The 51,456-nt window shown below is 73.0% G+C and carries 46 protein-coding genes; 28 read left to right on the top strand and 18 right to left on the bottom strand.

Annotated elements, in window-relative coordinates:
* Window positions 1-91 precede the first annotated feature (91 nt).
* Window positions 92-1,234, bottom strand: coding sequence for an NADH-quinone oxidoreductase subunit D (locus ACZ7G1_RS25055; protein ID WP_470875936.1), 1,143 nt, complete (start codon window positions 1,232-1,234; stop codon window positions 92-94).
* 44 nt (window positions 1,235-1,278) lie between these two features.
* Window positions 1,279-2,256, bottom strand: coding sequence for an SAM-dependent methyltransferase (locus ACZ7G1_RS25050; RefSeq protein WP_470875934.1), 978 nt, complete (start codon window positions 2,254-2,256; stop codon window positions 1,279-1,281).
* Window positions 2,257-2,356: 100 nt separating this feature from the next.
* Here ACZ7G1_RS25050 and ACZ7G1_RS25045 point away from each other — a divergent pair, with 100 nt between their 5' ends.
* Together ACZ7G1_RS25045 and ACZ7G1_RS25040 are read left to right on the top strand one after the other, a co-directional pair.
* Window positions 2,357-3,559 carry a sensor histidine kinase gene (locus tag ACZ7G1_RS25045; protein ID WP_470875932.1) on the top strand — a complete coding sequence of 401 codons (1,203 nt, stop codon included), beginning with the start codon at window positions 2,357-2,359 and terminating at the stop codon, window positions 3,557-3,559.
* A 22-nt stretch (window positions 3,560-3,581) separates the two neighbouring features.
* Window positions 3,582-4,256, top strand: coding sequence for a response regulator (locus tag ACZ7G1_RS25040; protein ID WP_470875930.1), 675 nt, complete (start codon window positions 3,582-3,584; stop codon window positions 4,254-4,256).
* Between the two features lie 33 nt (window positions 4,257-4,289).
* On the opposite strand, the gene ACZ7G1_RS25035 is transcribed toward ACZ7G1_RS25040, so the two are convergent.
* Complete coding sequence (locus tag ACZ7G1_RS25035; protein ID WP_470876306.1) at window positions 4,290-5,372, bottom strand: DUF5937 family protein; 1,083 nt, start codon at window positions 5,370-5,372, stop codon at window positions 4,290-4,292.
* A gap of 106 nt (window positions 5,373-5,478) precedes the next feature.
* Between ACZ7G1_RS25035 and ACZ7G1_RS25030 the strand changes: the two genes are divergently transcribed.
* Complete coding sequence (locus tag ACZ7G1_RS25030; RefSeq protein ID WP_470875928.1) at window positions 5,479-5,700, top strand: hypothetical protein; 222 nt, start codon at window positions 5,479-5,481, stop codon at window positions 5,698-5,700.
* A gap of 34 nt (window positions 5,701-5,734) precedes the next feature.
* Here ACZ7G1_RS25030 and ACZ7G1_RS25025 read toward each other — a convergent pair whose 3' ends face one another.
* Window positions 5,735-6,937: a threonine aldolase family protein gene (locus ACZ7G1_RS25025; RefSeq protein ID WP_470875926.1), complete on the bottom strand. Its 1,203-nt coding sequence runs from the start codon at window positions 6,935-6,937 to the stop codon at window positions 5,735-5,737.
* A 125-nt stretch (window positions 6,938-7,062) separates the two neighbouring features.
* Here ACZ7G1_RS25025 and ACZ7G1_RS25020 point away from each other — a divergent pair, with 125 nt between their 5' ends.
* The 10 genes from ACZ7G1_RS25020 to ACZ7G1_RS24975 all read left to right on the top strand — a co-directional run bounded on the left by ACZ7G1_RS25020 (window position 7,063) and on the right by ACZ7G1_RS24975 (window position 15,067).
* Window positions 7,063-8,028, top strand: coding sequence for a Rossmann-like and DUF2520 domain-containing protein (locus ACZ7G1_RS25020; RefSeq protein ID WP_470875924.1), 966 nt, complete (start codon window positions 7,063-7,065; stop codon window positions 8,026-8,028).
* The gene (gene panC, locus ACZ7G1_RS25015; RefSeq protein ID WP_470875922.1) at window positions 8,025-9,095 is read left to right on the top strand and encodes a pantoate--beta-alanine ligase; all 1,071 of its coding nucleotides are present in this window, start codon (window positions 8,025-8,027) and stop codon (window positions 9,093-9,095) included. Before ACZ7G1_RS25020 ends, panC begins: the two co-directional genes overlap by 4 nt.
* The gene (locus ACZ7G1_RS25010) at window positions 9,092-10,786 is read left to right on the top strand and encodes an L-aspartate oxidase (protein ID WP_470875920.1); all 1,695 of its coding nucleotides are present in this window, start codon (window positions 9,092-9,094) and stop codon (window positions 10,784-10,786) included. Before panC ends, ACZ7G1_RS25010 begins: the two co-directional genes overlap by 4 nt.
* Window positions 10,787-11,803 (top strand): carboxylating nicotinate-nucleotide diphosphorylase, encoded by a 1,017-nt coding sequence (gene nadC, locus ACZ7G1_RS25005; RefSeq protein ID WP_470875918.1) that lies wholly within the window; start codon window positions 10,787-10,789, stop codon window positions 11,801-11,803.
* Window positions 11,803-12,609 (top strand): type III pantothenate kinase, encoded by an 807-nt coding sequence (locus ACZ7G1_RS25000; RefSeq protein WP_470875916.1) that lies wholly within the window; start codon window positions 11,803-11,805, stop codon window positions 12,607-12,609. The genes nadC and ACZ7G1_RS25000 overlap by 1 nt, the downstream gene beginning before the upstream one ends.
* A gap of 128 nt (window positions 12,610-12,737) precedes the next feature.
* On the top strand, window positions 12,738-13,310 hold the full coding sequence (locus ACZ7G1_RS24995) for a hypothetical protein (protein WP_470876304.1): 573 nt from the start codon (window positions 12,738-12,740) through the stop codon (window positions 13,308-13,310).
* Window positions 13,311-13,324: 14 nt separating this feature from the next.
* A complete protein-coding gene (locus tag ACZ7G1_RS24990) occupies window positions 13,325-13,504 on the top strand; it encodes a hypothetical protein (protein ID WP_470875914.1) in 180 nt (59 codons plus the stop codon).
* Window positions 13,505-13,634: 130 nt separating this feature from the next.
* On the top strand, window positions 13,635-14,054 hold the full coding sequence (locus tag ACZ7G1_RS24985; protein ID WP_470875912.1) for a BlaI/MecI/CopY family transcriptional regulator: 420 nt from the start codon (window positions 13,635-13,637) through the stop codon (window positions 14,052-14,054).
* 9 nt (window positions 14,055-14,063) lie between these two features.
* Complete coding sequence (locus tag ACZ7G1_RS24980) at window positions 14,064-14,609, top strand: amino-acid N-acetyltransferase (RefSeq protein ID WP_470875910.1); 546 nt, start codon at window positions 14,064-14,066, stop codon at window positions 14,607-14,609.
* A 125-nt stretch (window positions 14,610-14,734) separates the two neighbouring features.
* On the top strand, window positions 14,735-15,067 hold the full coding sequence (locus ACZ7G1_RS24975) for a histone-like nucleoid-structuring protein Lsr2 (RefSeq protein ID WP_017240029.1): 333 nt from the start codon (window positions 14,735-14,737) through the stop codon (window positions 15,065-15,067).
* Here the strand turns inward: ACZ7G1_RS24975 and ACZ7G1_RS24970 are convergent.
* Window positions 15,046-15,636 carry an SCO3374 family protein gene (locus ACZ7G1_RS24970; RefSeq protein WP_470875907.1) on the bottom strand — a complete coding sequence of 197 codons (591 nt, stop codon included), beginning with the start codon at window positions 15,634-15,636 and terminating at the stop codon, window positions 15,046-15,048. The genes ACZ7G1_RS24975 and ACZ7G1_RS24970 overlap by 22 nt on opposite strands.
* 472 nt (window positions 15,637-16,108) lie before the next feature.
* Here ACZ7G1_RS24970 and ACZ7G1_RS24965 point away from each other — a divergent pair, with 472 nt between their 5' ends.
* Complete coding sequence (locus ACZ7G1_RS24965) at window positions 16,109-18,631, top strand: ATP-dependent Clp protease ATP-binding subunit (protein WP_362570314.1); 2,523 nt, start codon at window positions 16,109-16,111, stop codon at window positions 18,629-18,631.
* A 59-nt stretch (window positions 18,632-18,690) separates the two neighbouring features.
* Here ACZ7G1_RS24965 and ACZ7G1_RS24960 read toward each other — a convergent pair whose 3' ends face one another.
* Window positions 18,691-21,483 carry an NACHT domain-containing protein gene (locus ACZ7G1_RS24960; protein WP_470875905.1) on the bottom strand — a complete coding sequence of 931 codons (2,793 nt, stop codon included), beginning with the start codon at window positions 21,481-21,483 and terminating at the stop codon, window positions 18,691-18,693.
* 475 nt (window positions 21,484-21,958) lie between these two features.
* Between ACZ7G1_RS24960 and ACZ7G1_RS24955 the strand changes: the two genes are divergently transcribed.
* Entirely contained in the window at window positions 21,959-22,678 is a 720-nt protein-coding gene (locus ACZ7G1_RS24955; protein ID WP_470875903.1) for a M23 family metallopeptidase, read from the top strand.
* Between the two features lie 4 nt (window positions 22,679-22,682).
* Here ACZ7G1_RS24955 and ACZ7G1_RS24950 read toward each other — a convergent pair whose 3' ends face one another.
* Entirely contained in the window at window positions 22,683-23,246 is a 564-nt protein-coding gene (locus ACZ7G1_RS24950; RefSeq protein WP_470875901.1) for a TetR/AcrR family transcriptional regulator, read from the bottom strand.
* A 98-nt stretch (window positions 23,247-23,344) separates the two neighbouring features.
* Between ACZ7G1_RS24950 and ACZ7G1_RS24945 the strand changes: the two genes are divergently transcribed.
* Window positions 23,345-24,922, top strand: coding sequence for an MDR family MFS transporter (locus ACZ7G1_RS24945; protein ID WP_470875899.1), 1,578 nt, complete (start codon window positions 23,345-23,347; stop codon window positions 24,920-24,922).
* A gap of 116 nt (window positions 24,923-25,038) precedes the next feature.
* Here the strand turns inward: ACZ7G1_RS24945 and cseC are convergent, their stop codons facing one another.
* The 6 genes from cseC to ACZ7G1_RS24915 all read right to left on the bottom strand — a co-directional run bounded on the left by cseC (window position 25,039) and on the right by ACZ7G1_RS24915 (window position 30,260).
* Window positions 25,039-26,469, bottom strand: a complete 1,431-nt coding sequence (cseC, locus tag ACZ7G1_RS24940; protein WP_470876302.1) for a two-component system sensor histidine kinase CseC — start codon at window positions 26,467-26,469, stop codon at window positions 25,039-25,041.
* Window positions 26,358-27,062, bottom strand: coding sequence for a two-component system response regulator CseB (cseB, locus tag ACZ7G1_RS24935; protein ID WP_470875897.1), 705 nt, complete (start codon window positions 27,060-27,062; stop codon window positions 26,358-26,360). The genes cseC and cseB overlap by 112 nt, the downstream gene beginning before the upstream one ends.
* 59 nt (window positions 27,063-27,121) lie before the next feature.
* Entirely contained in the window at window positions 27,122-27,889 is a 768-nt protein-coding gene (locus tag ACZ7G1_RS24930; protein WP_470875895.1) for a hypothetical protein, read from the bottom strand.
* Window positions 27,877-28,449: a SigE family RNA polymerase sigma factor gene (locus ACZ7G1_RS24925; RefSeq protein WP_470875893.1), complete on the bottom strand. Its 573-nt coding sequence runs from the start codon at window positions 28,447-28,449 to the stop codon at window positions 27,877-27,879. The genes ACZ7G1_RS24930 and ACZ7G1_RS24925 overlap by 13 nt, the downstream gene beginning before the upstream one ends.
* Window positions 28,450-28,607: 158 nt before the next feature.
* On the bottom strand, window positions 28,608-29,543 hold the full coding sequence (locus ACZ7G1_RS24920) for an HhH-GPD family protein (protein WP_470875891.1): 936 nt from the start codon (window positions 29,541-29,543) through the stop codon (window positions 28,608-28,610).
* A 33-nt stretch (window positions 29,544-29,576) separates the two neighbouring features.
* Complete coding sequence (locus ACZ7G1_RS24915) at window positions 29,577-30,260, bottom strand: phosphatase PAP2 family protein (protein ID WP_470875889.1); 684 nt, start codon at window positions 30,258-30,260, stop codon at window positions 29,577-29,579.
* Window positions 30,261-30,485: 225 nt separating this feature from the next.
* On the opposite strand from ACZ7G1_RS24915, the gene ACZ7G1_RS24910 reads away from it, so the two are divergent.
* A complete protein-coding gene (locus tag ACZ7G1_RS24910; RefSeq protein ID WP_470875887.1) occupies window positions 30,486-31,313 on the top strand; it encodes a hypothetical protein in 828 nt (275 codons plus the stop codon).
* 124 nt (window positions 31,314-31,437) lie between these two features.
* On the opposite strand, the gene disA is transcribed toward ACZ7G1_RS24910, so the two are convergent.
* Both disA and radA read right to left on the bottom strand, forming a co-directional pair.
* A complete protein-coding gene (disA, locus tag ACZ7G1_RS24905) occupies window positions 31,438-32,562 on the bottom strand; it encodes a DNA integrity scanning diadenylate cyclase DisA (protein ID WP_470875885.1) in 1,125 nt (374 codons plus the stop codon).
* Window positions 32,563-32,684: 122 nt separating this feature from the next.
* Window positions 32,685-34,088 (bottom strand): DNA repair protein RadA, encoded by a 1,404-nt coding sequence (radA, locus tag ACZ7G1_RS24900; protein ID WP_470875883.1) that lies wholly within the window; start codon window positions 34,086-34,088, stop codon window positions 32,685-32,687.
* Between the two features lie 173 nt (window positions 34,089-34,261).
* Here radA and ACZ7G1_RS24895 point away from each other — a divergent pair, with 173 nt between their 5' ends.
* Entirely contained in the window at window positions 34,262-36,031 is a 1,770-nt protein-coding gene (locus ACZ7G1_RS24895) for a BACON domain-containing protein (protein ID WP_470875881.1), read from the top strand.
* Window positions 36,032-36,092: 61 nt separating this feature from the next.
* On the opposite strand, the gene ACZ7G1_RS24890 is transcribed toward ACZ7G1_RS24895, so the two are convergent.
* Window positions 36,093-36,962, bottom strand: coding sequence for a DUF3109 family protein (locus ACZ7G1_RS24890; protein WP_470875880.1), 870 nt, complete (start codon window positions 36,960-36,962; stop codon window positions 36,093-36,095).
* Between the two features lie 41 nt (window positions 36,963-37,003).
* Here ACZ7G1_RS24890 and ACZ7G1_RS24885 point away from each other — a divergent pair, with 41 nt between their 5' ends.
* The 4 genes from ACZ7G1_RS24885 to ilvD all read left to right on the top strand — a co-directional run bounded on the left by ACZ7G1_RS24885 (window position 37,004) and on the right by ilvD (window position 41,560).
* The gene (locus tag ACZ7G1_RS24885; RefSeq protein ID WP_470875878.1) at window positions 37,004-37,936 is read left to right on the top strand and encodes a Ppx/GppA family phosphatase; all 933 of its coding nucleotides are present in this window, start codon (window positions 37,004-37,006) and stop codon (window positions 37,934-37,936) included.
* Between the two features lie 206 nt (window positions 37,937-38,142).
* Window positions 38,143-38,979 (top strand): sugar phosphate isomerase/epimerase family protein, encoded by an 837-nt coding sequence (locus ACZ7G1_RS24880; protein ID WP_470875876.1) that lies wholly within the window; start codon window positions 38,143-38,145, stop codon window positions 38,977-38,979.
* Window positions 38,976-39,602: a TetR/AcrR family transcriptional regulator gene (locus ACZ7G1_RS24875; protein WP_470875874.1), complete on the top strand. Its 627-nt coding sequence runs from the start codon at window positions 38,976-38,978 to the stop codon at window positions 39,600-39,602. The genes ACZ7G1_RS24880 and ACZ7G1_RS24875 overlap by 4 nt, the downstream gene beginning before the upstream one ends.
* Before the next feature lie 104 nt (window positions 39,603-39,706).
* The gene (ilvD, locus tag ACZ7G1_RS24870) at window positions 39,707-41,560 is read left to right on the top strand and encodes a dihydroxy-acid dehydratase (protein WP_470875872.1); all 1,854 of its coding nucleotides are present in this window, start codon (window positions 39,707-39,709) and stop codon (window positions 41,558-41,560) included.
* 132 nt (window positions 41,561-41,692) lie between these two features.
* On the opposite strand, the gene ACZ7G1_RS24865 is transcribed toward ilvD, so the two are convergent.
* Entirely contained in the window at window positions 41,693-43,864 is a 2,172-nt protein-coding gene (locus ACZ7G1_RS24865; RefSeq protein ID WP_470875870.1) for a protein kinase domain-containing protein, read from the bottom strand.
* 158 nt (window positions 43,865-44,022) lie between these two features.
* Here ACZ7G1_RS24865 and ACZ7G1_RS24860 point away from each other — a divergent pair, with 158 nt between their 5' ends.
* The 5 genes from ACZ7G1_RS24860 to proC all read left to right on the top strand — a co-directional run bounded on the left by ACZ7G1_RS24860 (window position 44,023) and on the right by proC (window position 49,362).
* Window positions 44,023-44,274: an SH3 domain-containing protein gene (locus tag ACZ7G1_RS24860; protein ID WP_470875868.1), complete on the top strand. Its 252-nt coding sequence runs from the start codon at window positions 44,023-44,025 to the stop codon at window positions 44,272-44,274.
* Window positions 44,275-44,309: 35 nt separating this feature from the next.
* Window positions 44,310-44,816, top strand: coding sequence for a hypothetical protein (locus ACZ7G1_RS24855; protein ID WP_470875866.1), 507 nt, complete (start codon window positions 44,310-44,312; stop codon window positions 44,814-44,816).
* Window positions 44,817-46,800: 1,984 nt separating this feature from the next.
* On the top strand, window positions 46,801-47,721 hold the full coding sequence (locus ACZ7G1_RS24850) for an ABC transporter ATP-binding protein (RefSeq protein ID WP_470875864.1): 921 nt from the start codon (window positions 46,801-46,803) through the stop codon (window positions 47,719-47,721).
* Window positions 47,718-48,455, top strand: a complete 738-nt coding sequence (locus tag ACZ7G1_RS24845) for an ABC transporter permease (protein WP_470875862.1) — start codon at window positions 47,718-47,720, stop codon at window positions 48,453-48,455. The genes ACZ7G1_RS24850 and ACZ7G1_RS24845 overlap by 4 nt, the downstream gene beginning before the upstream one ends.
* Window positions 48,456-48,552: 97 nt before the next feature.
* Window positions 48,553-49,362 (top strand): pyrroline-5-carboxylate reductase, encoded by an 810-nt coding sequence (proC, locus tag ACZ7G1_RS24840; protein ID WP_470875860.1) that lies wholly within the window; start codon window positions 48,553-48,555, stop codon window positions 49,360-49,362.
* Window positions 49,363-49,366: 4 nt separating this feature from the next.
* Here the strand turns inward: proC and ACZ7G1_RS24835 are convergent, their stop codons facing one another.
* A complete protein-coding gene (locus ACZ7G1_RS24835) occupies window positions 49,367-49,966 on the bottom strand; it encodes a cysteine hydrolase family protein (RefSeq protein WP_470875858.1) in 600 nt (199 codons plus the stop codon).
* Between the two features lie 45 nt (window positions 49,967-50,011).
* Between ACZ7G1_RS24835 and ACZ7G1_RS24830 the strand changes: the two genes are divergently transcribed.
* On the top strand, window positions 50,012-51,076 hold the full coding sequence (locus ACZ7G1_RS24830; RefSeq protein ID WP_470875856.1) for a GlxA family transcriptional regulator: 1,065 nt from the start codon (window positions 50,012-50,014) through the stop codon (window positions 51,074-51,076).
* Window positions 51,077-51,456: the final 380 nt, after the last annotated feature.

Genomic DNA, 51,456 nt, shown 5'->3' with positions numbered 1-51,456 from the left:
GACCCCACCCTGCTCGGCAATGCGGCCGCCCCCCCCCCCCCCCCCCCCCCCCCCCCCCCCCCCCCCCCCCCACCCCGGCCCCCGGCGGGGGTCACTTGTCGATGTCGCCGACGACGAAGAAGAGCGACCCGAGGATGGCGACCATGTCGGCGACGAGCGTGCCGGGCAGGAGCTCCACGAGCGCCTGGATGTTGTTGAAGGACGCGGAGCGCAGCTTGAGGCGGTACGGCGTCTTCTCGCCCTTGGAGACGAGGTAGTAGCCGTTGACGCCGAGCGGATTCTCGGTCCAGGCGTAGGTGTGGCCCTCGGGCGCCTTGAGGACCTTGGGGAGCCGCTGGTTGATCGGGCCGGGCGGGAGCTCGGCCATGCGGTCGAGGCACGCGTCCGCGAGGTCGAGGGCGTTGTGGGTCTGGTCGAGGAGGCACTCGAAGCGGGCGAGGCAGTCGCCCTCCTCGCGGACCGCGACCCGCAGGGTGTCCTGGAGCTCCCCGTAGGCGAGGTACGGCTCGTCGCGCCGCAGGTCGAAGTCGACGCCCGAGGCGCGGGCGATCGGCCCTGACACCCCGTACGCGTGGACCGTGGCGGGCGCGAGGACGCCGACCCCGCGCGTACGGCCGCGGAAGATCTCGTTGCCGAGGACCAGCCGGTCGTACACGTCCATCCGCGACCGGACGTCCGCGACGGCCTGCCGCGCCCGCCCCAGCCAGCCGGCGGGCAGGTCCTCCTTCAGGCCGCCGACCCGGTTGAACATGTAGTGCATGCGGCCGCCGGAGACCTCCTCCATGACCGCCTGGAGCTCCTCGCGCTCGCGGAAGGCGTGGAAGACGGGGGTGATGCCGCCCAGTTCGAGGGGGTACGAGCCGAGGAACATCAGGTGGTTGAGGACCCGGTTCAGCTCGGCGAGGAGCGTCCGCGTCCAGACCGCCCGCTCCGGGACCTCCATGCCCAGCATCCGCTCGACGGCCATGACCACACCGAGCTCGTTGGAGAACGCGGAGAGCCAGTCGTGACGGTTGGCCAGCATGATGATCTGCCGGTAGTCCCGCGCCTCGAAGAGCTTCTCGGCGCCCCGGTGCATGTACCCGATGACCGGCTCGGCCTCGCGCACGACCTCGCCGTCGAGCACCAGCCGCAGCCGGAGCACCCCATGGGTCGAAGGGTGCTGCGGCCCGATGTTCAGCACCATGTCGGTGCTCTCCGCCGCCCCGCCGATCCCGACCGTCGTCTCCGTCATGCGGCCCAGTATCCCCCGCGCCCCGGGCGCCTCGTCCGCCCCGTTCACCTGGCGGCCGGGACCCGCTGGACCAGCCACAGGAAGTCGCCGAGTCCGCCGTGCGCGGTCAGCTCCGCCGCCTCGCCGGCCGACGCCAGCGCCCGTACGTACCCGGCGGGGTCCGTCGAGGCCAGCGCGAGCGGCGGCCGCCCCCCGGACACCCCGAGACGCCGCAGCTCCTCCCGCTGCGTCAGCAGCTCCGCCGCCGGGACCCCGGCCGCCTCCCCGCACGCGTCCAGAGCCACGTGCGCGGTGATGTCGCAGCTGCCGTCCGGGACCGGGGGGACCTCGCGGCCGGCGCGGAAGCCGGTGAGGGTGCCGAACGGCGGGCGGGCGGCGCGGACGTGGGCGTAGTCGACGGCGACGGCGCGGCCGGCGGCGAGGCGGGAGACGGCGCGCGCCCAGGCGCGGTCCCGGGGAAGCCCGATCTCGGCCCGGGAGCCGGGCTCGCGCAGCGGCCACCAGCGGGACAGCCAGTCGGCGTCGGCGCCGGAGACGGGCGGGCCGAGCCGCTGGACGCCGTCGGGGCCGACCTCGACGTACCGGGCGGTGCCGGCCGGGTCGGCCTCGGCGACGTCCACCGGGACGTTGTCGAGCCACTCGTTGGCGAAGAGGAGTCCGCGTACCCCCTGGGGGATGTCGTCCGTCCACTCGATCCGGGGGTCGAGCCCGGCGGGCCGCGCGGCGCGTTCCACGGCGACGGCGCGGACGGCGAGACCGCTGCCCGCGGTCGCGGCGAGGACGCCGGTGAGCAGCTCGCCGCGGCCCGCGCCGACGTCGACCAGGTCCACCTCGGCCGACCCGAGCTCCTCCGCGACCTCGTGGAGCAGCCGGGCCACGGCCCCCGCGAAGAGCGGGGAGGCGTGCACGGAGGTGCGGAAGTGCCCCGCGGGCCCCTCGGGTCGCAGATAGAAGCCCCCGGGGCCGTACAGCGCCCGTTCCGTGGCCTCCCGCCACCCCTGCCACTGACACGTCTCATCCATCACGTGCCCCAGTCTCCACCTCGGGGAGTACGGGCTCCGCGCCAAGGATCGACCCCACGGTTGATCCCCGCACCTGTCCCTCTTCCCTACTCTGGGTGACGTGCAGCGCCTTTACGACTTCATTCGCAGACACCCGACGGGCGTCGACACCTTCTGGGCCGTCGTCCTCCTCGGGTTCTCCCTGCTGTGGGTGGTGTCGGCGGGCACGGTGGGGGGCAGCGGTCTCGGGTACGGACTCGTCGCCCTGCTCTTCTCCCTCGTCGTGGCCCTGCGGCGGCGGGCGCCCGAGAAGATGCTGGTGCTCGCGGTCGCGCTGGGACTGGTCCAGCTCGCCTTCGGCCTGATGCCGTTCATCGCCGACTTCGCCATGCTCGTGATCGTCTTCACGGTCGCCGCGCACGACGGGCCCCGCTGGGCCTCCAGACTCGCGCTGATCGGCGGGCTCAGCGCCTCCGCGCTCTCGCAGCTGAGATGGCCGCTCGAGCAGACGGAATCCGGCGCGGCCAAGGTCTTCTTCACGGTGATCATGACCGTGCCGTTCGCGCTCGCCTGGGTGCTCGGCGACTCGCTCCGCACCCGCCGCGCCTACTTCGCGCAGCTGGAGGAGCGGGCCTCCCGCCTGGAGAAGGAGCGCGAGGCCCAGGCGAAGGTCGCCGTCGCCGCCGAGCGCGCCCGGATCGCCCGCGAACTGCACGACGTCGTCGCGCACAACGTGTCGGTGATGGTCGTCCAGGCCGACGGCGCCGCCTACGTCATGGACTCCTCCCCGGAGACCGCCAAGCAGGCCCTGGAGACCATCTCCACCACGGGCCGGCAGGCGCTCGCCGAGATGCGCAGGCTGCTCGGCATCCTGCGCACCGGGGAGCACCAGGAGGCCGGGGAGTACGTGCCGCAGCCCGACGTGCGGCAGATCGAGGACCTGGTCGAACAGGTCCGCGGCGCCGGACTCACCGTCGACTTCGCGATCGAGGGGAGCCCCCGCCCGCTGCCCAGCGGCGTCGAGCTCACCGCGTACCGGATCGTGCAGGAAGCCCTCACCAACACGCGCAAGCACGGCGGGCCGGACGTCGGCGCCAGCGTCCGGCTGGTCTACTTCGACGACGGCCTCGGCCTGCTCGTCGAGGACGACGGGCGGGGAGCGCCGCAGGAGATGTACGAGGACGGGGGCGCCGACGGCCGGGGCCATGGTCTGATCGGCATGCGGGAGCGGGTCGGCATGGTCGGCGGCACGCTGGACGCGGGCCCGCGTCCGGGCGGCGGATTCCGGATCAGCGCCCTGCTCCCCCTCAAGTCCGCCCACTGACGACCCCTAAGGAACTGACCTGATGTCCATCCGCGTGATGCTCGTCGACGACCAGGTGCTGCTGCGCACCGGTTTCCGCATGGTGCTCGCCGCCCAGCCGGACATGGAGGTCGTCGCGGAGGCGGGCGACGGCGTCGAGGCCCTTGAGGTGCTGCGGTCCACGGCGGTCGACGTCGTCCTGATGGACGTGCGGATGCCCAAGCTGGACGGGGTGGAGACGACCCGGCGGATCTGCTCGGAGCCGGATGCGCCGAAGGTGCTCATCCTCACCACCTTCGACCTCGACGAGTACGCCTTCTCGGGCCTGAAGGCGGGCGCCAGCGGCTTCATGCTGAAGGACGTGCCGCCCGCCGAGCTGCTCGGCGCGATCCGGTCGGTGCACAGCGGCGACGCGGTGGTCGCGCCCTCGACCACCCGCCGGCTCCTCGACCGCTTCTCGCCGATGCTGCCGTCCTCGGGCAAGGAGCCCGAGCACAAGGGCCTCGAACGGCTGACGGACCGGGAGCGCGAGGTCATGATGCTGGTCGCGCAGGGCCTGTCGAACGGCGAGATCGCCGCCCGCCTCGTCCTCTCCGAGGCCACCGTGAAGACCCACGTCGGCCGCATCCTCACCAAGCTGGGCCTCCGCGACCGCGTCCAGGTCGTCGTCCTCGCGTACGAGTCGGGCCTGGTCCGGGCGGGCGGCGGCCAGGCCTGAGGCGCCCCGGGCCGACCGCCTCTCGGCCCGCTCCTACCGCAGCACCGACTCCAGGAAGTCGCTGCCCAGCCGGGCGACGGCGGAGACGTCGAGCTGGTGGAGCACGTACCGGCCACGGCGCTGTGTGGTGAGCAGGTCGGCCTTCCGCATGACGGCCAGGTGCCGGGAGACCTCGGGGGCGGTGATGCCGTACGCGTCGGCGAGCTCGCTCGTCGTGTACGCGCCCCGGGCGAGGCTGCGGCACAGGCGCATCCGCATCGGGTGGGCGACCGCCTCCAGGCGCAGCTTGACCGCCTCGACGGAGGCGGCGCCGCCGAGGTCGCGGGCGGGTACGGGGTACTGGACGACCGGCTGCCAGCCGGGCGCGTGCAGGGCGAAGAGGTGCGGCCAGCCGAACGCGGTCGGCAGAAACGTCACGCCCGATCCTTCGGCGGTCGTGCGGCCGTGGAGCAGCTTGTCGACGACGATCCGCGAGCCCTGCTCGTCCTCCTCGAGGACCATCGCGGAGGAGGCGTCGGCGACGGCCTCGGCCAGCCCCTTGTGACGCAGCAGCTCGGTCTTGTGGCGGGCGTCGGCGGCCAGCTGGACCCGCACCCGGCGCCAGGTGTCCGCGAAGAACGCCTCGTCGCAGTCCTCCATGAGCCGCCGGACCCACGCGCGCGTGCCGGGCGGATCGGCGAGCATCCGCTCCACGAACGCCGACTGGCGCGGGCCGCGCGCGGCCGCCAGGTCCAGGGCCCGGCGGCGCATCCGCTCGTCCACGAGCGGCGAGGGGGCGCCGTGCGTGTAGTGGCTCGCGCAGGAGATCTCCAGGGCCGAGCTCACGAACCTCTCGTCGTCCATCCGGTCGAGGTCGTCCAGCTCGTCGGCGAGCGTCTCGCCGGGCCGGGCCGGCAGCAGGATGTCCGACCGGGTCGAGCGCCACATGAAGTCGGCCTCGTGCAGCCGGTCCGCGAGCTCCGGTTCGAGCGCGGCGCCCGTCGTGGTCGTCCAGGCGTGCAGCCGCGCGTGATGCGCCGGCTCCGCGAGCGCGTGCAGCGCCGCGCCCAGCTCCGCCAGGGGCGAGGGGCAGAACAGGATCCGCTCGTGCGGCAGTCCGGTGATGTCGATCGTCACGCTCACCGCTCCATGGTGCGCCGTCCGCCCGGCGGGCTGTCGCGCCGTTTGACGAGCCCCGTCAATCGGCGCGCCCCGGCGCGGGGGCGCGGCGCACGGTGGGGCGATGAACGCGATGCACCAGTACCTCTTCGACTCGTACCGTGCCGCCCGTCTCGGGGAGCCGGCGCCGCCCGCGCCCGGCACCCACGACATCGCCGTCCTGCGGGCCGTCCGCGACCGCCGCCGCTTCGAGCGCGTACTCGCCGGCCGGCCCGCGTCCGGTCCGCTCCGTGCCGCCCTGCGCCGCCTCCTTCACCCCCACTCCCGCCACCCGCACTCCTGCTGACCGGGCCCGGTCCCGGCCCCCGCCGGCGGGGGTCTCAGCCCTCGATCCGGGACAGGAAGTCCCGTACCGCCTCCTTCACGTCGTCCGCCGTCCAGGCGAGACCCGGAGCGGTCACCGTCAGCTCGGTCACGGAGACGCCCGGGGGGCCACCGGGGCCGGGCGCGAACCAGCGGCGGAACAGGGTCGTGCCGGTGGCCTCGGTGGTGGCGACGGAGGCCGCGGTGAGGGCGTCGGCGGGGTACGGGAGCCAGACCTGGAACTGGTGGGTGTGCGGGGTCTCCGGGTTGACCCGGGACCAGCCGACGCCTGCCTCGGCGAAGGCCTCGCGGACCGCGTCGGCCACCACGCGCGCGTGGGCCACGTACGAGGGCAGCCGGGGCAGCTCGACGTCGAGGCCGCGGAGCGCGGTGAGGGCGACCGGGTACTGCTGGAAGAGCATGCCGCCGTACCGGTGCCGCCAGATCCTGGCCTCCTCCATGACGTCCTCGGGGCCCGCCAGGGCGGCGCCCGAGAGGCCGCCGAGGGACTTGTAGAAGGAGACGTAGACGCTGTCGGCGAGCCCGGCGATCTCCCGGAGGCCGCGGCCGAAATGCGTCGGGCAGTCCCACAGCCGGGCCCCGTCGAAGTGGACGACCGCGTCCCGCTCGCGGGCCGCCTCCACCACCCCGGTCAGCTCCTCCCAGGTCGGCAGGACGAAGCCGGCGTCCCGCAGCGGCAGCTCCAGCATCAGCGTTCCGAAGGGCTCGGGGTGGTCCCGCACCTCCTCGGCGGTCGGCAGCCTCGGCGCGTCGGTCGGATGGACCGTGCGGAGCCCGGAGACGGTCCCGAAGGCCCCGTTCTCGTGGACCTCGGGGTGGGCGAGCGGGTGGAGGGCGACGACCTGGCTGCCGGTGCGGCCGGCCCAGCAGCGCAGCGCGACCTGCTGGGCCATCGTGCCGGTCGGGAAGAAGACGGCGGCGGGGAAGCCCAGCTCCTCGGCGACGCGCCGCTCCACCTCCTCCACGAGCCCGTTGCCGTAGGTGTCCATCAGGGCGTCGCCGTGCCCGGCGGCCTCGGCCCAGTCGGCCAGTTCGCGCAGCCGCTGGCCGACGGTGCCGTCCACCGAGGTCTCCCACAGCTTGCGGCGTGCCCCGCCCCAGAGCTCCAGCCGGTACCGCCGGAGCGCTTCCTCGTCGTCGAGGCCGGGGCTCGCGGGCGTCGCGGGACTCGCAGGACTCGCGGGACTCACAGGTTTCATGGGCCGATCATCACACCACCGCCCACACCCTGTGGACAGCCACGGGGCAGCGCGAAACGCTGGCGTAGCATGACCAGAAATCGTCCGGTACCCGCCGAGGACTGGAACGGAAGGCCGTCCCCACCGTGAACGCACCAGCAGCGCCAGAGTCCCGAGCCGAGGAACGACCCGCCCGGCTCACCGTCGGAGTCGTCGGCGCCGGCCGCGTGGGCCCCGCCCTCGCCGCCGCCCTCCAGCTCGCCGGACACCGCCCCGTCGCCGTCTCGGCGGTCTCCGAGGCCTCCCGGCGCCGCGCCGCCGACCTGCTGCCCGACGTCCCCGTCGTCGAGCCGGCCCGTGTCCTGGCCCTCGCCGACCTGGTCCTGCTGACCGTCCCCGACGACGCCCTGCCGGGCCTCGTCGAGGGCCTCGCCGACACCGGAGCCGTACGGCCCGGGCAGCTCATCGTGCACACCTCGGGACGGTACGGGGCACGGGTCCTCGACCCCGCGCGCCGGGCCGGCGCCCTGCCGCTCGCGCTGCACCCCGCCATGACGTTCACCGGCACCGCCGTCGACGTCCAGCGGCTCGCGGGCTGCTCCTTCGGGGTCACCGCGCCCGAGGAGCTGCGGCTGGCCGCCGAGGCCCTGGTGATCGAGATGGGCGGCGAGCCCGAATGGGTCGCCGAGGACGCCCGCCCGCTCTACCACGCGGCCCTGGCCCTCGGCGCGAACCACCTGGTCACCCTGGTGGCCCAGTCGATGGAGCTGCTCCACAAGGCGGGCGTCGCCGCCCCCGACCGCATGCTCGGCCCCCTCCTCGGCGCCGCCCTGGACAACGCGCTGCGGTCCGGCGACGCCGCCCTCACCGGCCCCGTCGCGCGCGGTGACGCCGGCACGGTCGCCGCCCACGTCGCCGAGCTGCGCAAGCACGCGCCCGGCACCGTCGCCGGCTACCTCGCGATGGCCCGCACCACCGCGGACCGGGCGCTCGCCCACGGCCTGCTCAAGCCCGAACTCGCCGAGGACCTCCTCGGCGTCCTCGCCGAGACGACCGGCGGCGCCGCCCACCCCACCGACCCCGCCGACGGGCCGCAAGGAGACGACCGATGAGCCTGTTCGCCCGCGAGAGCGCCGAGGACGGCCGGGCCGTCCGCCACCAACCGGCCGAGTTGCTCCGCGCGGTCGAGGACCTCGGGGACGCGGTCGCCCACTGGAGCACGCCCGGCCGCACGGCCGTGGTCATGACCATGGGCGCCCTCCACGAGGGCCACGCCACCCTGATCCGCTCCGCACGCGAGCGCGTGGGCGACCAGGGCTTCGTCGTCGTCACCGTCTTCGTCAACCCGCTGCAGTTCGGCGCCGGCGAGGACCTCGACCGCTACCCGCGCACCCTCGACGCCGACCTCGAACTGGCCCTCGACGCGGGCGCGAGCGCCGTCTTCGCGCCCTCCGTCGACGAGGTCTACCCGGGCGGCGAGCCCCAGGTCCGGATCACCGCGGGCCCGATGGGCGAGCGCCTCGAAGGCGCCTCCCGGCCCGGCCACTTCGACGGCATGCTGACCGTCGTCGCCAAGCTGCTCCACCTCACCGCCCCCGACCTGGCCTTCTTCGGGCAGAAGGACGCTCAGCAGCTCGCCCTGATCCGCCGGATGGTCAAGGACCTGAACTTCCCGGTCGAGATCGTCGGCGTGGAGACCGTCCGGGAGGCCGACGGCCTCGCCCTGTCCAGCCGCAACCGCTACCTGTCGGCCGAGGAGCGCCGTACGGCCCTCGCGCTGTCCCGCGCGCTGTTCGCCGCCGGCGACCGGCTCGCCGCCCAGGAGGCGCTGCGCGCGCGTGCCGCCGCCCTGCCGGGCGCCCAGGGCCGGGCCGAGACCCGTGCCGAGGCGCTGTCCCGGATCGGCGAGGCCCGCGCCGCCGCCGACGCGCACGCGGTCGCCCAGGCCGCCGAGCGCGGCGGCGCCGAGGCCGTCCGGGCCGCGGCCCGCGCCGTACTCGACGAGGCGGCCAAGGCCGAGCCGCCGCTCACCCTCGACTACCTGGCCCTCGTCGACCCGGCCGACTTCACCGAGGTCGACGACGACCACGACGGGGACGCGATCCTCGCCGTCGCCGCCCGCGTGGGTGCCACGCGGCTCATCGACAACATCCCCCTCGTGTTCGGAGCCGCCAAGTGACCGGAATACGGCTGCACGCCCCCGCGCCCGGCTGGGACATCGACGCCGACGTCGTCGTGGTCGGCTCCGGTGTCGCCGGTCTGACCGCCGCCCTGCGGTGCACCGCCGCCGGGCTCCGCACGGTCGTCGTCACCAAGGCCAACCTCGACGACGGCTCCACCCGCTGGGCCCAGGGCGGCATCGCCGCCGCGCTCGGCGAGGGCGACACCCCCGAGCAGCACCTCGACGACACCCTGGTGGCCGGCGCCGGCCTCTGCGACGAGGACGCCGTGCGGCTGCTCGTCACCGAGGGCCCGGACGCCGTCCGCCGGCTGATCGAGACCGGCGCCGACTTCGACAAGGAGTCCGACGGCGAGATCGCGCTGACCCGGGAGGGCGGCCACCACCGCCGCCGGATCGCGCACGCCGGCGGCGACGCGACCGGTGCCGAGATCTCCCGCGCCCTGGTCGAGGCGATACGGGACCGGGGCGTCCGCTTCATCGAGCACGCCCTCGTCCTCGACCTCCTGACCGACGCCGAGGGCCGTACGGCGGGCGTGACCCTGCACGTCATGGGCGAGGGCCAGCACGACGGCGTCGGCGCGGTCCACGCGCCCGCGGTGGTCCTCGCCACCGGCGGCATGGGCCAGGTCTTCTCGGCCACCACCAACCCGGCCGTCTCCACCGGCGACGGCGTCGCGCTCGCGCTGCGGGCCGGCGCCGAGGTCTCCGACCTGGAGTTCGTCCAGTTCCACCCCACGGTGCTCTTCCTCGGCGCCGGCGCCGAGGGCCAGCAGCCGCTGGTCTCCGAGGCCGTCCGCGGCGAGGGCGCCCACCTGGTCGACGCCGACGGCGTCCGCTTCATGCTCGGACAGCACGAGCTGGCCGAGCTGGCGCCCCGGGACATCGTCGCCAAGGCGATCACCCGCCGGATGCTGGAGCACGGCACCGAGCACATGTACCTCGACGCCCGGCACTTCGGCGCCGAGATGTGGGAGCAGCGCTTCCCGACGATCCTGGCCGCTTGCCGCTCGCACGGCATCGACCCGGTGACCGAGCCGATCCCGGTCGCCCCGGCCGCCCACTACGCCTCCGGCGGCGTCCGCACCGACCTGCGCGGCCGGACCACCGTCCCCGGTCTTTACGCCTGCGGCGAGGTGGCCTGTACGGGCGTCCACGGCGCCAACCGGCTCGCCTCGAACTCGCTCCTGGAGGGCCTGGTCTTCGCCGAGCGGATCGCCGAGGACATCACGGCCGCCGCCCCGCGCGTGCCGGGCGCCCCGGTGGCGCCCCCGGCGCCGGTGACCCTGCCGCTTCCGGTGGCGGGCGCCCGGACCCGTATCCAGCGGGTGATGACGGCCGGCGCGGGCGTGCTCCGCTCGGAGGCCAGCCTGCGGGAGGCCGCCGAAGCCCTCGACGCCCTGCACAGCGACGCCGTGGCGGGCGGCAGCGACGACACCAAGGCCGCCGAGCCCGGCGTGGAGTCCTGGGAGACCACGAACCTGCTGTGCGTCGCCCGGGTGCTGGTCGCCGCGGCCCGCCGCCGCCAGGAGACCCGCGGCTGCCACTGGCGCGAGGACCACCCGGACCGTGACGACACGGACTGGCGCCGGCATCTCGTCGTACGCCTGACGCCGGAGCGGAACCTCGACGTCCGCACCACCGACACCTTCGCCTTCCCCCCCACCGCCGACGCCCCCAGGGAGCCGTAAGTGAGCACGCCCGAGGAAGCCCGTCCCGAGCCCGTGGACGTCCCTCTGATCCAGATCAGCGCCCCCTCCGAGGCCGGCGGCTGCGGCGACGGCTGCGGCTGCGGCGGCGAGGGGGAGGAGTTCGAGTGCGGGCTCGACCCCGCGCTCGCCGAGCTCCTCGCCGAGGCCGGGCTCGACCCGGTCCAGGTCGAGGACATCGCCCACCTGGCGATCGCCGAGGACCTCGACGGCGGCGTCGACGTGACGACCGTGGCGACCGTCCCCGAGGACGCCGTCGCGACCGCCGACTTCACCGCCCGCGAGGCCGGCGTGGTGGCCGGTCTGCGGGTCGCCGAGGCCGTCCTCTCGATCGTCTGCACGGACGAGTTCGAGGTCGAGCGGCACGTCGAGGACGGCGAGCGCGTCGAGGCCGGGCAGGTGCTCCTGAGCGTCACCGCCCGCACCCGCGACCTGCTCACCGGCGAGCGCAGCGCGCTCAACATCCTGTGCCGCCTCTCCGGCATCGCCACCGCCACGCGCGCGTGGGCGGACGTCCTGGAGGGCACGAGGGCCAAGGTCCGCGACACCCGCAAGACCACCCCGGGCCTGCGCGCCCTGGAGAAGTACGCGGTCCGCTGCGGCGGCGGCGTCAACCACCGCATGTCGCTCTCCGACGCCGCCCTCGTGAAGGACAACCACGTGGTGGCGGCCGGTGGCGTCGCGGAGGCCTTCAAGGCCGTGCGGGAGCTGTTCCCCGAGCTTCCGATCGAGGTCGAGGTCGACACGATGCACCAGGTCCGCGAGGTCCTGGACGCGGGCGCCGACCTGATCCTGCTCGACAACTTCACGCCGATCGAGACCGAGGAGGCCGTCGCGATCGTCGCGGGCCGCGCGGTCCTGGAGTCCTCCGGCCGGCTGACCCTGGAAAACGCGGCGGCGTACGCGGCGACCGGCGTCGACTACCTGGCGGTCGGCGGGCTCACGCACTCCTCCCCGATCCTCGACATCGGCCTGGACCTGCGCGAGGTGCGGGCCTGATGCTGCTCACCATCGACGTCGGCAACACGCACACGGTCCTCGGCCTCTTCGACGGCGACGAGATCGTCGAGCACTGGCGGATCTCCACGGACCCGAGCAGGACGGCCGACGAGATGGCGGTCCTGCTCCAGGGCCTCATGGGCATGCACCCGCTGCTCGGCGTCGAGCTGGGCGACGGCATCGAGGGGATCGCCATCTGCGCGACGGTCCCCTCGGTGCTGCACGAGCTCCGCGAGGTCACCCGCCGGTACTACGGCGACGTGCCCGCGGTCCTGGTGGAGCCGGGCGTCAAGACGGGCGTCCCGGTCATCACCGACAACCCGAAGGAGGTCGGCGCGGACCGCATCATCAACGCGGCCGCGGCGGTCGAGCTGTACGGCGGTCCCGCGATCGTCGTCGACTTCGGCACGGCGACGACGTACGACGCGGTCACCGCGCGCGGCGAGTACGCGGGCGGGGCCATCGCGCCCGGCATCGAGATCTCCGTCGAGGCGCTGGGCGTGAAGGGGGCCATGCTCCGCAAGATCGAGCTGGCCCGCCCGCGCAACGTCATCGGCAAGAACACGGTCGAGGCGATGCAGTCCGGCATCATCTTCGGCTACGCGGGCCAGGTCGACGGCGTCGTCGCCCGCATGAAGCGCGAACTCGTCGGCCCGAACGGCGACCCCTCCGACGTCACCGTCATCGCCACCGGCGGCCTCGCCCCGATGGTCCTCGGCGAGTCGGCCGAGATCGACGAGCACGAGCCCTGGCTGACCCTGATCGGCCTGCGCCTGGTGTACGAGCGGAACGTCTCCCGCATGTGAGGCGGCGGGCCGCGGGGCGCGTCGCGGTGGGCGATCATTCCGGCGCGCCGGAATGATCGCTAAGAGAAAATTGTCCGATTAGCGCGTAGTGTCGGCCCATGCCCACGCCATACGGATCCCGCGGCGGAATGGCGTTCAGCGCGGACGAGCTGCGTGTCCTCCGCCGCGCCCTCGCCACCGCCCTCCACCCCGCCCCCCTCCAGGACGAGGACGTCCAGGACTGCCTGCGCCTGGCCGAATCCGTGGACGAGGCCGTGCACGAGGCCGGCCGGCTGCGCGCCTTCCTCCTCGACGACCTGGCCCGCTACCGCGGGGCGCTGCCCGGGTCGCTCACCGGCTATCTGGACCTCCTCAGGGACGCCCTGGCCGCCGGATACGACCCCGGGGCCGACGACCTCGCCGCCCTGCGCGCACTGCGGCGCAACGCCGAGGCCGCCGAGCTGCTCGCCCGCTGCCAGGTCCTCGCCGAGCGTTCCGTACGCGCCCGCCTGGCCCGGGTCTCGCAGGCCACCGCCGCCACCGCGACCGGAGTGCCCCGCGCCCGGCTGCTCGCACTCCCCGGCGGGCGCGCCGCGGCCGACGAGCCGAAGCCGACCCCGCCCGCGCCCGCCGAGCGCCCGGTGCCCAAGCCCTCCGAGGTGTTCCCGCCGCGCCGGCGGCCCGTACCCCCGCCCCCGCCCGAGGAACGGGTCGCCGGATAGCTACCCTGGTCGGCATGGACTACGTTTCCGCGCTTCTTCCCCCCGTCGTGATGGCCGCGTTCTTCATCGCCCTCGTCGTGGTGATCGTGAAGACCCAGGGCGGCCCGAACAAGGCCAAGGAGGACGCGGTCGTGGACGCCGCCCTCGCCCGCGCCGAGGCCACCCGCCAGGCGGACGGCGGCACCGGCTCCTGAGACCCGCCGCCCCCAGGGGCGGCCACCGCACCACCCGGGACGTGCGACCTTTCGAGGTCGTGCGTCCTTTTTGCTCGGTTTACGCCCTTCAATGGCCGGTAATTGGCCTTTTGCGCACTAAGGTGACGTTGTGCCCCGTCCATTGGGAGAGCTCGAAGACGCCGTCATGACGCGCGTCTGGCAATGGAACCGCCCGGTGACCGTCCGGGAAGTTCTGGAGGACCTCCAGCAGGAACGGTCCATCGCCTACACGACCGTCATGACCGTCATGGACAATCTCCATCAGAAGGGCTGGGTGCGCCGCGAAGTCGAAGGCCGCGCCTATCGATATACCGCGGTCTCCACCCGGGCCGCGTACTCGGCCGCCCTGATGAACGAGGCCTGGGCCCAGAGCGACAACCCCGCCGCCGCGCTCGTGGCCTTCTTCGGGATGATGTCGCAGGACCAGCGCGAAGCCCTGAACGACGCCATCAGAATCGTCCAGCGCGACAACCCGCTGCCCGCCCCGCCCGAGGAGGGCGCCGAGGGAACCGGGGGCCGGGAGCGATAGCGTCCCCCCATGTCGCCGTCTGCCTCCCCGGCCGCCTCCGCGGCCTCCGCCCGTGCCGTCACCGTCCGCCGGGCCCGCACCAGTGATGTCGCCGCCGTCCGCCGTCTCGTCGACCCATTCGTGAGGCGCGGCATCCTGCTCGACAAGGCGACCGTGACCCTTTACGAGTCCATCCAGGAGTTCTGGGTCGCGGAACGCGACGACGACGCCACCGTCGTCGGATGCGGAGCCCTGCACGTCATGTGGGAAGACCTCGCCGAAGTCCGTACTCTCGCCGTCGATCCCGAGTTCAAGGGAGCCGGCGTCGGACATCAGGTGCTGGACAAGTTGTTGCACACGGCCCGATGGCTCGGCGTGCGGCGGGTATTCTGCCTGACCTTCGAAGTCGACTTCTTCGCGAAGCACGGCTTCGTGGAGATCGGCGAGACCCCGGTCGACGGAGATGTCTACAGCGAGCTCCTGCGTTCCTATGACGAGGGAGTCGCCGAGTTCCTCGGTCTCGAACGAGTGAAGCCGAACACCTTGGGCAACAGCCGGATGCTTCTGCACCTGTAACCCTATGTCCGAATCGCGCACGTTTCCCGCGTTGCCAGGGTTCTGAACCTCTGCCAGGGGTTTGTGTTTTTCCGAGAAAAGCGGTTTCCTTTCCGCGTACTGCATTTTCGATGAAAGGAAATCCGGTGGCACAGAAGGTTCAGGTCCTTCTTGTCGACGACCTCGACGGCGTCGAAGCGGACGAGACGGTGACGTTCGCGCTGGACGGGAAGACCTACGAGATCGACCTCACCACCGCCAACGCCGAAAAGCTCCGTGGCCTGCTCGAGCCGTACACCGCGGGTGGCCGTCGCACCGGTGGTCGCACCACCGGCGGCCGCGGCAAGGGCCGTGTCGCGGCCGGCAGCCCCGACACCGCCAAGATCCGCGCGTGGGCCAAGGAGAACGGCTACGACGTGAACGACCGCGGCCGCGTGCCCGCCACCGTCAAGGCGGCCTACGAGGACGCGAACCGCTGAGGCGACAGCTGCTGAGCCGCCGGCCCACGGGACCGGGCACTCAGCAGCCGCACCCGGTGGCACTCCGCAGCGGCGGCGGCCACGAGACGCACCAGGCAAGGGGCATCCGCACCGCCCCACGGCGCGGACCGCAGAGCCGGCAGCGAGGACTCGACCTCGCGCCCCGGCACCGGCGCCCGCAGCCACACGGCGGCGCCCTGGGCGCCGGAATCGCCGCGCCCCGGGGGAAGGGGCGCGGCCATCCGGCCGTCGGCGCCGACACCGGCGAGATCCAGTGAGATCCCGCCCCACTCCAGCCAGTCGAGCAGTCCCGGGAGCTCCTCCGCGCTCCCCGCGGCCACGAGCAGCCGCATCCGGCGCCCCATCAGGGCCACCGGACCAGTCGCCGCGCCCATCCGGCGCAGGACGCCCCGGCCGGCCGGGGCGGGCAGCTCGAGGACGTCGAACCGCAGCCCCGTGACCAGCTGCACCGGCGGGCCGGCCACCGTCGCCCAGCCGAGCTCGTCCTCGTACCACCGCGCGATTCCGCCGTCGATCGGCGAGCGGGGCAGCGGGACGGTGAGGGCCATGCCGGGGCAACTCCCGCGAAGGCGAGTTGGTTACGCCTCCGGGGGCCGCGCCGTGACACTCCGTCCCCGGCCGGACGCGCAAGGTGTCCGTGATGGGGCGTACGCGTGCATTCGACCGCGCAAGGGTGTTCGCTGGTAGCGGAGGGAACCGGGGTGTGCCGCATGGAGTGTCAGTCCTTACGGGTAAGACATTCCTAGTGGAGAGGGGCGACTCGCGGGCTTCGGCGTCTCACGTTCGCCATCGGCGTACTGATGGCGCGGGTAACTACTTGGCCTGCGGGAACATCGTCTCGCACCATCGGGTTGGAGCATTTGTCGGCTGTTCGGCAGCAGGTCTCCCCGCGGAAGAGGGGGTGATCCGGACGGATGTCGGCAGTTGGAATGAGCGGTCCCCGCTTGCGGGACTAAGCTGCGGAAGGACAGGGAGGGGATCGACCCCTAACTGACTGACCGCTCTGAGGAGCGATTAACGATGTTCGAGAGGTTCACCGACCGCGCGCGGCGGGTTGTCGTCCTGGCTCAGGAAGAAGCCCGGATGCTCAACCACAACTACATCGGCACCGAGCACATCCTTCTGGGCCTTATCCACGAGGGTGAGGGTGTCGCCGCTAAGGCCCTGGAGAGCCTCGGGATTTCGCTCGAGGCGGTCCGCCAGCAGGTGGAGGAGATCATCGGCCAGGGCCAGCAGGCCCCGTCCGGGCACATCCCCTTCACCCCTCGTGCCAAGAAGGTCCTGGAGCTCTCGCTCCGCGAGGCCCTCCAGCTCGGCCACAACTACATCGGCACCGAGCACATCCTGCTCGGCCTGATCCGCGAGGGCGAGGGCGTCGCCGCCCAGGTCCTCGTGAAGCTGGGCGCCGACCTCAACCGGGTGCGACAGCAGGTCATCCAGCTGCTCTCCGGCTACCAGGGCAAGGAAGCCGCCACGGCCGGCGGTCCTGCCGAGGGCACCCCCTCGACGTCCCTGGTCCTCGACCAGTTCGGCCGCAACCTCACCCAGGCGGCCCGCGAATCCAAGCTCGACCCGGTCATCGGGCGCGAGAAGGAGATCGAGCGGGTCATGCAGGTGCTGTCCCGCCGCACCAAGAACAACCCGGTCCTCATCGGCGAGCCCGGCGTCGGCAAGACCGCCGTCGTCGAAGGCCTGGCGCAGGCCATCGTCAAGGGCGAGGTGCCCGAGACCCTCAAGGACAAGCACCTCTACACCCTGGACCTCGGCGCGCTGGTCGCCGGCTCCCGCTACCGCGGTGACTTCGAGGAGCGCCTGAAGAAGGTCCTCAAGGAGATCCGCACCCGCGGCGACATCATCCTGTTCATCGACGAGCTCCACACCCTCGTGGGTGCGGGCGCCGCCGAGGGCGCGATCGACGCCGCCAGCATCCTCAAGCCGATGCTGGCCCGCGGTGAGCTCCAGACCATCGGTGCCACCACCCTCGACGAGTACCGCAAGTACCTGGAGAAGGACGCGGCCCTCGAGCGCCGCTTCCAGCCCATCCAGGTCGCCGAGCCGTCGCTGCCGCACACCATCGAGATCCTCAAGGGTCTGCGCGACCGGTACGAGGCCCACCACCGGGTCTCCATCACCGACGAGGCCCTCGTCCAGGCCGCGACCCTGGCCGACCGGTACATCTCGGACCGCTTCCTCCCGGACAAGGCGATCGACCTGATCGACGAGGCCGGCTCCCGGATGCGCATCCGCCGGATGACCGCGCCGCCGGACCTCCGCGAGTTCGACGAGAAGATCGCCGGCGTCCGCCGCGACAAGGAGTCCGCGATCGACTCGCAGGACTTCGAGAAGGCCGCGTCCCTGCGCGACAAGGAGAAGCAGCTCCTCGCCGCGAAGGCCAAGCGCGAGAAGGAGTGGAAGGCCGGCGACATGGACGTCGTCGCCGAGGTCGACGGCGAGCTGATCGCCGAGGTCCTCGCGACCGCCACCGGCATCCCGGTCTTCAAGCTGACCGAGGAGGAGTCCTCGCGTCTGCTCCGCATGGAGGACGAGCTCCACAAGCGCGTCATCGGCCAGAAGGACGCCGTCAAGGGTCTCTCCCGGGCCATCCGCCGCACGCGGGCCGGCCTCAAGGACCCGAAGCGCCCCGGTGGCTCGTTCATCTTCGCCGGTCCGTCCGGTGTCGGTAAGACCGAGCTTTCGAAGGCTCTCGCCGAATTCCTCTTCGGCGACGAGGACGCGATGATCTCCCTCGACATGTCGGAGTTCAGCGAGAAGCACACGGTTTCCCGTCTCTTCGGTTCGCCGCCCGGATACGTCGGCTACGAAGAGGGCGGCCAGCTCACCGAGAAGGTGCGCCGCAAGCCGTTCTCCGTCGTCCTCTTCGACGAGGTCGAGAAGGCCCACCCCGATATCTTCAATTCCCTTCTCCAGATCCTGGAGGACGGTCGCCTGACCGACTCCCAGGGCCGGGTCGTGGACTTCAAGAACACGGTCATCATCATGACCACCAACCTCGGGACCAGGGACATCTCGAAGGGCTTCAACCTGGGCTTCGCCGCCCAGGGCGACACGAAGTCCAACTACGAGCGGATGAAGGCGAAGGTCAGCGACGAGCTGAAGCAGCACTTCCGCCCGGAGTTCCTCAACCGTGTGGACGACATCATCGTCTTCCCGCAGCTGACCCAGGACGACATCCTCCAGATCGTCGACCTGATGATCGGCCGCGTCGACGAGCGCCTCAAGGACCGGGACATGGGCATCGAGCTCTCCCAGTCCGCCAAGGAGCTGCTCGCCAAGAAGGGTTACGACCCCGTGCTCGGCGCCCGTCCGCTCCGCCGGACGATCCAGCGCGAGATCGAGGACACGCTGTCGGAGAAGATCCTCTTCGGCGACCTGCGCCCCGGTCACATCGTGGTCGTCGACACCGAGGGCGACGGCGAGGAGCGCAAGTTCACCTTCCGCGGCGAGGAGAAGTCGGCCCTGCCCGACTCCCCGCCCATCGAGGCCACGGGCGGCACGGGCCCGAACCTCTCGAAGGACGCGTAAGGCACAGCCGTACCAAGGGGCGGCCCCGGAACCAATGGGTTCCGGGGCCGCCCCTTTGTCTATGCGCCGATGTGGATGTCCGGCGGGAGGTGTTCGACGCCGGTGAGGGCGGCCCCTCCCGGAACGAACAGCTGACTCAGGTGGCGAAGGGGTGCGAGGGGGGCCACGTCCCACTGGGCGTCGGGCTGGGCGTCGAGAACGAGACCGCGCACGTGGGGGAAGACCTCTGCGATCAGCCGGAAGGGGGGATCGTAGAAGTCGACCTCGGCGTTGAGTGTCGTCACCTGTGGCAGCCGTTCGAGCGTTCCGAGCACCGACTCACCGCACAGGGCGCTGGGCAGCCGGAGGCCCCGTACCTCGGGCAGCATCGGCCGGAGAAGGGCGAATCCGAACTCGCTGACTCCTTCCCTGATGTCCAGGAGCTCGGGCCGCAGGCCCAGCCGTGACAGGACGGAGGCCTGCTCGTCGTTCACGACGGTGTAGTAGAGCCCGTTCGGGGAGAGAGCGGAGATGATCTCCTCGGCGTACTGCTCCGTATCGAAGCGGGACCAGCTCCAGACGAGCTGGGAGCGGACCAGGATGTCGGGATGGCCGACGAAGCGGCCCAGAAAGGCAATCGTGGCGTCGGAGGAAACGTGGCTCGCCGCCGTCACCACCATGTATGCGGGCTCATCCCCCAGCCTCTCCGGACCCGGCAGCAGGTCCAGGACCAGGCGGCCCACCGTGGCCAGCTCACGGGCCTCCTCCGCTGTGCGCGGCGGGATGACCTCGGCTGTGCGCGCCAGCACCTCCTGGCGCACCTCAGGAGGTACCTCGACCGCGTGTTCGAGGGCCGTCGCGGCCAGGACGACGAGCCGCAGCCGGACGCGCCGGTCATCGGTCGTGTCCGCCGCTGAGAGCAGCTCGCGGAGGATCTCGGCGCATTCGCGGGGGCGGCCGTGGCCGACGGCCATGCGGATGAGGTCCTCCCACTGGTCGTCGGTGGCGTGGCGGACGAGGACGCCGATGTCCCAGCGCTCCACGAGGGCCTTGGCGGCGAGGTAGTCCTGGAAGGTGCGGTGGACGAACTCGACGGTGTCCTCGGTGGGCTCGCGGAGGAGGCCGCTGCGGTGGAGGAGGTGGGTGAAGACCTTGTCGGGTTGGTACGCGGAGGCCTCGGGGACGGCCGGGATCGCCTCCGTGACGATCGACTGGGCGTGGGCGCGGTCCAGCTGGGTGCGGCCGTTGAGCGTCAGCCAGTACGCGAGGCGCTGGACGAGCTGGATCTGGGAGGCGTCGTCGAGGGTGATGCCGTAGGGGGCGGCCATGTCCCGCTCGCGGTCGCGGCGGGTGAGGAGCATGGAGAGGGCGGCCTCGTAGAGGGCTTTGCGGCCGCGGGGCAGGAAGCCGCGCCGGTCGCGGTGGAGGGCGCAGATGAGCCCGCACATGAGGGGGTTGGTGGCGAGCTGGGCGACGTGTTCGGTGGTGCGGAGGGCGTCGAGGAGCGGCTGCTCGTACGGCTCCGCCTCGGGCCCGGCGGCTCGGTGCCAGCGGCGTACGAAGGTGGTGACCTCGGTGCGGGCCATGGGGGAGAGGGTGAGTTCGGTGAAGCCGTCGGGGGTGAGCCAGTCGTCCCGTACGGCGGTGGGGCGGGAGGTGACGAGCCAGCGGTTGCCTTCGTAGGCGGCGAGGAGGTCGCGGAGCCAGTCGCGGGCCCGGCCGCGTTCGGCCTCGGGGATCTCGTCGATGCCGTCGACGAGGATCAGGCCGCGTCCGGCGCTCAGGACCCGGTCGGCCCAGCCGTCGGGCGCGGTGAGGGGGCAGCCGGCGGCGGAGAGGAAGCGGTCGGGGGCGGGGAGCCGCTCGCCGTGGCGGGTGAGGGTGCGGAGGGGGAGGACGAAGGGGATGAGGCCGTTCAGGTAGGCCATGTCCTCGCCGCGGCCGTCGGTGGCGGCGGAGACGGTGAGCCACTGGAGGAGCGTGGTCTTGCCGGAGCCGGCGAGGCCGCGCAGCAGGATGCGGTCGTGCCGGGCGAGGGCGAGGTCGGCGCGGATGCCGTGGTCCAGGGGGGCCACGAGGCCTCCGGCACCGAATCCACCTCCGGCACCGAACCCGCCGGCCGCGCCGAATCCCTCCGCCGCGCCGTCGAACGAGGGTTCCGGGCCGGTCGCCTCCAGGGACAGGTAGGCGAGGTCCAGCGGCCAGGCGTCCGGTGAGTGGTGGAGGTCGATGCCGTAGATGGTGAGGCGGCCGTGCTTCTTCGCCAGGTGGGCCAGGTAGCGGCGCTCGAAGTCGGTGTCGCGGCCGTCGGCCCGTGGGGTGCGGCGGATGAGTTCGTCGACCTTGGCGATGAGCTCGGTCTGGCCGCGGGTCTGTTCGACCAGGCCGCGGGCGATGAAGGTGGAGCGCTGGGTGAAGAACTCCAGGATGTGGAGGCAGGCCCATTCGGTGAGGGACTCCAGGTAGCGGGCGGAGTCCGTGGAGAGGCCGTCGGGGGCGGGGGCGGCGGCCCGGAGGCGGCGGGCGAGGGCGAGGTGGCCGAGGCGGACGGCCTGGACGTCGTCCATGTCGAGGTCGCCGAGGGCGAGGAGGGTCGTCCCCAGGGTGTGGACGACGGCTTCGGTCTCGTCGGCGGGGAAGGGGGCTTCGCCGGGCTCCGACCGGGACCGCTCGACCAGGGTGGCCGCGAGCTTCCGGACGTCCTTCTCGGTCAGCGTGCGCTTCTCGCCGCGGAAGGAGACGAGGCCGGAGAGCCTGATGGCGGGCGTACGGCCGGTGAGACCGGCGCCCGGACCGTCGCTGACCAGCAGTTTCTTCAGGAGCGGGCCGATCACCGCCGAGGCGAGGCGGGTGCCGATGAGTGCCGGTTCCATGTGCGTCCCCCTGAAGATCACCGAATGCGCCAGCGTAGTGCGGGACGGCCTTTCCGGTGGGTCGGTTGCGTGACCCAGGTCCCATTGGGGCCGGCCGGCTGGTGACAAGGCGCACAGGGGTTTCGAGGGGTACTAGGCGGAATAGTGGCGACCTTTGGTGGTGATTCGGGACGTTCAGGGATCAATCGCCGGGACTTTGGTCCCGTACGGTCCCGAACCGGACGCCGGGCGGCGTTTCGGGCGGTTCGGGGCCCCGCGACATGCGATTAAACCGATTCTCTTGTGCCGTTATGTCCGGTTTCAGGAGTTGAAGGCAAGGCCGTCAAGGGTCGATCTTCCGGGGAGATCGCTACGACGCTATGTCGTAGATGGGGTGTTTTGGGCTTGATGGGGGTCCGGGTTACCAAGGATGAGCAAGCCCGGCGCAGAGCACCGTTCGCGTCGGGTCCCGTACTTCCCGGAGGTTTTCCCCCGTATGTCGAAGCGCGTCATGAACCCCGCCACCCGTACCGCCGCCGTCGCCCTCGCCGCCGCGGGTCTGGGAGCGTCGCTGGTGGCCGGAGCAGGGTCCGCCTTCGCCGCCGAGGGCAAGGCCGTCACCCCGGTCGCCGCCACCGCGTCCGCCGCCGTCGCCGCCCAGGCCGAGACGCAGGCCAAGGTCGCCGCCCAGGTGAAGGCCGCCGCCACCAAGGCCGCCGCCGCCAAGACGGCCGCCGCGAAGGCGACCGCCGTCAAGGCCGCCGCCGCGAAGAAGGCCGTCGCGGCCAAGAAGGCCGCCTCCTGGGTCAAGCCGGTCAGCTCCTACACCCTGAGCGCCAGCTACAACCAGGGCGGCGCGATGTGGGCCCACAAGCACTCCGGCCAGGACTTCGCCGTTCCGGTCGGCACCCCGGTCAAGGCCGCGGGCGCGGGCACCGTCGTGAAGGCGGGCCCGAACGGCGGCGGCGACGGCCCCGCGTACGGCAACGCGATCGTCGTCAAGCACGCCAACGGCACGTACTCCCAGTACGCCCACCTGTCGAAGATCAAGGTGAACGTCGGCCAGAAGGTCGGCGCCGGCCAGCAGATCGCCCTCTCGGGCAACACCGGCAACTCCTCCGGCCCGCACCTGCACTTCGAGATCCGTACGACCCCGAACTACGGCTCCGCCGTCAACCCGGCCGCGTTCCTGCGCGCCCACGGCGTCGGCATCTGACCCTTCACGAGGCCCGGTGGGCCTGAGTGAGCATGTCGAGGGCGACCTCGAGGACGGCTTCGTGCTTCTCCTCGCGGTCGCCCTCGACGTTGTCCATGAAGAACATCCCCGCGTGCAGGGTGAAGATCGCGCTCACGCAGCGGACCTTGTCGATGACGGCGAAGTCCTCCTCCTGGATCAGGGCGCTCAGTTCGAGCATCCGCTCCTTGAAGGTCAGCCCGATGCTCAGCTCGCGGACGGCCGCCTGGTTCTCCTGCATGAAGCGGAACAGCGGGTACGCGTCGAGCAGCGAGGCCTGGTAGCGGCGGAGGATCTCCTCCCGCACCTCCAGCGTGCGCGGCTGCTCGCGGGCCCACTCGATCAGCTCGTCCACGGGGCGGGTGAGGTCCTGGAAGATCCCGATGAGGATGTCTTCCTTGGTCTTGAAGTGGTAGTAGAGCGCCGCTTTGGTGACGTCGAGGCGTTCCGCGATCTCGCGCAGCGAGGTCTTCTCGTAGCCCTGCTCGGCGAAGAGGGCGAGGGCCACGTCCTGGATGCGCTGACGGGTGTTGCCTCGGGCCTGGGCCATGGTCTCTCGCTTCCACACTTACTTACTTGACGACCGGCTAGTTCCGCGTCTACCGTCCCCAGTGTAGTAACTAGCCGGGCGGCAAGTAAGGGATCGACATGGCGAAGAACGAGACGGCGAAATCGGCAGAGGGGGAGGCACCGCCGGCGCGCAGCGTCCGGGTCGTCCTCCTCGCCCTCATGATCGCGATGCTGCTCGCGATGCTCGACAACATGATCATCGGCACCGCGATGCCGACGATCGTCGGCGAACTCGGCGGCCTCGAACACCTCTCCTGGGTCGTCACCGCCTACACCCTGGCCACCGCCGCCTCCACCCCGCTCTGGGGCAAGGTCGGCGACATGTTCGGCCGCAAGGGCGTCTTCCTCACCTCGATCGTCATCTTCCTGATCGGCTCGGCGCTCAGCGGCATGGCCCAGGACATGGGCCAGCTCATCGGCTTCCGCACGATCCAGGGCCTCGGCGCCGGTGGCCTCATGGTCGGCGTCATGGCGATCATCGGCGACCTCATCCCGCCCCGCGAGCGCGGCAAGTACCAGGGCATGATGGCCGGCGTGATGGCCCTCGCCATGATCGGCGGACCGCTCGTCGGCGGCACCATCACCGACCACTGGGGCTGGCGCTGGTCCTTCTACATCAACCTGCCGCTCGGCGTCGTCGCCCTCGCCATGGTCTCCACCGTCCTGCACCTGCCGAAGAAGCAGCGCGCCACCGGCACCCGCATCGACTTCCTCGGCGCCGGACTCCTGACCGTGGGCATCACCGCGATCGTCCTCGTCACCACCTGGGGCGGCACGGAGTACGCCTGGGGCTCGGCCACCATCGTCGGCCTCGCCGTCGGCGGAGCCGTCGCGCTCGCCGCCTTCCTCTTCGTCGAGACCCGGGCGAGCGACCCGATCATGCCGCTGCACATCTTCCGCAGCCGCAACTTCACCGTGATGTCCCTGATCGGCTTCGTCACCGGCTTCGTGATGTTCGGCGCGGTCCTCTACCTGCCGATCTTCCAGCAGTCCGTCCAGGGCGCCTCGGCCACCAACTCCGGCCTGCTGCTCCTGCCGATGCTGCTCGCGATGATGGTCGTCTCGCTGGTCGTCGGCCGGATCACCACCAGCACCGGCAAGTACAAGATCTTCCCGATCGTCGGCGGGGCCCTCATGGTGGCCGGCCTCTTCCTGCTCTCCACCATGGACACCGGCACCTCGCGCCTGGTCTCCGGAGTCTGGATGGCCCTCCTCGGCGCCGGCATGGGCTTCCTCATGCAGATCACCATGCTGGTCGCGCAGAACAGCGTGGAGATGAAGGACATGGGCGTCGCCTCCTCCTCCACCACCCTGTTCCGCACCCTCGGCTCCTCCTTCGGCGTCGCGATCATGGGCGCGCTCTTCACCAGCCGCGTCCAGGACGAGATGGCCGCCCGCGGCGGCTCCGGCCTCACCGAGCGGACCGCCCAGCTCGACGCGGCCAGCCTCGCCAAGCTCCCGGCGGCCCTCCGCGAGGCCTACCAGCACGCGGTCGCCGCCGGCACCCACGGCGCCTTCCTCGTCGCCTCCGCCGTCGCCGTCCTCGCCTTCGCCCTCGCCTTCCTCGTCAAGGAGGTCACGCTCCGCGGCGCGGGCCCCGCGGATGCCCCGAAGCCGGAGACCGGCGACCCGGTGAAGGTCGCCGAGACGGTCTGACACCGGCCGCAGGTACGGCGAAGGGGCCGGGTCCGTGACATCGGACCCGGCCCCTTCGCCGTACGACCGCACTCCGGCGAGGCGCACGCGGTCACCCCGGCCCTGCGCCGTACCCCTCACTCCGGCAGCCGCAGCACCGGGAAGCTTCCCGTGTTCGTGGGGGCGTGGTCGGGGAGCCAGAGGACGGCGATGGCGCCGCCGACACCGCCCCGGGAGCCCTCGGAGGCCACGTTCCGGAAGGTCAGCCGGGCGCCGAGGACCCGGGCCTGGCCCACGGCGATGGTCAGCCCCAGGCCGTGGCCCTGCCCCGCGCGGTCGCTCGTGCCCGTACGGAACCGGCTCGGGCCCTCCTTCAGGAGCGCCTCGGGGAAGCCGGGGCCGTGGTCGCGGACGCGGACGACCCGGCCCTCGACGGTGACCTCGACCGGCGGCTTGCCGTGCTTGGCCGCGTTCGCGAGGAGGTTGCCGAGGACGCGCTCCAGGCGCCGCGGGTCGGTGTTCACCCAGGAGTCGTGGACGACCCGGACGACCACCTCGGGGTCGAGCGCGCGCACCCGCCGCTCCACGAACTCGCCGAGCGCGATCTCCTGGAGCTCGGCCCGCTCCGACGCGCTGTCGAGCCGGGCCACCTCCAGGACGTCCTCGACCAGGGTCCGCATCGCCTGCGCCCGGTCCCGTACGAGCTCGGTCGGGCGTCCGGGCGGCAGCAGTTCGGCGGCCGTGAGCAGCCCGGTCACCGGGGTGCGCAGCTCGTGCGCGATGTCCGCGGTGACCCGGCGCTCGGCCTCGATCCGCTCGTTCAGGGCGTCGGTCAGGGCGTCCACCGCCCACGCCAGGTCGTCGGTCTCGTCCCGTACGACCCCGCCGACGGCGTCCCGCACCCGCACGTCCGTGTTGCCCTGGGCGACCCGCCCGGCCGCGACGGCCGCCTTCCGCAGCCGCCGGGAGATCCGGCCGCCGATCAGCACGCCGAGGGCGCAGCCGCCGAAGACCACCGAGACCGAGCCGATGACCAGGGCCCGGTCCAGGTCGTTCATGATCGTCGCGCTGCGGTCGGCGAACGGGATGTGCAGCGACAGCACGTCGCCGCTGGCCAGCGGCACGGCGGCCCACACGTCGGGCGGCCCGCCGTGCCGGTGCTCCTGCACGTACGTGCCGCGCCGGTTGTCCCGCATCAGCTGGTCGAGCTGGGGCGGCAGCGCCGGGTCGTTGATCTTCGTGCCGAAGCGGGGCTCCTTGGGCTTCGACGTCTCGTACATCCGCTGGGCGAAGAGCAGCCGCTCCATCTGCACCTCGCGCGCGTTGTCCAGCATCGAGATCCGGGCGGCGTTGTGCACGACGATGCTCAGGGTGACGGCGATGAGCGCGCCGACCGCGGCGATGGCGACGGCGATCTTCCAGCGGACCCCGGTCCGGAGGGGGAACAGCTTCACCACTAGCTCTTGAGCTTGTAGCCGAAGCCGCGGACCGTCTCGATCCGGTCCTGGCCGATCTTGGCGCGCAGCCGCTGCACATGGACGTCGACGACCCGGGTGTCGCCGCCCCAGCCGTAGTCCCAGACCCGCTCCAGGAGCTTGTCGCGGGAGAGCACGGTGCCCGGCGCGGCCGAGAACTCCAGGAGCAGCCGCATCTCGGTCGGGGTCAGCGCCACCGGCTGCCCGCCCTTGCGGACCTCCATGCCCTCGGTGTCGACCTCCAGGTCGCCGAAGGCCAGGAGCCCGCCGCCGGCGCCCGGCTCGTTCCCGTGCTCGCCGGCCCCGGCGCCGCCCGCGTGCCCGAACCGGCGCAGCACCGCCCGGATGCGGGCCATGAGCACCGAGCCGTCGAAGGGCTTGGTGACGTAGTCGTCGGCCCCGGCCTCCAGGCCGAGGACGACGTCGATCGAGTCGGCGCGCGCGGACAGCATGATGACCGGCACCGTCGACTCGTCGCGGATGCGGCGGCAGAGGCTGACCCCGTCCATGCCGGGCAGCATCACGTCGAGCAGGGCGATGTCCGGCCGCTGCGCCCGGAAGGCGTCGAGACCGGAGAGTCCGTCGGGCATGGCCGTGACACGGAAGCCGTCCCGCTCCAGGGCGAGCTGGGTGGCCTCACGGATCACATCGTCGTCCTCGACGAACAGGACATGGGTTTCGGCCATCGTGCGTGTCCTTCGGATACGGGTGGTCGGGCGTTCGGGTTACGGGGGCGGCGGACCGCTCAGTTCGAGGAGGGCTCGCTGGGCGCGGGCGTCGCCGCGTCACCGTCGCCGACCGCGCGGCTGTAGTCGTTGTGCACCCAGTCGTGCTGGGTGAACTTGTTCCCCGACCAGCGGTACGTGATCACGTCCTCACCCGAGGGATACGCGACCGGGTCGCCCTTCGCGTACACCTGCTTGGTGACGACGAGGTCGCCCCGGTCGATCGTGGCGTACACGGCGGCGTCCTCCGCCATGTAGACGTTCACGTACCTGTCGTCCTGCATGCGGTACACATACGTGCCGATGCCGACGGCATCACCGCAGGTCATGACGTTGACGACGACGTCAGGCGCGGGGGCGTTGGTGAGGTTTCCGTAGGAGGCGTCCACCGGGTAGGCGTCCGCGACGCACGGCTTCAGGTCGTCCTTCAGCCGCTCGCCGATCTTCGGGTCGGCCTTCAGGAGCGCGATCGGATCCACCCGCTCGGCCGACTGCGGGCCCTCGGTGGCGGACACGGAAGGGGAGGGCGCCGCCGCGGCCACCTCGTCGGTGCGGGCCGCGCCCTCGTCGCGCGAGCCGGTGCCGCCGGTGGAGCAGGAGGCGAGGGCGAGGAACCCGAGGCCGACGAGCCCGGCCACGGCCGTGAGCCCCGTCGCCCGGGCGGTACGCCGAGGGCGGCGCCGTCCGGTCCGGAACCGGTCGTCGCCGCCGCGCTCGCAGGGGCCGCCGTCAGGGCGGTCGCCGTCGTGGCGTCTGCCGCCTTCGGCTCCGTCGTCTAGGCCGCGCACCGCGCGTACCCCCCTTCGTCACCTCGTACGGTCGCCCCGTCCCCGGTCCGCCCGAGGGAACGGGCGTCGAGGTCACGGCTCTCCAGCTCCTGGCGGAGCCGGGCGAGCGCGCGGTGGAGCGTCGACTTCACCGTACCCGTCGACATGCCGAGCGCCGCCGCCGTCTCCTCGGTGCTCATCTGCTCCCAGTGCCGCAGGACGACGACGCTGCGCTGCTTCGGGGCGAGGACCTTCAGGACGTCCATGAGCAGGGCGCGGTCGGCGTGCTGCTCGGTGGCGTCGTCGACACAGGCGTCGGGAAGCTGTTCGGTGGGGACCTCGTCGAGCTTGCGGGAGCGCCACCACTCGGTACGGGTGTTGATCATGACCCGGCGGAGGTACGCGTCGGCCAGGGACTTGTCGGCGATGCCGTCCCAGCGGCCGAAGGTGCGGGCCAGGGCCGTCTGGAGCAGGTCCTGGGCGTCGACGGGGTCGGCGACCAGCCGGCGGGCACTGCGCAGCAGGGCGTCCTGCCGTGTGCGTACGTACTCCTCGAAGTCGAGCACCTCGCCGTGCCTCATCCGAACCGCCTCCGAATCCCCGTGACCAGCTCTGTCCTCGTGTCGTCGACGACGCTACGGAGCGCTTGTCACGGAGCTGTGCGGGGCAGCCGTCGGCGGACGCACGGCTACCCATCGGTTGTGTAACAGCGGGAACGGACCGGTTACCGGGGCGGACCTCAGGAGAGCGGCAGACGGTAGCGGCCGCCCTCCAGGGGCTCGACGAGACCGTCCGCGACCAGGCCGTCCAGCGCCCTGGCCCGCTGCACCGGCTCGTCCCAGACCGCGTCCAGGGCCGCCTGCGCCACCGGGTCGGCCGACTCGCGCAGGACGGCGAGGAGCCGGCCCCGCACCTGACGGTCGGTGCCCGCGTACGTCTGGCCCCGGCGCGGCGGCCCGTCGTGCGCCGGCTTCCCGGCCAGCCGCCAGGCGCACGAACCGGCGATGGGGCAGCGCCCGCAGTCCTCGTTCTTCGCCGTGCACACCAGCGCGCCCAGCTCCATCGAGGCGGCCGCCCAGCGCGAGGCCGTGCCCTCGTCCTCCGGCAGCAGCGCGCGGGCCAGCCTGCGCTCGGCGGCCGTGGTCGCGTTCGGCGGGTACTGGACACCGGTCGCCGCCCGTGCGAACACCCGGCGCACGTTCGTGTCCAGGACCGCGTGCCGCTGCCCGTACGCGAAGGAGGCCACCGCCGCCGCCGTGTACTCCCCGATCCCGGGGAGCGCGAGCAGCTGCCCGTGATCGCTCGGTACGTCGCCGCGGTGCCGTTCCGTTATGGCCACGGCCGCCGCGTGCAGCCGCAGCGCCCGCCGGGGATAGCCGAGCCGGCCCCAGGCGCGTACCGCCTCGCCGGGGGCCTCGGCGGCCAGGTCGGCCGGGCGGGGCCAGCGCGCGAGCCACTGCTCGTACACCGGGAGGACCCGGACGACCGGGGTCTGCTGGAGCATGAACTCGCTGACCATGACCCCCCAGGCGCCGGCCTCGGGGCGGCGCCAGGGCAGGTCGCGGGCATGCCGGTCGAACCAGGCGAGGACGGGCCCGTGCAGCTCGGCGGGGAGCTCCGGGGCCACGGGGCTCGCGGGGACCGGGGACGTGGGGGAAGTGTCGATGGAAGTCATGGCACCCCCGATCCTGGCACGTCCGCGACGGGATCAGTGCGCGCCGTGGCGTGCGCGCGGGGGCCGCTCGGAGTGCGCGGGAGCGTGCGCGGCGGCGTGCGCCGCCGGTCCGCGCCCCGCGCACCACGCCACCGCCGGATTGCGGCTCGACCTGGCCGTCTCCACCAGCGACCGCACCGGCCGCTCGGCGCCCTTCATCACGAGGAAGGCGACCAGAGCGCCGACCAGCAGACCCACGGTCACGTCGTGCGGGTAGTGCACGCCGACGAAGACCCGGGAGAACGCCATGAGCAGCGCCATCGGCACGGTCAGCCAGACGATCCCGCGCCAGGACAGGGCGAGCGCGATCGCCGCCGCCCCGGCGATGGCCGAGTGGTTGCTGGGGAAGGACCAGTCGCCGTACGGCGGGCATTCCACCAGCGAGACGGGCGCCCCCGCGACCGCCCGGCACGGACGCTCCTCGTCCACCAACGACTTGAACGCCTCGCTCACCACGTACCCGAAGGCGGTGGCCAGCGGGGCGAGCAGCGCGAGCGACATCGCCCGGCTCGATCCGTCGCGCGAGCGCCACCAGCCGGCCAGGAACAGCACGCCGAAGAGCAGCAGTCCGGCCTCGGTCCAGACCTCGGCCAGCCACTGGAACCAGGAGGGAGTGGAGTGGGCGAAGTCGGCGACGTCGAGATACAGACGGTCGGAGAGGTCGAGGAGGGTGTCCATGGGGAACGACGCTAACCGGAATTCGGACTCCGCCGTCCCGGCCCCCTGCCCCCGGCGGCCCCCGACGGACGCGGAGACCTCGCGATTCGCGCCGGTTACCGCCCATTTCAGGCACGCCCCCGGGAAAAGTTCCCGGAACCCGTGGATGTGATCATCGGCAAAACTTGGCGTCTCGGGCGGCGGGTGGGGCCGGAGTTGAGCCGGATCTCTCGTAAGGTTCGGGTCGTGGGATCTTTGCGCAATCCGGTCGGGCCGCTTCCCTCCACCATCTACTGGCGACGGAGGGCGGTCGCGGTATGCCTGGTGGCGCTCCTCGCCCTGCTCGCCGTATGGGCCGTCACCTCCGGTGACAGCGGCGGGAAGACGAAGAACGACGCCGCCAACGGCTCCTCGCCCACCCCGCCCTCGATCACCCCGGGCCCCTCCGGCACCGGCCCCGCCATCAGCCAACGGCCCGGCGGACGCGACGAGTCGGGCGAGACCGGCGCCTCCGACGGCTCTGGCACCACCCCCGGCACCGGCACCGACGCGGGCACCGACGCCGGTACGGACTCCACCGGCGCGACCGGCAAGAACGGCGACACCGACGGCGCCGGCGGCGACGGCGGCGCGGGCACCGGAGCGGGACAGCAGGTCCCGGCCGACTCCCCCCTCCCGAACTGCCCTGCGGGCGCACTCCAGTTGACCCTGCGCACCACCAAGGTCTCCTACGAGGCGGGCGAGAAGCCCCGCTTCCACCTCGTCGCCAAGAACACCTCGAACACCGCCTGCAAGGCCGACTTCGGGCCCCGCGCCGCCGTCCTCACCATCAGCGACGACCAGGACGACGACGTCTGGTCCTCCGCCGACTGCCCGCGCCCCGGCAACCCGGTCCTGCTCCACGTCCCCGCCCACACCACCGTCACCCACACCGTCGAGTGGGACCGCGGCCGCAGCGCCCCCCGGTGCGCCACCGCCCCCGCCGGCCAGGTCCGCCCCGGCACCTACCTCGTCGAGGCCACCATGTCCGGCGCCAAGGTCCTCCCGGCCTCCTTCCGGCTCACGAACGACTGAGCACCGAGAGACCCCGAGCACCGAGAGACCCCGAGCACCGAACGACCGAGCGCCCGTACGTGGAGACGTACGGGCGCTCGGTCGTTTCGCTTGGCGATACGCGCTTGGCGATACGTATCAGCAGCTAGACGTACCGCTCCAGGATCGAGGACTCCGCCAGCCGCGACAGGCCCTCGCGGACACTGCGGGCACGGGCCTCGCCCACGCCGTCGACGGTCTGGAGGTCGTCGACGCTCGCCGCGAGGAGCTTCTGCAGCCCGCCGAAGTGCTCCACCAGACGCTCGATGATCGCGCCCGGCAGCCGCGGCACCTTCGCGAGGAGCCGGTAGCCGCGCGGCGAGACCGCCGAGTCCAGGGTCTCCGGGGAACCGCTGTAACCGAGGGCCCGCGCCACTATCGGCAGCTCCAGGAGCTCGGCGTGGGTCAGCGCGTCCAGCTCGGTCAGCGCCTCGGCGACCGTGCGGGACCGCTTCGCCGTCGGCTCCGGGACGTAGTCCCTGATCACCAGCTCGCGCTCCGGCTCCACACCCGCGATCAGCTCGTCGAGCTGGAGCGAGAGGAGCCGGCCGTCGGTGCCGAGCTCCACCACGTACTCGGCGATCTCGGTGGCGATCCGGCGGACCATCTCCAGGCGCTGCGCGACCGCCGTGACGTCCCGGACCGTGACCAGGTCCTCGATCTCCAGGGCGGACAGCGTGCCGGCCACCTCGTCGAGACGGAGCTTGTACCGCTCCAGGGTCGCGAGGGCCTGGTTGGCACGGGACAGGATCGCCGCCGACTCCTCCAGGACCCGGCGCTCGCCGTTCACGTACAGCGCGATCAGCCGCATCGACTGGGAGACCGAGACGACCGGGAAGTTGCACTGCTTGGAGACCCGGTCCGCCGTGCGGTGGCGGGTGCCGGTCTCCTCGGTCGGGATGGAGGCGTCCGGGACCAGCTGCACGCCCGCCCGGTGGATCTTGGTGATGTCCTTGTCGAGGACGAGCGCGCCGTCGAGCTTGCACAGCTCACGCAGGCGCGTGGCGGCGAACTCGACGTCCAGCACGAAACCGCCGGTACACATCGAGTCGACCGTCTTGTCCAGGCCGAGCACGATGAGACCGCCCGTGTTCCCCCGGAGGATCCGCTCCAGGCCGTCACGCAGCGCGGTGCCCGGCGCGACGGCGCTCAGGGCGGCGCGCATCAGCGCTTCGTTGCCGGAGCCCGCGCCGGACTTTCCAGGAGCTGCTGCCCCGTCCTTGGCTGCCACTGCACTCCTCCGGCTCGTACGGATGGGCGAGACCAGGGCAAAGTCTAGCGACACCACCCCGCCGCCCTCCGCCCACGACCGATCCGGGGTGGTCCGAAAGGGGTCCCCACCCTGAGCGCCCGCTAACCCTCCGCGCTCTCCGGAGCCTTCGCGCGGCGACTGCGCGGCAGCACCCGCAGCGCGTCGCCCATGTCCGCGACCTCGGTCACCTTCATGCCCGGCGGCACCTTGCCCGGGTCCGAGGGGACCAGCGCGTGCGTGAATCCGAGCCGGTGCGCCTCGGCCAGCCGGCGCTGCACGCCCGTCACCCGCCGGACCTCGCCCGCCAGCCCGACCTCGCCGATCGCCACCAGGTTCTTCGGCAGCGGGGTGTCGCTCGCCGCGGAGGCGAGCGCGAGCGCGATGGCCAGGTCGGCGGCGGGCTCGGTGAGCTTCACACCGCCCACGGTCGCGCTGTAGATGTCCCGCTTGCCCAGCGCGCTGATCCGGCCCCGCTGCTCCAGGACCGCCAGCATCATCGACACCCGGGACGTCTCCAGACCGGAGACGGTCCGGCGCGGCGACGGGATCTGGGAGTCCACCGTCAGCGACTGGACCTCGGCGACCAGCGGGCGGCGGCCCTCCAGGGTCACTGTCAGACAGGTGCCCGGCACGGCCACGTCACGCCGGGTCAGGAAGAGCCCCGACGGGTCGGCGAGACCCGTGATGCCCTCGTCGTGCAGCTCGAAGCAGCCGACCTCGTCGGTCGCCCCGTACCGGTTCTTCACGCCGCGGACCAGCCGCAGCCGCGCGTGCCGGTCGCCCTCGAAGCTCAGCACCACGTCGACCAGGTGCTCCAGGAGCCGGGGACCCGCGATGGCCCCGTCCTTCGTGACGTGGCCGACGAGAAGGGTGGACATGCCCCGCTCCTTGGAGGCCCTGATCAGCGCCCCCGCGACCTCACGGACCTGGGCCATGCCGCCCGGCGCGCCGTCGATCTCGGGGGAGGCCACGGTCTGCACCGAGTCCATGATCAGCAGCGAGGGCTTCACGGCGTCGAGGTGCCCGAGGACCGCCGAGAGGTCGGTCTCGGCCGCCAGGTACAGATGATCGCTCAGCGCGCCGATCCGGTCCGCGCGCAGCCGCACCTGGCTCGCGGACTCCTCGCCCGTCACGTAGAGCGTGCGGTGCTCGTCGCTGGCCGCCTTCGCCGCCACGTCGAGCAGCAGCGTCGACTTGCCGACGCCCGGCTCGCCCGCGAGCAGCACCACCGCGCCGGGCACCAGCCCTCCGCCGAGGACCCGGTCCAGCTCGTCGACCCCGGTCGAGCGGGCGGTCGCCTGCCGGCCGTCGACCTGCCCGATGGGCAGCGCGGCGCTGGAGACGCGACCCGCCGCGGTCGTCCGGACGGCGGGCGCGCCGTACTCCTCGACCGTCCCCCACGCCTGGCATTCGGGGCAACGGCCGAGCCACTTGGCCGTCTGCCAGCCGCACTCGGTGCAGCGGTAGGACGGCCTGTCCTTGGCGGATTTCGTACGGGCAGCCATGTCCCACACCGTAGCGGCCCCCACCGACAACGGGCCGCGGTCCTCCACAGGGGGAACCCCGCGGCACCGGAACGCCGGGTTCCTGTCCTCTTTCGAGCGATAGCTTCACCCGTAAGAATGAGAATGGCTCAACCGGTACGAAGAGTGCCCTCCGCCCTGCCTACGGTCACCCAGTGACGAGCAGCAGGCTGGATTCCTCCACAGGCACCACCGGCGCCCACCGGGCGCACCGCGCCGCGGACCAGGGACCGCGCACGCTCGGCCGGCGACCCCCCGCGCGCTACGAGGCCGCGCTCGACGGCCTCTTCACGTACTGCCTCTCCGTGCTGTGCGACCACGACACGGCGACCGCCGTACTCGGCGACGTCCTCGCCGTCGCCGAGCGCCACCACGGCCGCTGCCCCTCCGACGAGGACGGCCGCACCGCCTGGCTCTACGCGCTCGCCCGCTGGGCCTGCCTGCGCAGCCTCGGCGAGCAGCGCCGCAAGCGCCAGGGCGCCCACACCGGCCGCCCCGCCGTCACCGCACCCGAACCGCCCCGCGTCTCCGAGGAGACCGCCGACCGCCGCCGGGCCGAACTCGCCGCACTCGCCTGGCCCGAGGCCGCCGGCACCACACCCGAACAGCGGGAGGCCCTCGAACTCGCCGTACGGCACGGCCTCAGCCGCCGCCAGGTCGCCGCCGTGCTCTCCCTCGACCCGCAGGCCGCCCGCGAGCTCCTCGCCACCGCCGGCTGCGAGGTCGAGCGGACCCGCGCCGCCCTCGCCGTCGTCGAGACCGGTGGCTGCCCCACCGTCGCCCGGCTCACCGGCGACCACCAGGTGCTCCTCTCGGCCGCCCTGCGCGCCGAGCTCGTCCGGCACGTCGACGACTGCCCCCGCTGCCGCCGGGTGGCCGAGCGCGTCGGCGCCGGCGGCCCCTGGCCCGGCGCCACCGAGCCGGCCCAGGCGAAACTGCCGCTCGTCGAGGCGCCCAGGGCCGCCGCCTACATGGCGATGCTGCACGTCCCACGCGCGCGTGCCGGCGCCCCGCGCTTCGCCGCCACCGGCTTCCCGATGGACCCCAAGGACCACGTGGCCCGCCGCGACCGGATGCGGGCCCGCGCCGTCACCACCACCGTCGTCGCGGCCGTCGTCGCCGCCCCCGTCCTCGCCCTGTGGACCTCCTACCGCGGCACCCCCGCCGCGGACACCGCCGGCCGCGACGGCGCCCGGGTCAGCGCCCGCGAGGCCGACGAACCGGCCGGCACCGAAGGCCGGCCCTACGACCGCTACGAGAACGCGGGCAACGCCCGCACCACCCCCGAACCCCGCTTCACCCGCGGCAGCCGCGCCCCCGACGTCTCCGTCGAGGTGGTCAGCCCCGGCGGCCCCACCGAACCGGCCCGCCCCGGCGCGCCCGCCGCCGGCTGGATCACCGTCTCCGCGCGCGGCCACGGCGACGTGACCCTGCTGACCCTCACCGCCTCCGGCGGCTCCCCCGTCGCCTGGTCCCTGTGGACCGACGCCCCCTGGCTGTACGTGACCCGCGCCTCCGGCACCCTCCGCCCCGGCGAGTCGGTCACCCTCACCGTCCGCGTCGACCACGCCCGCGAGCCCGCGGGCGCGTGGAGCGCGCGGATCGGCGTCAACCCGTCCGGCGCCGTCGTCAGGATCGACGGCTACCGCAAGCCCCCGCCCACCGACGACCGGGTCATCACACCCCCGCCGGCCACGACGCGGCCCACGACCCCGCCGACCACCCCGCCGACCACCGAGCCCACCACCCCGCCGCCCACCACGGAACCGACCACTCCGCCCACGACCGAGCCCACCACCCCGCCGCCCACCACGGAACCGACCCCGGACCCCACGACACCCCCGCCGACCACCGAGGAACCCCCGCCCACCACCTCGGACCCCGGCCCGCCCCCGTCATCGACGGAGGGACAACCCGGCTCCTAGCAGGCGTCCGGCTCCCTGGGCCCGTCCAGGGCCTGTCCGACCCTGATCCGCCGGACAGGCCCTAGCCGACCGGATCCGCCGGATGCGGGGCCACCAGCGGCAGCTGCGAGGCGAGCCGGGCCTCGCACATCCCGACCAGGACCCCGTACGCCTCCTCGCCCATCATCTCGACGAGCTCCGGCTTGTACGAGACGTAGACCGGCTGGGCACCCACGTGCGCCGAGGTCGCCGTCGTGCAGTACCAGTGCAGGTCGTGACCGCCGGGACCCCAGCCACGCCGGTCGTACTCGCCGATGGACACCTGCAGCACCCGGCTGTCGTCCGGCCGGTCGATCCAGTCGTACGTCCTGCGCACCGGCAGCTGCCAGCACACGTCCGGCTTCGTCTCCAGCGGCTCCCGGCCCTCCTTGACCGCCAGGATGTGCAGCGAGCAGCCCGCGCCACCCGCGAAACCGGGCCGGTTCTGGAAGATGCAGGACCCCTCCCAGCGGCGGGTCTGCCGGTCGCCGTCCTCGTCGAGCTGCACCCAGCCCGACTCGCTGCCGACGTCGTGGAACTGCCACAGCTCCGGCGTCAGCCGCGCCACATGCTCCGCGACCCGCTTCTCGTCGTCCTCGTCCGAGAAGTGCGCCCCCAGCGTGCAGCAGCCGTCGTCCGCCCGCCCCTCCTGGATGCCCTGGCAGCCGTTCCCGAAGATGCACGTCCAACGCGAGGTCAGCCACGTCAGATCGCAGCGGAAGACCTGCTCCTCATCCGCCGGATCCGAAAACTCGACCCACGCGCGCGCGAAGTCGAGCCCCTTCTCGTCCGGCTCCCCCTTCTTCCGCTTCCCCACCTTCACCGCCTTCGCCGCATGCGCGACCCTGGCGGCCTTCACCCCACCGTCGCCCTCACCGCTTTTGCCCGGCTTCGCCTTCTTCGTCTTTGGCACAACACCAAGCGTATGCGGGCCGGAGCAGTAGCGTTCCGCCCATGAGACTCGGAGTCCTCGACGTCGGTTCGAACACAGTGCACCTCCTGGTGGTGGACGCCCATCCCGGCGCACGCCCGCTGCCCGCCCATTCCCACAAGGCGGAGCTCCGGCTCGCCGAACTCCTCGACGAGCGGGGGGCGATCGCGCCCGACGGGGTCGAGCGGCTGATCGCCACGGTCCGCGACGCGCTGCACGCGGCCGAGGACAAGGGCTGCGAGGAGGTGCTGCCGTTCGCGACCTCGGCCGTCCGCGAGGCCAGCAACGCCGACGCCGTCCTCGCGCGCGTGAAGGACGAGACCGGGGTCGACCTGCAGGTCCTCACCGGCGAGGAGGAGGCCCGGCTCACCTTCCTCGCCGCGCGCCGCTGGTTCGGCTGGTCCGCAGGGAAGCTCCTCCTCCTCGACATCGGCGGCGGCTCCCTCGAAGTCGCCTACGGCATCGACGAGGACCCGGACGCGGCCGTCTCCCTGCCGCTCGGCGCCGGCCGCCTGACCGCCGGCTGGCTGCCCGGCGACCCCGCCGACACCGCCGACGTGAAGGCGCTGCGCCGCCATGTGCGCGCCCAGATCGCCCGTACGGTCGGCGAATTCAGCCGCTTCGGCCGCCCCGACCACGTCGTCGCCACCTCGAAGACCTTCAAGCAGCTGGCGAGGATCGCCGGCGCGCCGGGCTCCGGCGAGGGCCTCTACGTCCAGCGGATCCTGTCCCGCAAGTCCCTGGAGGAGTGGGTCCCGCGGCTCGCCGCGATGACCGTCCCCGAGCGCGCGGCCCTCCCCGGCGTCTCGGAAGGCCGCGCGGGACAGCTCCTCGCGGGCGCGCTGGTCGCCGAGGGCGCGATGGACCTGCTGGGGGTCGAGGAGCTCGAGATCTGCCCCTGGGCCCTCCGCGAGGGCGTCATCCTCCGCCGCCTCGACCACCTGCCGGAGCGCTGAGAAGCCCCCGGCCGCCCGGTGCCGTACGGACCCCGTCGCCCGGTGTCGTACGGGACCCCGTCGCCCGGTGTCGTACGGGACCCCGCCGCCCGGTGCCGTATGGCCCCCGCCGCCCCTGCCGTACGACCCCGCCGCCCCCGCCGTACGGGGCCGGGCGTGACCGGAACCACCCTCCGGCCGCCGGGCCCGCCCCGTACCCTGTCCCCGTGGCAGAACCAGTGGTGCGCATCCCGGATGCGAAGGTCGCCCTGTCGACGGCCTCGGTCTATCCGGAGTCGACGGCGACGGCCTTCGAGATCGCCGCGCGCCTCGGGTACGACGGCGTCGAGGTCATGGTGTGGACCGATCCGGTCAGCCAGGACGTCGAGGCGCTGCGCCGGCTCTCCGACTACCACCAGGTCCCGATCCTGGCCGTGCACGCCCCCTGCCTCCTCATCACGCAGCGCGTCTGGTCCACCGACCCGTGGGTCAAGCTCCAGCGCGCCCAGGCGGCCGCCGAGCGGCTCGGCGCGTCGACCGTCGTCGTCCACCCGCCGTTCCGCTGGCAGCGCCAGTACGCGAAGGACTTCGTCACCGGCATCTGGCGGATGGCCGACGAGACGGACGTGCGGTTCGCCGTCGAGAACATGTACCCGTGGCGGTACAAGGACCGCGAGATGCTCGCGTACGCCCCCGAGTGGGACGTCACGAAGGACGACTACCGGCACTTCACCGTCGACCTCTCGCACACCGCGACCGCCCGTACGGACGCCCTCGCGATGATCGACCGGATGGGCGACCGGCTCGGCCACGTCCACCTCGCCGACGGCAAGGGTTCGGCGAAGGACGAGCACCTGGTCCCGGGGCGCGGCACGCAGCCCTGCGCCGAGCTCCTGGAGCGCCTCGCGCTCACCGGCTTCGACGGGCACGTCGTCATCGAGGTCAACACCCGCCGGGCGATGTCAGCCGCCGAACGCGAGGCCGACCTCGCGGAGGCCCTCGCCTTCACCCGGCTCCACCTCGCCTCCGCCGCCACCCGCACCTCCCGGGTGCCGCGACCGTGACCGGAGCGGCCCCCCGCCGGCGCGGCCGCCCCTCCCGTACGGAGGAGGAGAGCGGCCCCGGCGCGCGCGAACGCATCCTGGACGCGGCCCGCGCCGAGTTCGCGGAGCGCGGCTACGACAAGGCGTCGGTGCGCGGCATCGCCAGGGCGGCGGGCGTGGACCCGGCGCTCGTGCACCACTACTTCGGCACGAAGGACGAGGTCTTCGCCGCCGCGATCGAGGTGTCCTTCGAGCCCGCCGCCGTCGTCCCGTCGATCGTCGCGGGACCGCGTGACGCGCTCGGCGAGCGGCTCGCCCGCTTCTTCATCGGCGTCTGGGAGAACCCGGTCAGCCGCGCCCCGCTGCTCGCGACCGTCCGCTCCGCGCTGACCCACGAGGCCGCCGCCAAGGTGCTGCGGAGCTTCGTGCTGCGCCGGCTCCTGGAGCGGATCGCGGCCGAGCTCGACGTACCGGACCCGGCCCTGCGCGCGGAGCTCGCGGCCTCGCAGATGATCGGGATCGTCATCATGCGGTACGTGATCCAGGTCGAGCCGCTGGCCTCGGCGGACCCGGAGGAGATCGTGGCCCAGGTGGCCCCGACGCTCCAGCGCTACCTGACCGAAGGCGGAACGGCCGCCGGCTGACCGAAAGCTGAACACCCCGTCCGTATCCCGGACACCCTGTCCAGATCTTGGAGCGTCGGCGTACGCTCGAATGCAAGCACACCCATCACGAGGAGCGAGCGACGATGCCCGAGCTGAGGTCCCGCACAGTCACCCACGGCCGCAACATGGCGGGCGCCCGCGCCCTTATGCGCGCCTCCGGTGTACCCGGCGCGGACATCGGCCGGAAGCCCATCATCGCGGTCGCCAACTCCTTCACGGAGTTCGTCCCCGGCCACACCCACCTCCAGCCGGTCGGCCGGATCGTCTCCGAGGCCATCACGGCCGCCGGCGGCATCGCCCGCGAGTTCAACACGATCGCCGTCGACGACGGCATCGCGATGGGCCACGGCGGCATGCTCTACTCGCTGCCCTCCCGCGACCTGATCGCGGACAGCGTGGAGTACATGGTCGAGGCGCACTGCGCCGACGCCCTGATCTGCATCTCCAACTGCGACAAGATCACCCCCGGCATGCTGATGGCCGCCCTGCGCCTCAACATCCCGACGGTCTTCGTCTCCGGCGGCCCGATGGAGGCCGGCCGCGCGGTCCTGGTCGACGGCACCGTCCGCACGCTCGACCTGGTCGACGCGATGTCCGACGCCGTGAACCCCGCGATCTCGGACGAGGACATGCTCCGGATCGAGGAGAACGCCTGTCCGACCTGCGGCTCCTGTTCCGGCATGTTCACGGCCAACTCGATGAACTGCCTGACCGAGGCCATCGGCCTCTCCCTCCCCGGCAACGGCTCGCTGCTCGCCACCCACACCGCCCGCAAGGAGCTGTACGAGGCCGCGGCGCGCACGGTCGTCGACATCACGCGCCGGTACTACGACGAGGACGACGCCTCCGTCCTGCCCCGCTCCATCGCGACCCGCGCGGCCTTCGAGAACGCCATGGCCCTCGACATCGCCATGGGCGGCTCGACCAACACGATCCTCCACCTCCTCGCCGCCGCCCAGGAGGCCGAGGTCGGCTACGGCCTGCCGGACATGGACGAGGTCTCCCGCCGCGTCCCCTGCCTCGCCAAGGTCGCGCCGAACGTCGCCAAGGACCGCACGTACTACATGGAGGACGTGCACCGGGCCGGCGGCATCCCCGCCATCCTCGGCGAGCTGTACCGCGCGGGCCTGCTCAACGAGGACGTCCACTCCGTCCACTCCCGCTCCATCAAGGAGTGGCTGGACGCCTGGGACGTCCGCGGCGGCGCCGCCTCCGAGGAGGCCGTCGAGCTGTTCCACGCGGGCCCCGGCTGCGTCCGCTCCGCGACCGCCTTCTCCCAGTCCGAGCGCTGGGAGGCCCTCGACGTGGACGCGGCCGGCGGCTGCATCCGCGACGCGGCCCACGCGTACTCGAAGGACGGCGGCCTCGCGGTCCTGCACGGCAACCTCGCCGTCGACGGCTGCGTCGTGAAGACCGCCGGCGTCGACGAGTCGATCTGGACCTTCGAGGGCCCGGCCGTCGTCTGCGAGTCGCAGGACGAGGCCGTCCAGAAGATCCTCCTCAAGGAGGTCAAGGAGGGCGACGTCGTCGTCATCCGTTACGAGGGCCCCAAGGGCGGCCCCGGCATGCAGGAGATGCTCTACCCGACCTCGTACCTGAAGGGCCGCGGCCTGGGCAAGGCCTGCGCCCTGGTCACCGACGGCCGCTTCTCCGGCGGCACCTCGGGCCTCTCCATCGGCCACGCTTCCCCGGAGGCCGCGTCCGGCGGCACGATCGCCCTCGTCGAGGACGGCGACCGCATCCGCATCGACATCCCGAACCGCTCGATCGAGCTCCTCGTCGACGACGCCACCCTCGCCGCCCGCCGCGAGGCCCTCGGCGGCGTCTACGCGCCGAAGAACCGCGAACGCAAGGTCTCGGCCGCCCTCCGCGCCTACGCCGCGATGGCCACCAGCGCCGACAAGGGCGCGGTCAGGGACGTGACGAAGCTCGGCTGAGCCCGGCGGCGCCACGACTGACAGCGCCACGACTGACAGCGATACGACTCACAGCAATACGACTCACAGCGATACGGGAAGGGGAGCGGGCCTCGGGTCCGCTCCCCTTCTCGTGCGCTCACGCTCCCGCGTTCACCAGGCCGCGGGCTCGCGCGCGTCCACCGCGAACACGGAGCCGTCCGGAGCCGTACCGAACACCCGGTCCCCGGCGACCAGCGGCGAGGGCACCGAGGGCGCGTACTCCAGGCGGCCGTTCTGCAGCCGCGGCCGGGTCTGCCCGATGAGCGCCCCGCGCGCGGTGTCGACCGCGAGGAGCCGGCCGTCCTGGGCGGAGAAGTACAGACGGTTGCCGGGGCCGAGGACGGGCGGGGAGACGTTCCCGGCGCCCGTCTGCAGGTCCCACAGCATCCGCCCCTTCTCGGCGGCGGTGTCGAAGGCCGTGAGGTGCCCGTCTCCTTCGAGGAGATGGACGACGGTTCCGCTCACGGCGACGCCCCGGAGGTCCATCCGGTTCGGCAGCGCCAGCCGGCGTACGGCTCCGCGACCGCCGTCGCCAGGGCCCAGGAGCACCAGCGCGTCGACCACCCCGGTGTCGTAGAGCGAGGCGAGGACGAGGGTGCCGTCGCCGGTACGACCCAGCAGGTCGAGGTTGCCGTCCAGCGTCCGGTGCCAGGCCACCTCGCCGCTGGCCGGGCGCAGCGCGCCGACCTCGGTGTGCCGCGCGTCGAGCGAGGCCTCGGAGAGCGGCAGGAGCCCGGACGGAGCGTCGTACGCCCCCAGGCGCGGGACGCCGAAGCCGGCCGCGCCGTGCCGCCAGAGCTCCTTGCCGCCGCGGCTGTCGATCGCCCGCAGGCCGCCGGTGCCGTCGGAAAGGACGACGGCGGACCCGGCCGGCCGGTACTCCTCGGGCAGTTCGGCCCGGGCGCTCCAGCCGGGGCCTCCGTCCTCGGCGCCGAACGCCCGCAGGGGGCCCGCGGGCGCGGCCGCGCCGATCAGCCGGCCGTCGCCGAGCACCGAGGGCGTCTGCGGGGAGCCCTGCTCGATGGGGGAGGTCCGCGACCAGAGGACCGCCCCGGTCACCGGGTCGAGCCGGGAGAGCGCGACGCCCCGGGCCGTGCAGTACAGCGCGCCCGCGTCGTGGGCGCAGGCGGGAGCGGCCTTGGGGCCGAGCTTCTGGAGCTCCGTGTGCCAGCCGGTGAACTCGTCGGCCACCGCGTCCGGGCGGTCGGGTGCCGCGGGCGCGCCGCCCGCCGGCGCGCTCAGCGCCGCGTACACACCGGCTCCGGTCAGCGCCAGCACGGCGGCGACGGCGAGCGTCGGGCGCGGCCGGATCCGCCCGAGGCGGGGACCCCGGCGACGGGTGGCCGGCGCGCCGGCCCGTACCCGCGTGTCGGCGTCCCACGCGGGCGCGTGCCCGGGTTCCTCGTCCGGCAGGGCGGGCCGCCGCCGCTGCGCCGGTATGAACGCCTCCGCCTCGTACGAGGGCGGCAGCAGCGCCGACATGATCTGGGCCGGGGTCGGCCGCTCGGCCGGGTCCTTGGCGAGGCAGCGCGCCACCAGCGGCGCCAGCTCCGCCGGCACCCCGGCCAGATCCGGCTCGTCGTGGACCACCTGGTACGCCACGATGTACGGGCTCTCGGAGTCGAACGGCCCGTGTCCGGTCGCCGCGTGCACCAGGACGGCACCGAGCGCGAAGACGTCCGCCGCCGGACCGACCTCCCGCGGGCGCTGGAACTGCTCCGGCGCCATGAACGGGGGCGAGCCGATCAGCTTCCCCGTCTCCGTGTGCAGATCACTGTCCACCGGCCGGGAGATGCCGAAGTCGATCACCTTCGGCCCGGTGTCCGTCAGCAGGACGTTGCTGGGCTTGAGGTCCCGGTGCACGACCCCCGCCCGGTGGATGTCCCGCAGCGCCTCGGCGAGTCCTGCCGTGAGCCGGCGCAGTTCGGCGGGGGACAGCGGCCCGTTCCGCTTCACCTGGTCGGCGAGGGTCGGCCCCGGCACGTAGAGGGTGGCCATCCAGGGGCGTACGGCATCGGGGTCGGCGTCCACGACCGGCGCGGTGAACGCCCCGCTGACCCGCCGCGCCGCCGCGACCTCCTGGCGGAAACGCGCCCTGAACTCGGGGTCCTCCGCATACCGTGCGTGTACGACCTTGACCGCGAGCCGCAGCCCCGAAGCCGATGCCGCGAGGTGTACGACGCCCATGCCGCCGGCCCCCAGACACGCTTGGAGCCGGTAGTCGCCCGCGAACTCGGGCCCCTCCGCTTCCTGCTCGGAACCCGTACCGCGCAACGGTGGCATCGCCCACCCCCGTGTGATTCCCCGTCACCTCGCGCGCACCTGCGCGACCCGACGGAGCCTAGTCCATGGTGCCCGCGAACCCGGTGGAGCTTGCTAGCCTGCGCGTCGCGGAGAGTGAAACTCAGCGGAGCGCTTTTGCGCCACAGGGGGAGAACACCATGAGCACGCGCTACGACCTCGCACCCGGCTACCGGGTCAACGTCCGTTCCGGCCCCAGCACCAAGTACCCGATCGTCCGCGTCCTGCCGCTCGGCGCCACGGTCGCGATCAACTGCCAGAAGTACGGCGAGTGGATCAGCGGCCCCTACGGCACCACCAACCTCTGGGACAACATAGCCCCCGGCGAGTACGTCTCCGACGCCTACGTCCACACAGGCAGCGACGACATGGTCGCACCGCGCTGCACCTGAGCCCTTCCGGTCGCCGCCCGGGGATAATCGACCTCGTGAGCGACGACGAGCAGACCACCCGCAAGACGCCCACCGGGCCGCAGCCGGAGCCGATCCGCTTCTTCGGCACGTCCTGGGTCGACCACACCGACGGCTACGCCCTGCGCCGCGCCGGCCTGGCCCTCGGCTCCCTCGCCGCCGCCGTCGCGGCCTGCCTCGTGCTGCGCTTCGCCTACCAAGGCCTCCAGATCGCCGACGTCGGCGGCATCGTCAACATCCTCGTCGTCGTCATGTTCGCCATCTGCAGCGCCATCGCCTTCCGCAAGACCTGGGAAGGCTTCACCCGCCGCCCCACCGACCCCGCCCGCGAGGAATCCCTCCGCAGCCTCAAAGCCATCGGCTTCATCGGCTCCCTCCTCGCCTACTCCCTCCGCTGCCTCCTCGAAGCCCCCGGCGAATCCCTCCACCGCCACGAACACCAATCCGCCCTCACCCGCCACCAAACCCGCCGCACCCCCCGCTCCAACAACCCCTCCACCCGCCACCCCCGCAAACGCAAATAACCCCCCACCTCCCGCTGAGCCCCATGCACCCAGGCCCCCCGCCTCGGTTCCCGCCCCTCACGCCTCACGCTGAGCCCCCTGCGGCCAGGCCCCCGCGCCCCGCGCTTGGCCCTTGCCCCCGCGCCTCGCCCCCCCCGGGCCTCGCGCCTCGCCCCCCCCGGGCCTCGCGCCTCGCCCCCCCCCGGGCCTCGCGCCTCGCCCCCCCCCGGGCCTCGCGCCTCGCCCCCCCGGGCCTCGCGCCTCGCCCCCCCCGGGCCTCGCGCCTCGCCCCCCCCGGGCCTCGCGCCTCGCCCCCCCCGGGCCTCGCGCCTCGCCCCCCCCCCGGGCCTCGCGCCTCGCCCCCCCCGGGCCTCGCGCCTCGCCCCCCGGGCCTCGCGCTTCGGCCTTGGCCCTTGCCCTCCCGGCCCCGCGCCTTGGCCTTTGGGCCCCGGCCCTCACTCCCCGGGCCTTGTGCCTTGGCTTTTGCATCCCGGCCCTCCCACTGGTCCCTGCGCCCCGGCCCTCGGGGCCCCGCTTCGCCCCTTGGGTCCCGCGCCTCGCACGTGGCCCTTGCACCCCGGCCCCGCGCTCCGCGCCTCGCGGCTTGGCCTTGCACCCCGGGCCTTGCGCTCTGGTGTCCGACGGGCCGTCGCCGGCCGGCCTCTCCGGCGCTTGTTCCCGCGCCTGCACCCCCGCGCCATGGGCCTTGCGTCTTGGCCTTTGCACCCCGGCCCTCCGCTCCGGCCCCTGCGCCCGCCCCTCGGGGCCCGGGCCTTGGCCCTTGCGTCCGCTCTCCTGCCCTCGCCCCCGTGCCTTGGCCCTTGCACCCAGGTCCTCGCGCTCCGGTGCCCGCGCCGCGCCTCGGCCCTCGCACCCCGCGCCTCGGCCCCCTCGTGCCCCCGGGCCTTGGTCTTTGCGCCCCGGCCCGGCGTCCCAACCCTTGCGCCGTGCCATGGTCCTTGCGCTCCGGCCCTGCGCCTCGGCCCATGCGCTCCGGTCCCCGCGTACCCGCGTTCCGGCCCCCCGGCCCCAGGCCCACGCCCACGCCCGCGCCCACGCCCCAGGCCCATGCCCACGCCCCAGGCCCATGCCCGCGCCCGGCCCCATGCCCGCGCCCCGGTTCCAGGACCACGCCCACGCCTCGGCCCTCCAGCTCGGCGCTTCGCGCCCGCGCCTCGGCCCTTGCGCCTCGCGCTCCGGCCTCCGCGCCCGAGCCGCCCCGTGCCCCTGCCTCCGCGACAGCGCCTCGTGTCTCTGCGCCGCGCGCTTTGGTCCGTGCGTCCGGCCCCGCCCTGCGTCTCGGCCCGCGTCTCGGCCCGCGTTCGGCCCTTACGCTCGACCCCCGCGCCAGCGCCTCGCGTCTCTGCGCCTCACTGCTCGGTCCTGGCGCTCCGGCCCCGCGCCCCCGCGTCTGCGCCTCCCCGCGCCCCAAGACACGCGCCGCCCCGCAGGGCGCAGGCCGCGCCAGAACCGCGGCCTGGCCCCCAAGAGCCCTGCCCCTCCACCTTCCGCCCCGCCCTGTGGGCCCGTACCGACCCCGCCGCGTCAGGGCCGCGACCCGCGGGCTAGCCCGCCAGGGCCCGCGCATCTCCCCCGACCCGTGCCGCCCTGCGCTCCCTGCGTCAGGCCCGCGGCCCGCCCCGCGGCTACGGCCCCTGTCCCCGCATCCTCTGCCGACCACCACCCTGTACCCCCGGCCCCGCGCCGCCCTACGGCCGCGCCGCCTCAGGGGCGCCCCCGCCTCACGCCCGGGGCCTGCGCCCTCCCGCGCGCCACCGGCCTGCACGGCCCCGCCACGGCCCCGCGCCCCAGCGCGACCCGCCCGCCCCGGGGTTGTGGGCATCTGTTCCGCAAGGGCGGAACGGGTGGGCACAACCCCCACCGGCCCGCAGCGGCCCACCCCATCACCAACCCCCACCACCACCAACCCGCCCCACCCCCGCCCCACCCCCAAATCCCACCCAGGTCCTTGACCCCGCCCACCCCCAAGCGCACTATTCATCACATGGTGAATTACCCGACGGGTGACCCCGCCACCCCCACCACCGCACCCACCCCCCACCCCACCGCACCCACCACCCCACCCCCCGCCATCACCGCCCAGGCCCTGACCGCCACCCGCGGCACCCGCCAAGTCCTCCGCTCGCTCGACTTCACGGTCCAGGCGGGCCGCATCACCGGCCTCCTGGGTCCCTCCGGCTGCGGCAAGACGACTTTGATGAGAGCCATCGTCGGCACCCAGGCCAAGGTCGCCGGCAGGCTGGACGTCCTGGGCCACCCCGCCGGCGCGCCGGAACTCCGCTCCCGCATCGGGTACGTCACGCAGGCGCCTTCGGTGTACGACGACCTGACCGTCCGCCAGAACCTGGACTACTTCGCGGCGGTGCTGCTCCCCGGCCGGGCCGGACGCCACGACCGCCGGGAGGCGGTGGCGCGGGCCATCGCCGACGTCGACCTCACGTCGCACGCGGACGCGCTCGCCGGCCGGCTGTCGGGAGGGCAGCGGAGCAGGGTGTCGCTGGCCGTCGCGCTCCTCGGGACCCCGGAGCTCCTGGTTCTGGACGAGCCGACCGTCGGCTTGGACCCGGTGCTCCGCAGGGACCTGTGGGACCTGTTCCACCGGATCGCCGCGGAGAGGGGGACGTCGCTCCTCGTCTCCTCCCATGTGATGGACGAGGCCGAGCGCTGCCACCGGCTGCTGCTCATGCGTGAGGGCGAGATCCTCGCCGACGACACCCCGGAGAACCTCCGCCGCCGCAACGACACCGCCACCGTCGAAGAGGCCTTCCTCCACCTGGTGGACGCCGCCGCGGCAAGAGCCGCCCACCAGAACCACGAGCCCCCCGACAACCCCGAAAACTCAAAGGCCCCCGGCAAAGCAACGGCCCCCGGCAAAGCAACGGCCCCCAAGGAGCCCCGCCGATGACCCCCGCCCGCACCACCGCCACCGCGGCCCGCGTACTCCGCCAGCTCCGCCACGACCCGCGCTCCATCGCGCTGCTGCTCTTCGTGCCGTGCGTGATGCTGGTCCTGCTGCGCTACGTGTTCGACGGAAGCCCGCAGACCTTCGACGGCATCGGCGGCTCGCTGCTCGGGATCTTCCCGCTCATCACGATGTTCCTGGTGACGTCGATCGCGACGCTCCGCGAACGGACCTCCGGCACTCTGGAACGCCTGCTGGCGATGCCGCTGGGCAAGGCCGACTTGATCGGTGGGTACGCGCTCGCCTTCGGGCTCCTGGCGATCGTGCAGTCCGCCCTGGCGACCGGCATCGCCGTGTGGTTCCTCGGCCTGGACGTCGTCGGCTCGCCGTGGCTGCTGCTCCTGGTGGCGCTCCTGGACGCGCTGCTCGGCACGGCGCTGGGACTGTTCGTCTCGGCGTTCGCGGCCTCGGAGTTCCAGGCGGTGCAGTTCATGCCGGCGGTGATCTTCCCGCAGCTCCTGCTCTGTGGCCTGTTCACCCCGCGCGACCAGATGGCCCCGGCCCTGGAGGCGATCTCGAACGTGCTGCCGATGTCGTACGCCGTCGACGGCATGAACGAGGTCCTCCGGCACCCCGACATCACCGGCGACTTCGTCCGCGACGTCCTCGTCGTCGCGGGCTGCGGCCTCCTCGTCCTCGGCCTGGGCGCCGCCACCCTCCGCCGCCGCACCGCGTGACGGCACCGCGTGACCGCCCCTCGGACACCCGCACACCTCCCGGCCCACCGGTGCGAGGATGACGACACGTACCCCCTCCGGCGAGGTGAACAGAGCCATGACCCAGACCGTCGCAGTCCTCGGCACCGGCAAGATCGGTGAAGCGCTCCTCAGCGGGATGATCCGCGCCGGCTGGCGCCCCGCGAACCTCCTGGTCACCGCCCGCCGCGCCGAACGCGCCGAGGAGCTCCGCACCCGCTACGGCGTCGAGACCGTCACCAACGCCGAGGCCGCCAAGCGCGCCGACACGCTGATCCTGGCCGTCAAGCCGCAGGACATGGGCCGCCTCCTCGACGAGCTCGCTCCGCATGTCGCCGCCGACCGTCTGGTCATCAGCGCAGCGGCCGGCATCCCCACCTCGTTCATCGAGGAGCGCTTGACCTCGGGCACCCCGGTCGTCCGGGTCATGCCGAACACCCCCGTCCTGGTCGACGAGGGCATGTCCGTCATCTCGGCCGGCAGCCACGCCACCCCCGCGCACCTCGCGCACACCGAGGAGATCTTCGGCGGCGTCGGCAAGACGCTCCGCGTCCCCGAGTCCCAGCAGGACGCCGCCACCGCGCTCTCCGGCTCGGGACCGGCCTACTTCTACTTCCTCGTCGAAGCCATGACCGACGCCGGCATCCTCCTCGGCCTGCCCCGCGCCCAGGCCCACGACCTCATCGTCCAGGCCGCCATCGGCGCCGCCGTGATGCTCCGCGACAGCGGCGAACACCCGGTCAAGCTCCGCGAAGCCGTGACCTCCCCGGCCGGCACCACCATCAGCGCCATCCGCGAGCTGGAGAACCACGGCGTCCGCGCCGCCCTCATCGCCGCCCTCGAAGCCGCCCGCGACCGCAGCCGCGAACTCGCCTCCGGCAACAGCTGACCGCCTAGGGCCTGCCCGACTCGACGGACGCGCCCTTCAGCACGTCCTCCGTGGTCACGACCCGGGCGAACCGCCCACCGTGCAGCGACACCGCCGTCGCCCGGGTCAGCTCCTCCGCCGTCTGCGTCCAGCCGAACGGCCCTGCCAGGTCGAAGGTGTGCATCGCGTCCAGCGCGAACAGCACGTCGTAGCCGAGGTTCCCGCCCATCCGGGCCGTCGTCTCGTTGCACATGTTGGTCTGGATCCCCACGACCACGATCTGCTCGACCCCGGCCCCCTTCAACCAGGCGTCCAGATCCGGCTCCCCGTAGAACGCCGAGTTCACGCTCTTCGTCACCAGCACCTCAGCCCCGGTGCCCTTCCCCCGCCGCTCCTCGACGAAGTCCTTGAACTCGTTCCCCACGGTCCCCGGCTCCAGCGGCGACCCGGACTGCCGCGAGTCATGCCGTACGAAGACGACCGGCCGTCCCGTCTCCTGCCACCCGTCGATCAGGGCCGCGATGTTCCGCTCGGCGTCCGGGTTGTCCCGCCGCCCCCAGAACCCGTCGTCGAAACCCTTCTGCACGTCGATGACCACCAGCGCCGCGTTCTCGTTGATCTCCATGCCATCGATCCTCCCGCCGCCACCCGCCCTCTCCCATACCGGCGAATGACAGCGATCGATGATTTACTGCCAAACGTGCCACACGTGCCCTCCGTACCGCCGTCCCCCACCCCCCGCCCCCAGCGCATCGCACTCCTCGTCTTCCCCGGAGTCCGCGCCTTCGACGTCTCCGTCATCACCGAGGTCTGGGACAGCGACCGCACCCCCCGAGGCGTCCCGCCCTTCGAACTCCGCCGAGCCGCCGCCGACCCGCACACCCCCATTCCGCTACGTGGGGGACTCACGCTCACCCCGGACCGCGCGCTCGACTGGCTGGACGACCTCACCACCACCGACCTGGTCCTCGTCCCCGGCATCGAGGACCCCGACGCCGAGCTCCCGGCCCCCGTCCTCGAAGCCCTCCGCCGGGCGCACACCACGGGCATCCCGGTCGCCTCCCTCTGCGCCGGCGCGTTCGTCCTCGCCCGCGCCGGCCTCCTCGACGGCCGCCGCGCCGTCACCCACTGGCACCTGGCCCCGACCCTCGCCGCCCGCCACCCCGCCGTCCAGGTGGAAGCGGACGCCCTCTTCGTGGAGGACTCCGGCATCTGGACCTCGGCAGGCACCGCCGCCGGCATCGACCTCTGCCTCCACCTCGTCCGCACCGCCCACGGAGCCGAAGCCGCCGCCACCATCGCCCGCTCGATGGTCACCGCCCCCTTCCGTACGGGCACCCAAGCCCAGTTCATCGAGCACCCCACCCCCCGCGCCGACCGCGACGCCGACGCCCTCGCCGCCGTCCGCGCCCACGCCCTGGCCCACCTCGACGAACCCCACACCGTCGGCAGCCTCGCCGCCCACGCCGGCATGTCCCCTCGCTCCTTCGCCCGCCACTTCCAGGCCACGACCGGCACCACCCCGCTCCACTGGCTCATCACCCAGCGCGTGGCCGCAGCCCAGAAGCTCCTGGAACAGACCGACCACCCCCTCCCCGAAGTAGCCCGCCGCGCCGGCTTCGGCAGCGAGGTCACCATGCGCCAGCACTTCGCCTCCCACCTCGCCACCAGCCCCCGCGACTACCGCCACGCCTTCCGTCACCCGGTCAGCGGGACCCCCCAGGACCAGGGTTGACACGGCCCCCCTCGATCCGTAGTGTTCTCCGAGTTGTCCGACGTGAGCACCGACCCCGGTCGGCCCCGGACAGCCATTCCGCAAGAACCTCTGAAGCCGACAGCGCTTTGCCGCGCCGTCGTTCTTTCCGTGCGTTTTTGCGAAATGAGGAATTCGCGTTCGAAGGTCTGAGCGCAAGCCGCCCGATTAGCGTCGGGGGCAGGGAATCCGCTAAAGTCTCACTCGTCGGAACGGCCCAACAGCCGGAAAGACAAATCCCGCTGACTGGGAATCAGACGCCGAAAGGATCTGATAGAGTCGGAAACGAAGGAAGCGCCCGGAGGGCCTGGAAACAGGAACGAAGGAAGCGTCCGCACCTTGAGAACTCAACAGCGTGCCAA

It is taken from the genome of Streptomyces sp. NPDC037273 (genome assembly GCF_055603625.1).
Note: the sequence above shows the minus strand (reverse complement) of the source record. Positions and strands in the feature narration are given on the sequence as shown.

Excerpts from the sequence above, each read along its gene's own strand:
- ACZ7G1_RS24845 (WP_470875862.1), top strand. The coding sequence starts at position 47,718 with ATGACCCCCGCCCGCACCACCGCCACCGCGGCCCGCGTACTCCGCCAG.
- ACZ7G1_RS24990 (WP_470875914.1), top strand. The coding sequence starts at position 13,325 with ATGGACTACGTTTCCGCGCTTCTTCCCCCCGTCGTGATGGCCGCGTTC.
- panC (WP_470875922.1), top strand. The coding sequence starts at position 8,025 with ATGAGCCTGTTCGCCCGCGAGAGCGCCGAGGACGGCCGGGCCGTCCGC.
- ACZ7G1_RS24960 (WP_470875905.1), bottom strand. The coding sequence starts at position 21,483 with ATGGAACCGGCACTCATCGGCACCCGCCTCGCCTCGGCGGTGATCGGC.
- ACZ7G1_RS24920 (WP_470875891.1), bottom strand. The coding sequence starts at position 29,543 with ATGACTTCCATCGACACTTCCCCCACGTCCCCGGTCCCCGCGAGCCCC.
- ACZ7G1_RS24830 (WP_470875856.1), top strand. The coding sequence starts at position 50,012 with ATGACAGCGATCGATGATTTACTGCCAAACGTGCCACACGTGCCCTCC.
- ACZ7G1_RS24945 (WP_470875899.1), top strand. The coding sequence starts at position 23,345 with ATGGCGAAGAACGAGACGGCGAAATCGGCAGAGGGGGAGGCACCGCCG.
- radA (WP_470875883.1), bottom strand. The coding sequence starts at position 34,088 with ATGGCTGCCCGTACGAAATCCGCCAAGGACAGGCCGTCCTACCGCTGC.
- ACZ7G1_RS24860 (WP_470875868.1), top strand. The coding sequence starts at position 44,023 with ATGAGCACGCGCTACGACCTCGCACCCGGCTACCGGGTCAACGTCCGT.
- ACZ7G1_RS25055 (WP_470875936.1), bottom strand. The coding sequence starts at position 1,234 with ATGACGGAGACGACGGTCGGGATCGGCGGGGCGGCGGAGAGCACCGAC.
- ACZ7G1_RS24950 (WP_470875901.1), bottom strand. The coding sequence starts at position 23,246 with ATGGCCCAGGCCCGAGGCAACACCCGTCAGCGCATCCAGGACGTGGCC.
- cseB (WP_470875897.1), bottom strand. The coding sequence starts at position 27,062 with ATGGCCGAAACCCATGTCCTGTTCGTCGAGGACGACGATGTGATCCGT.
- ACZ7G1_RS24850 (WP_470875864.1), top strand. The coding sequence starts at position 46,801 with ATGGTGAATTACCCGACGGGTGACCCCGCCACCCCCACCACCGCACCC.
- ACZ7G1_RS25025 (WP_470875926.1), bottom strand. The coding sequence starts at position 6,937 with ATGAAACCTGTGAGTCCCGCGAGTCCTGCGAGTCCCGCGACGCCCGCG.
- ACZ7G1_RS24865 (WP_470875870.1), bottom strand. The coding sequence starts at position 43,864 with ATGCCACCGTTGCGCGGTACGGGTTCCGAGCAGGAAGCGGAGGGGCCC.
- ilvD (WP_470875872.1), top strand. The coding sequence starts at position 39,707 with ATGCCCGAGCTGAGGTCCCGCACAGTCACCCACGGCCGCAACATGGCG.
- ACZ7G1_RS24885 (WP_470875878.1), top strand. The coding sequence starts at position 37,004 with ATGAGACTCGGAGTCCTCGACGTCGGTTCGAACACAGTGCACCTCCTG.
- ACZ7G1_RS25030 (WP_470875928.1), top strand. The coding sequence starts at position 5,479 with ATGAACGCGATGCACCAGTACCTCTTCGACTCGTACCGTGCCGCCCGT.
- ACZ7G1_RS25050 (WP_470875934.1), bottom strand. The coding sequence starts at position 2,256 with ATGGATGAGACGTGTCAGTGGCAGGGGTGGCGGGAGGCCACGGAACGG.
- ACZ7G1_RS24915 (WP_470875889.1), bottom strand. The coding sequence starts at position 30,260 with ATGGACACCCTCCTCGACCTCTCCGACCGTCTGTATCTCGACGTCGCC.
- proC (WP_470875860.1), top strand. The coding sequence starts at position 48,553 with ATGACCCAGACCGTCGCAGTCCTCGGCACCGGCAAGATCGGTGAAGCG.
- ACZ7G1_RS24965 (WP_362570314.1), top strand. The coding sequence starts at position 16,109 with ATGTTCGAGAGGTTCACCGACCGCGCGCGGCGGGTTGTCGTCCTGGCT.
- ACZ7G1_RS24955 (WP_470875903.1), top strand. The coding sequence starts at position 21,959 with ATGTCGAAGCGCGTCATGAACCCCGCCACCCGTACCGCCGCCGTCGCC.
- ACZ7G1_RS24980 (WP_470875910.1), top strand. The coding sequence starts at position 14,064 with ATGTCGCCGTCTGCCTCCCCGGCCGCCTCCGCGGCCTCCGCCCGTGCC.
- ACZ7G1_RS24925 (WP_470875893.1), bottom strand. The coding sequence starts at position 28,449 with ATGAGGCACGGCGAGGTGCTCGACTTCGAGGAGTACGTACGCACACGG.
- ACZ7G1_RS24835 (WP_470875858.1), bottom strand. The coding sequence starts at position 49,966 with ATGGAGATCAACGAGAACGCGGCGCTGGTGGTCATCGACGTGCAGAAG.
- ACZ7G1_RS24995 (WP_470876304.1), top strand. The coding sequence starts at position 12,738 with ATGGCGTTCAGCGCGGACGAGCTGCGTGTCCTCCGCCGCGCCCTCGCC.
- ACZ7G1_RS24970 (WP_470875907.1), bottom strand. The coding sequence starts at position 15,636 with ATGGCCCTCACCGTCCCGCTGCCCCGCTCGCCGATCGACGGCGGAATC.
- ACZ7G1_RS25000 (WP_470875916.1), top strand. The coding sequence starts at position 11,803 with ATGCTGCTCACCATCGACGTCGGCAACACGCACACGGTCCTCGGCCTC.
- ACZ7G1_RS25040 (WP_470875930.1), top strand. The coding sequence starts at position 3,582 with ATGTCCATCCGCGTGATGCTCGTCGACGACCAGGTGCTGCTGCGCACC.